This window comes from Paraburkholderia dilworthii, assembly GCF_000472525.1.
In the GTDB taxonomy this organism is placed as follows: domain Bacteria; phylum Pseudomonadota; class Gammaproteobacteria; order Burkholderiales; family Burkholderiaceae; genus Paraburkholderia; species Paraburkholderia dilworthii.
This window is the reverse complement of sequence record NZ_AWZT01000023.1, coordinates 1-57,303: the sequence shown is the minus strand read 5'-3', so window position 1 is coordinate 57,303 and position 57,303 is coordinate 1. Positions and strand designations below refer to the sequence as shown.

The 57,303-nt window shown below is 62.2% G+C and carries 51 protein-coding genes and 1 pseudogene (1 of these 52 only partly in view); 21 read left to right on the top strand and 31 right to left on the bottom strand.

All coding sequences use genetic code 11. The features are described from left to right. A protein-coding gene (locus F759_RS0120055; protein WP_027801457.1) for a PepSY-associated TM helix domain-containing protein crosses the window boundary here: on the top strand, positions 1 to 1,312 show its 3' portion. The gene continues 206 nt to the left of window position 1, outside the view; only the last 1,312 of its 1,518 coding nucleotides appear in the window; its start codon lies beyond the left edge, outside the window; its stop codon occupies positions 1,310 to 1,312. A gap of 45 nt (positions 1,313 to 1,357) precedes the next feature. Here F759_RS0120055 and F759_RS0120050 read toward each other — a convergent pair whose 3' ends face one another. The 4 genes from F759_RS0120050 to F759_RS0120035 all read right to left on the bottom strand — a co-directional run bounded on the left by F759_RS0120050 (position 1,358) and on the right by F759_RS0120035 (position 5,512). Next, entirely contained in the window at positions 1,358 to 1,690 is a 333-nt protein-coding gene (locus F759_RS0120050) for a DUF2322 family protein (protein ID WP_027801456.1), read from the bottom strand. 78 nt (positions 1,691 to 1,768) lie between these two features. Beyond that, the gene (locus F759_RS0120045; protein WP_027801455.1) at positions 1,769 to 3,685 is read right to left on the bottom strand and encodes an SMP-30/gluconolactonase/LRE family protein; all 1,917 of its coding nucleotides are present in this window, start codon (positions 3,683 to 3,685) and stop codon (positions 1,769 to 1,771) included. Positions 3,686 to 3,766: 81 nt separating this feature from the next. Beyond that, entirely contained in the window at positions 3,767 to 4,408 is a 642-nt protein-coding gene (locus F759_RS0120040) for a DsbA family oxidoreductase (RefSeq protein WP_027801454.1), read from the bottom strand. A gap of 96 nt (positions 4,409 to 4,504) precedes the next feature. Further along, positions 4,505 to 5,512 (bottom strand): SDR family oxidoreductase, encoded by a 1,008-nt coding sequence (locus tag F759_RS0120035; protein WP_027801453.1) that lies wholly within the window; start codon positions 5,510 to 5,512, stop codon positions 4,505 to 4,507. A 167-nt stretch (positions 5,513 to 5,679) separates the two neighbouring features. Between F759_RS0120035 and F759_RS0120030 the strand changes: the two genes are divergently transcribed. From F759_RS0120030 to F759_RS38030, 3 genes are all read left to right on the top strand, one after another. Next, on the top strand, positions 5,680 to 7,518 hold the full coding sequence (locus F759_RS0120030) for a thiamine pyrophosphate-requiring protein (RefSeq protein ID WP_027801452.1): 1,839 nt from the start codon (positions 5,680 to 5,682) through the stop codon (positions 7,516 to 7,518). Between the two features lie 126 nt (positions 7,519 to 7,644). After that, entirely contained in the window at positions 7,645 to 8,274 is a 630-nt protein-coding gene (locus tag F759_RS0120020; protein ID WP_051377357.1) for a glutathione binding-like protein, read from the top strand. Between the two features lie 95 nt (positions 8,275 to 8,369). Continuing rightward, positions 8,370 to 8,741 (top strand): hypothetical protein, encoded by a 372-nt coding sequence (locus F759_RS38030; RefSeq protein WP_051377355.1) that lies wholly within the window; start codon positions 8,370 to 8,372, stop codon positions 8,739 to 8,741. 3 nt (positions 8,742 to 8,744) lie between these two features. Here the strand turns inward: F759_RS38030 and F759_RS0120010 are convergent, their stop codons facing one another. Both F759_RS0120010 and F759_RS0120005 read right to left on the bottom strand, forming a co-directional pair. Beyond that, a complete protein-coding gene (locus F759_RS0120010) occupies positions 8,745 to 9,845 on the bottom strand; it encodes a lactonase family protein (protein WP_027801450.1) in 1,101 nt (366 codons plus the stop codon). A 61-nt stretch (positions 9,846 to 9,906) separates the two neighbouring features. Continuing rightward, a complete protein-coding gene (locus F759_RS0120005) occupies positions 9,907 to 11,457 on the bottom strand; it encodes a methyl-accepting chemotaxis protein (protein ID WP_027801449.1) in 1,551 nt (516 codons plus the stop codon). 287 nt (positions 11,458 to 11,744) lie between these two features. Between F759_RS0120005 and F759_RS0119995 the strand changes: the two genes are divergently transcribed. Beyond that, the gene (locus F759_RS0119995; RefSeq protein WP_027801448.1) at positions 11,745 to 13,418 is read left to right on the top strand and encodes an FAD-dependent oxidoreductase; all 1,674 of its coding nucleotides are present in this window, start codon (positions 11,745 to 11,747) and stop codon (positions 13,416 to 13,418) included. Between the two features lie 3 nt (positions 13,419 to 13,421). On the opposite strand, the gene F759_RS0119990 is transcribed toward F759_RS0119995, so the two are convergent. The 8 genes from F759_RS0119990 to F759_RS0119955 form a co-directional block, all read right to left on the bottom strand. Beyond that, positions 13,422 to 14,114: an OmpA family protein gene (locus F759_RS0119990; protein WP_027801447.1), complete on the bottom strand. Its 693-nt coding sequence runs from the start codon at positions 14,112 to 14,114 to the stop codon at positions 13,422 to 13,424. A 44-nt stretch (positions 14,115 to 14,158) separates the two neighbouring features. Beyond that, on the bottom strand, positions 14,159 to 14,923 hold the full coding sequence (locus F759_RS0119985; protein WP_027801446.1) for a flagellar motor protein: 765 nt from the start codon (positions 14,921 to 14,923) through the stop codon (positions 14,159 to 14,161). 81 nt (positions 14,924 to 15,004) lie between these two features. After that, positions 15,005 to 16,240, bottom strand: coding sequence for a Crp/Fnr family transcriptional regulator (locus F759_RS0119980; protein WP_027801445.1), 1,236 nt, complete (start codon positions 16,238 to 16,240; stop codon positions 15,005 to 15,007). Positions 16,241 to 16,474: 234 nt separating this feature from the next. Then, positions 16,475 to 17,326: a carbohydrate ABC transporter permease gene (locus F759_RS0119975; protein WP_027801444.1), complete on the bottom strand. Its 852-nt coding sequence runs from the start codon at positions 17,324 to 17,326 to the stop codon at positions 16,475 to 16,477. 10 nt (positions 17,327 to 17,336) lie between these two features. Next, positions 17,337 to 18,317 carry a carbohydrate ABC transporter permease gene (locus F759_RS0119970; protein WP_027801443.1) on the bottom strand — a complete coding sequence of 327 codons (981 nt, stop codon included), beginning with the start codon at positions 18,315 to 18,317 and terminating at the stop codon, positions 17,337 to 17,339. 158 nt (positions 18,318 to 18,475) lie between these two features. Continuing rightward, positions 18,476 to 19,729 (bottom strand): ABC transporter substrate-binding protein, encoded by a 1,254-nt coding sequence (locus tag F759_RS0119965; protein ID WP_027801442.1) that lies wholly within the window; start codon positions 19,727 to 19,729, stop codon positions 18,476 to 18,478. A gap of 88 nt (positions 19,730 to 19,817) precedes the next feature. Beyond that, on the bottom strand, positions 19,818 to 21,803 hold the full coding sequence (locus F759_RS0119960) for a beta-galactosidase (protein ID WP_027801441.1): 1,986 nt from the start codon (positions 21,801 to 21,803) through the stop codon (positions 19,818 to 19,820). Positions 21,804 to 21,814: 11 nt separating this feature from the next. After that, entirely contained in the window at positions 21,815 to 22,966 is a 1,152-nt protein-coding gene (locus F759_RS0119955; RefSeq protein ID WP_027801440.1) for an ABC transporter ATP-binding protein, read from the bottom strand. Between the two features lie 190 nt (positions 22,967 to 23,156). On the opposite strand from F759_RS0119955, the gene F759_RS0119950 reads away from it, so the two are divergent. From F759_RS0119950 to F759_RS0119930, 5 genes are all read left to right on the top strand, one after another. Continuing rightward, on the top strand, positions 23,157 to 24,188 hold the full coding sequence (locus F759_RS0119950; protein WP_027801439.1) for a LacI family DNA-binding transcriptional regulator: 1,032 nt from the start codon (positions 23,157 to 23,159) through the stop codon (positions 24,186 to 24,188). Between the two features lie 414 nt (positions 24,189 to 24,602). Then, complete coding sequence (locus tag F759_RS0119945; protein ID WP_027801438.1) at positions 24,603 to 25,607, top strand: sugar ABC transporter substrate-binding protein; 1,005 nt, start codon at positions 24,603 to 24,605, stop codon at positions 25,605 to 25,607. An 87-nt stretch (positions 25,608 to 25,694) separates the two neighbouring features. Beyond that, positions 25,695 to 26,681 carry an ABC transporter permease gene (locus F759_RS0119940; RefSeq protein WP_027801437.1) on the top strand — a complete coding sequence of 329 codons (987 nt, stop codon included), beginning with the start codon at positions 25,695 to 25,697 and terminating at the stop codon, positions 26,679 to 26,681. A 74-nt stretch (positions 26,682 to 26,755) separates the two neighbouring features. Then, positions 26,756 to 27,553 carry an ATP-binding cassette domain-containing protein gene (locus F759_RS0119935; protein ID WP_027801436.1) on the top strand — a complete coding sequence of 266 codons (798 nt, stop codon included), beginning with the start codon at positions 26,756 to 26,758 and terminating at the stop codon, positions 27,551 to 27,553. Positions 27,554 to 27,582: 29 nt separating this feature from the next. Continuing rightward, the gene (locus tag F759_RS0119930; protein ID WP_027801435.1) at positions 27,583 to 28,809 is read left to right on the top strand and encodes an ROK family transcriptional regulator; all 1,227 of its coding nucleotides are present in this window, start codon (positions 27,583 to 27,585) and stop codon (positions 28,807 to 28,809) included. A 14-nt stretch (positions 28,810 to 28,823) separates the two neighbouring features. Here F759_RS0119930 and F759_RS0119925 read toward each other — a convergent pair whose 3' ends face one another. Next, positions 28,824 to 31,910, bottom strand: coding sequence for a transglycosylase domain-containing protein (locus F759_RS0119925; protein WP_027801434.1), 3,087 nt, complete (start codon positions 31,908 to 31,910; stop codon positions 28,824 to 28,826). A 209-nt stretch (positions 31,911 to 32,119) separates the two neighbouring features. Then, a complete protein-coding gene (locus F759_RS0119920) occupies positions 32,120 to 33,127 on the bottom strand; it encodes a LysR family transcriptional regulator (protein ID WP_027801433.1) in 1,008 nt (335 codons plus the stop codon). A gap of 132 nt (positions 33,128 to 33,259) precedes the next feature. Here F759_RS0119920 and F759_RS0119915 point away from each other — a divergent pair, with 132 nt between their 5' ends. From F759_RS0119915 to F759_RS0119905, 3 genes are all read left to right on the top strand, one after another. Continuing rightward, positions 33,260 to 34,192, top strand: coding sequence for a dihydrodipicolinate synthase family protein (locus tag F759_RS0119915; RefSeq protein WP_027801432.1), 933 nt, complete (start codon positions 33,260 to 33,262; stop codon positions 34,190 to 34,192). Between the two features lie 84 nt (positions 34,193 to 34,276). Beyond that, positions 34,277 to 35,566: an NAD(P)/FAD-dependent oxidoreductase gene (locus F759_RS0119910; RefSeq protein ID WP_027801431.1), complete on the top strand. Its 1,290-nt coding sequence runs from the start codon at positions 34,277 to 34,279 to the stop codon at positions 35,564 to 35,566. 222 nt (positions 35,567 to 35,788) lie between these two features. Next, a complete protein-coding gene (locus F759_RS0119905) occupies positions 35,789 to 36,499 on the top strand; it encodes a TetR family transcriptional regulator (protein WP_027801430.1) in 711 nt (236 codons plus the stop codon). A 101-nt stretch (positions 36,500 to 36,600) separates the two neighbouring features. On the opposite strand, the gene F759_RS0119900 is transcribed toward F759_RS0119905, so the two are convergent. Genes F759_RS0119900 through aroQ form a run of 3 tightly spaced genes read right to left on the bottom strand, consistent with a single transcriptional unit; the run spans position 36,601 to position 39,376 of the window. Continuing rightward, entirely contained in the window at positions 36,601 to 37,962 is a 1,362-nt protein-coding gene (locus tag F759_RS0119900; RefSeq protein ID WP_027801429.1) for an MFS transporter, read from the bottom strand. Between the two features lie 59 nt (positions 37,963 to 38,021). Next, positions 38,022 to 38,924, bottom strand: a complete 903-nt coding sequence (locus F759_RS0119895) for a shikimate dehydrogenase (protein ID WP_027801428.1) — start codon at positions 38,922 to 38,924, stop codon at positions 38,022 to 38,024. Continuing rightward, positions 38,921 to 39,376 carry a type II 3-dehydroquinate dehydratase gene (gene aroQ, locus F759_RS0119890; RefSeq protein WP_027801427.1) on the bottom strand — a complete coding sequence of 152 codons (456 nt, stop codon included), beginning with the start codon at positions 39,374 to 39,376 and terminating at the stop codon, positions 38,921 to 38,923. The genes F759_RS0119895 and aroQ overlap by 4 nt, the downstream gene beginning before the upstream one ends. Before the next feature lie 412 nt (positions 39,377 to 39,788). Between aroQ and F759_RS0119885 the strand changes: the two genes are divergently transcribed. The 3 genes from F759_RS0119885 to F759_RS0119875 all read left to right on the top strand — a co-directional run bounded on the left by F759_RS0119885 (position 39,789) and on the right by F759_RS0119875 (position 42,710). Further along, positions 39,789 to 41,672, top strand: a complete 1,884-nt coding sequence (locus F759_RS0119885) for a bifunctional sugar phosphate isomerase/epimerase/4-hydroxyphenylpyruvate dioxygenase family protein (RefSeq protein WP_027801426.1) — start codon at positions 39,789 to 39,791, stop codon at positions 41,670 to 41,672. 280 nt (positions 41,673 to 41,952) lie between these two features. Continuing rightward, complete coding sequence (locus F759_RS0119880; RefSeq protein ID WP_027801425.1) at positions 41,953 to 42,285, top strand: hypothetical protein; 333 nt, start codon at positions 41,953 to 41,955, stop codon at positions 42,283 to 42,285. A 164-nt stretch (positions 42,286 to 42,449) separates the two neighbouring features. After that, complete coding sequence (locus tag F759_RS0119875) at positions 42,450 to 42,710, top strand: hypothetical protein (RefSeq protein WP_020068253.1); 261 nt, start codon at positions 42,450 to 42,452, stop codon at positions 42,708 to 42,710. A gap of 24 nt (positions 42,711 to 42,734) precedes the next feature. On the opposite strand, the gene F759_RS0119870 is transcribed toward F759_RS0119875, so the two are convergent. The 6 genes from F759_RS0119870 to F759_RS0119845 all read right to left on the bottom strand — a co-directional run bounded on the left by F759_RS0119870 (position 42,735) and on the right by F759_RS0119845 (position 47,790). Continuing rightward, complete coding sequence (locus tag F759_RS0119870; protein WP_027777611.1) at positions 42,735 to 43,064, bottom strand: hypothetical protein; 330 nt, start codon at positions 43,062 to 43,064, stop codon at positions 42,735 to 42,737. A gap of 10 nt (positions 43,065 to 43,074) precedes the next feature. Continuing rightward, positions 43,075 to 43,842: an AraC family transcriptional regulator gene (locus F759_RS0119865; protein WP_027801424.1), complete on the bottom strand. Its 768-nt coding sequence runs from the start codon at positions 43,840 to 43,842 to the stop codon at positions 43,075 to 43,077. 158 nt (positions 43,843 to 44,000) lie between these two features. Next, positions 44,001 to 45,281 carry an FAD-dependent oxidoreductase gene (locus F759_RS0119860; protein WP_027801423.1) on the bottom strand — a complete coding sequence of 427 codons (1,281 nt, stop codon included), beginning with the start codon at positions 45,279 to 45,281 and terminating at the stop codon, positions 44,001 to 44,003. A gap of 82 nt (positions 45,282 to 45,363) precedes the next feature. Next, the gene (locus F759_RS0119855) at positions 45,364 to 45,639 is read right to left on the bottom strand and encodes a (2Fe-2S)-binding protein (RefSeq protein ID WP_027801422.1); all 276 of its coding nucleotides are present in this window, start codon (positions 45,637 to 45,639) and stop codon (positions 45,364 to 45,366) included. After that, complete coding sequence (locus tag F759_RS0119850; RefSeq protein ID WP_027801421.1) at positions 45,632 to 46,759, bottom strand: NAD(P)/FAD-dependent oxidoreductase; 1,128 nt, start codon at positions 46,757 to 46,759, stop codon at positions 45,632 to 45,634. The genes F759_RS0119855 and F759_RS0119850 overlap by 8 nt, the downstream gene beginning before the upstream one ends. Next, the gene (locus F759_RS0119845; protein WP_027801420.1) at positions 46,756 to 47,790 is read right to left on the bottom strand and encodes a 4-hydroxyproline epimerase; all 1,035 of its coding nucleotides are present in this window, start codon (positions 47,788 to 47,790) and stop codon (positions 46,756 to 46,758) included. The genes F759_RS0119850 and F759_RS0119845 overlap by 4 nt, the downstream gene beginning before the upstream one ends. Positions 47,791 to 48,156: 366 nt before the next feature. On the opposite strand from F759_RS0119845, the gene F759_RS0119840 reads away from it, so the two are divergent. Next, positions 48,157 to 49,062 (top strand): dihydrodipicolinate synthase family protein, encoded by a 906-nt coding sequence (locus F759_RS0119840; protein ID WP_027801419.1) that lies wholly within the window; start codon positions 48,157 to 48,159, stop codon positions 49,060 to 49,062. Positions 49,063 to 49,082: 20 nt separating this feature from the next. Here F759_RS0119840 and F759_RS0119835 read toward each other — a convergent pair whose 3' ends face one another. After that, complete coding sequence (locus F759_RS0119835) at positions 49,083 to 49,805, bottom strand: response regulator transcription factor (RefSeq protein ID WP_027801418.1); 723 nt, start codon at positions 49,803 to 49,805, stop codon at positions 49,083 to 49,085. Between the two features lie 394 nt (positions 49,806 to 50,199). Between F759_RS0119835 and F759_RS0119830 the strand changes: the two genes are divergently transcribed. Both F759_RS0119830 and F759_RS0119825 read left to right on the top strand, forming a co-directional pair. Further along, positions 50,200 to 51,501, top strand: a complete 1,302-nt coding sequence (locus tag F759_RS0119830) for an MFS transporter (RefSeq protein WP_027801417.1) — start codon at positions 50,200 to 50,202, stop codon at positions 51,499 to 51,501. 328 nt (positions 51,502 to 51,829) lie between these two features. Next, positions 51,830 to 53,296 (top strand): MFS transporter, encoded by a 1,467-nt coding sequence (locus F759_RS0119825; RefSeq protein ID WP_027801416.1) that lies wholly within the window; start codon positions 51,830 to 51,832, stop codon positions 53,294 to 53,296. Positions 53,297 to 53,449: 153 nt separating this feature from the next. Here F759_RS0119825 and F759_RS0119820 read toward each other — a convergent pair whose 3' ends face one another. From F759_RS0119820 to F759_RS0119800, 5 genes are all read right to left on the bottom strand, one after another. Further along, positions 53,450 to 53,722 carry a hypothetical protein gene (locus tag F759_RS0119820; protein ID WP_027801415.1) on the bottom strand — a complete coding sequence of 91 codons (273 nt, stop codon included), beginning with the start codon at positions 53,720 to 53,722 and terminating at the stop codon, positions 53,450 to 53,452. 73 nt (positions 53,723 to 53,795) lie between these two features. Further along, entirely contained in the window at positions 53,796 to 54,227 is a 432-nt protein-coding gene (locus tag F759_RS0119815) for a DoxX family protein (protein ID WP_013590635.1), read from the bottom strand. A 171-nt stretch (positions 54,228 to 54,398) separates the two neighbouring features. Beyond that, a complete protein-coding gene (locus F759_RS0119810) occupies positions 54,399 to 54,860 on the bottom strand; it encodes an RbsD/FucU family protein (protein WP_027801414.1) in 462 nt (153 codons plus the stop codon). Positions 54,861 to 54,886: 26 nt separating this feature from the next. After that, positions 54,887 to 55,228 (bottom strand): hypothetical protein, encoded by a 342-nt coding sequence (locus tag F759_RS38025; RefSeq protein ID WP_036024811.1) that lies wholly within the window; start codon positions 55,226 to 55,228, stop codon positions 54,887 to 54,889. Between the two features lie 51 nt (positions 55,229 to 55,279). Then, entirely contained in the window at positions 55,280 to 55,648 is a 369-nt protein-coding gene (locus F759_RS0119800; protein WP_027801413.1) for a nuclear transport factor 2 family protein, read from the bottom strand. Positions 55,649 to 55,868: 220 nt separating this feature from the next. Between F759_RS0119800 and F759_RS0119795 the strand changes: the two genes are divergently transcribed. Together F759_RS0119795 and F759_RS38020 are read left to right on the top strand one after the other, a co-directional pair. Then, complete coding sequence (locus tag F759_RS0119795) at positions 55,869 to 56,747, top strand: helix-turn-helix domain-containing protein (RefSeq protein WP_244438864.1); 879 nt, start codon at positions 55,869 to 55,871, stop codon at positions 56,745 to 56,747. Positions 56,748 to 57,070: 323 nt separating this feature from the next. After that, positions 57,071 to 57,303: pseudogene (locus tag F759_RS38020) on the top strand (IS256 family transposase); the annotation flags it as partial.

The window sequence follows — 57,303 nt, the reverse complement described above, 5'->3', positions numbered from 1 at the left end:
CGCGCCACGCGCGCCCGACGACGTGCTGCTTGCGCGAGCGCGTGCTGCGATGCCGACCAATGCCACTGCCGTGACCGCCGTTATCCCAGACGCGCCTGAGCGCAGCACGGAATTCATCTTCCGTCTCGCGGATGGAAACAGGCAGAGCGTCTATCTGAACCCGTATAACGGAGAAGTGCTCGGCACGCTGAGCGTCGAGCATCGCTTCATGCAGCTCGACCGGATGCTTCATCGCAAGCTGTTGCTCGGCAAGCCGGGCGAGTTGCTGATGGAACTCGCCGCATGCTGGACGCTCGTGATGATCGGCACAGGCGTTGCATTGTGGTGGCCTCGCGGAGCAATGCGAACACGCGATGCGCTGGTGCCGCGCCTCACGCTGACGGGCCGTCCGCTTTGGAAAAGCGTTCACGCGGTCATGGGCATCTGGCTCGCACTCGGTGCACTCGCATTCGTGTTGACGGGTCTTCCGTGGTCCGGCTCATGGGGCAAGCAGTTCAAGGCGCTTGCGACCGCAGCCAGTCTGGGCGCGCCGCCTGGCACATGGGGCGGCTTGCCGCTGCGCTCCGCACTGCCTGCCGCGGTACGCGGCCAGACGACGGCGACGCCAAGCGAAACAGAAGCTCATGCAACACATGCTGAGCACGAAGCACAGGCGGCGCAGAAGGACTCGATGCCCGGCATGGTGATGGACGACCTGCCGCTGCCGCAAACGCCGTGGGCCGTGGGCAATGCGCCAGTGCCCACCTCTGCCGATGCAAACGCAGCGAGCCCGCTGCCGCTCGGACGCATCGTCGCGCAAGCCGCGTCGCTCGGTGTGACGAACGGCTACACCATCGCCCTGCCTACGTCGGCGACGGGCGTATACACCTTGTCGTATTTCCCCGCCGACCCGCAAAAGGAACGCACGATCTACATCGACCAGTACAGCGGTACGGTGCTCAAGGACATTCGCTATGCGGACTACGGCGCGGTATCTAAAGCGGTGTCGTACGGCACGTCATTGCATATGGGCCGCTACTTCGGCGTCGCCAACCAGATTCTCTGCGCCGCAATCTCGCTCGGTCTCGCGATGATGGCCGTAACCGGCTGCGTAATGTGGTGGAAGCGCAGACCGCAGCGCTCACTCGGAGCGCCTTCACGCGAAAGAGTCGCACCGCCGATGCGCGGCTGGAAAACCGGTCTTGTCTTGCTCGGCGTCGTCTTTCCATTGATGGGCGCAACGCTGCTGGCAGTGTGGGCCGGCGACCGCGCACTCTTTGGCCGTGCTTCGCGGCGTGAGCGCGTTACGCCGTACGAATCGGCGGAACAGTGACACGCGTGGGCCTTCACGGCCCTTAATGCCCTGGTTCAGCAGCGTTCAAGCCGCCGGAATAACGTCGATGCGCAAAGCCGGCGCGCCCGCTGCGATCGCGAGAAGATGATCCACATTCGGATGAGCGCCGGGCCGAGTGCGTGCGTCTGCGGTATGTTCGCCGAACACCGCAAGACCATGCTCGGCCGCGTGGGCGTCGAGCGTGCCGAAAGTGTGCTGCAAATAGTTGTACACCGCGAGCGAGCCCTGCTTGCCCGGCTTGTTCTCGATGCTTGCCACGATTGCACCGTGCGTGTCGATCAGATCAATGCGCTCGATACCGTCGATCACGGGCATTTGCGCAAGGTTCTCCTTGAATACGTTGCTCGGCTGAATCACTGAAACCACTCCTTTAAGCAGGTAAATTGCCACGAGGGCCGTATCTTATCCGATAGCCCTGTTGCAGCAACGCACCGCTCACGGCGTCCAGCGGTGAACGATAATGCTCGACCCGTTGTAGTTGTCTTTCGTGATGACGTATTCACCGCTTGCCCGCACAAACGCTCGAAGCCCGTACATGGAATCGACATCGTTGCCGACATCCACCGTACCGGGGCTATTGTTGATCAGCGTCGTATCGAGTTGGCCGGTGGTGAGATTAAATGCGTCGATGTTCGGCACCGTATGCACGTACCCGACGAATAGATAATTGCCGGCCGCCGTAATCGACTTTGGATTGGCGCTGGTGAGTTTGATCACCTGCTGGGGTCGTGTGGTATTGCCCGCACTCCAGCCCTGATAGACCTCGATGCGCGATTGAATAGCCGTCCAGTCCCAACTGCCCGCAACGCCTTGCGCAAGAATCATCGTGTCGCTCTCCGGCAAATAGATGATGCGTGTCAACGGCCGGATACTCAGCGGAATGGAAATCGTGATTGCCGGTCCCCACAACGGTTTGCCATTTCCATCGAAACCTGTGAGCGGATAATGATAGATATGATTCGTTCTGTCGAGACCCGCCCACACGTCACCGCGGCTATCGATGCAAAAGCCCCCCGTTACCTTCACGTTTGTATTGAACGCGGGGCCGGGAATCGACCCGTCCGGTATCGCAATGTAGCCGCTTGCCGCGTTGAAATGATAGAAGTTGAACGTGTCGGGGTTCTGCCCTGACGCAACGAGAATACGGTTTCCTCCCACGCTGACGAGTTGACCGAAGTGCTGCCCCCGCTGCGTGTCGTTTATATTCAGGCGCGGGTCTGACGGATACGTGAACGGATCGACGGTATTGGCAACGAAGGTGCCGCCCGCGCTACCCGTATAAATGTGCGTGCCGCTGTAAAACCACGCACCATCTGTCGATGGGTCGGGTGCCGCGACTGCTTCGAAGTTGAGTGCCTGCAATTTCCATTTCAGATTGCCGGCGCTGTCGTATGCGTGCAGATCGGTCGGGCCATTGCGGCCGACGTCCCAGCCGCCACCCCACGGATTGTTGAGCACATACAGATTGCCTACTGCGTCCTTACCGATGCCGGCCACACGCGTGAAGCGCTTGTCGCCGACCTGGCCTTTGATTCCCGTGGTCGGGTCCAGATAGCCGCCCTGAATGCCGAACGTACCGGCCAGCGTCGGCGTGCCTGCCACGTTGTAGATCTTGATGTTCATGTCGGGACCTTCGTCGCCGACCATCAGCTGTCCCGTCGACGCATCGAAATACAGTGCCGACGGCCGCGATGCAGCGGGCATCTGGATCGTATTCAACGGCGCACCGCCCGCATTGAATTCGGCTACGACGCCCGCACTTTTTCGCGCGACCCACACATTACCCGCACTATCGAGTGCAAGTGCGCCGGGGCCGGATACGCTAATGTCTTGCTGCCAGACCCCGTCGGTCGTATAGACGCGGACACGGTTGCCGTAAAAATCGCTGACATAGAGCAGCGCGCCCGCCGTGGCGAGTCCGGTAATGACATCGGCGTGAGGTATGCCGGTCCATACGCTCACGGGGATACGAAGTTCGAGCGCTTTCGTCGCACGGTTATAGCGCCCCACGGAGCCGCTGCCGAACGACCTGTTGTACTGCAACGCGGTGAAAATCGACGTCGCATTTCCAGTTATGGCGCTGCCCTGAAAATCCGCGTGCGTGCCGATCGAGCCGATGCTCTGTCCGTTCTGATAAATTGCAACGCCGCCCTCGTTCTCGTCCCACAACGACGATGTATAAATCACGCCGTCGGGCGCGACCCACATCGAACGTGCGCCGTTGCCGACGTGCGCCGCGAGCGTGCCATAGGTATTGGCGAGCCAGTCGGTCGTGTATTGCGCGTGACACGCGCAGGCAAGCGCCATCAGCGCGAGGCCGAGCAACGCGGCGTGGATTCGTTTGGTGACCATAGACGCATGTTCTCCGACGGTACTTCGTTTACGTCGTAGCGGCCTGCTCGTGCGCAGGCGTTCGAGTTCGATAGTGCCGCGTTATGCTTCGGCGAGAATCTGCTGGATGACCTGCTCGAAGGTTTCGACAGGTTGTCCGCCGCTTACCAGATAGCGGCGATTGAAGATGATTGCCGGCACTGACTGAATGCCATGCGATTGGAACTCGTGTTCTTCCGCGCGGACTTCGTCGGCGTAGTCGCCGTTTTGCAGCACGCTGCGCGCCGCGTTGGCGTCCAGCCCCACCGTCTGAGCTGCTTCGACGAGCACGTCATGATTGCTCGGGTCGCGGCCCAGCGAATGATAGGCGCGCAGCAATTCAAGCTTGAGCGGCAACTGCTTACCTTCGAGACCGGCCCAATGCAACAGGCGGTGCGCGTCGAAGGTGTTATAGACATGCGTGCGCGGACCAAACTCGAAGCCGACGCTTGCGCCGCGTTCGCGGATTGTTGCTTGCGTCTCTTCAATCTGCTCGGGCGTGCGCCCATACTTCCTACCCAGATAGTCGACAATCGCCTCGCCTTCGGGCCTCATCTGCGGATTCAGTTCGAATGGATGCACGACGATTTGCGCATCGACCGCGTCTCCCAGCCGGGACAACGCGAGGTGCAGCGAGGAAAGGCCGATTGCGCACCAGGGGCACGCGATATCGGAGACGAAGTCGATTGTGAGCGGTTGGCGCATGGCTTTCCTAAGGGCAATAGAGACAGGCGTATTGTTACCGATCTCGGCTATTCGCGCCTGGCAGCGGGCCAGCAAGGAGCGCTGCCTAGTCGCGCCTTATGCGCCACGGTTCTTCCTGATCAGCAGACCGATGCCGCCAGCAATTCCGATGCCGGCCAACGCGCCCAATGCGCATAAAACGCCACGATGCCGGACCGCGAACATTTCCAGACTTGCGGATTTCGACTCGCTGTCAAAACGTCCATGCGAGCCGTAATCGCCGGGTACGGGATCGAACAGATTGCTGGGTGCGTCGGGGGCCACAGGTTCATCGCTGAGTTGCCCTTCGTAACCTGCTTTCGCGAGATATCTGTCGAGCAGTCCTGGCGCGATGTAGTTTGCAAGAATCGCTTTGACCGTCGGGAAGCCCACCCATACCTCGCGCCGCTTATGCGTTGCGGCGAAATAGATAGCCCGCGCGGCGACTTCTGGCTGGAAAATCGGCGCAACCGGCTTCGCCTTCTTACCCATCTTGTTGAGCGCCCAGTCGAACTGCGGCGTATTCAATGCCGGCAGGTCGACCAGGGTCAAATGCACGTTGAGCCGGTCGTGAATGATCTCGGAACGCAGGGCGTCGGTGAAGCCGCGAACCGCGAACTTGGCTGCGCAATAGATCGACTGAAGCGGCACTGAACGATAAGCGAGCGCGGACCCCACGTTGACGATCGTGCCGCGATTGCGTGTGCGCATGCGCGACAGCGCGGCCATCGTGCCATGCACCTGACCGAGATAGGTCACTTTGGTGCCTCGCTCGAATTCCTGCGCGGTGAGTTTCGACACGGGCGCGAAGACGGTGGCCATTGCCACGTTGACCCATACGTCGATCGGCCCGAGTTCCGCTTCGATCCGCGCGGCTGCTTCTTCCACCTTGTCCGCATCGGCGACATCGGTCGGAATGGCCAGTGCCCGCACGCCGTGGACGCGCTGAAGCTCGGCGGCGGTGCGCTCGAGCCGCGCCATATCGCGCGAAAGCAATGCCACATCGTAGCCATGCCGCGCGAATTCCTCGACAACCGCGCGCCCTACTCCCGCACCCGCGCCGGTAACGACGACAATTTTATTCATGGCGAATCCTTTGCACCGCGCGCACCTCGCACTTGTGCAGAACGGCATAGCAAAACGCGAGCCCGCTCCGGATGTGCATGGCAGCGCCCATTCTTTCTGAGTGAAAGAACGCGGAACGCGCTTTGCAACTCCGTCTGTATCACGACTACTTTTGTGAGGAGTTGTCCATGTCCATCACTGTCGGCGACTTCATTATCGAGCGACTCCAGGCTTGGGGCGTGCGCCGGATTTTCGGCTACCCCGGCGACGGCATCAACGGGGTATTTGGCGCGTTGAACCGCGCGCAAGCGGAAGCGAAGAAAAAGCATCGCAAGAGCACAGATCTACCGGCGCCAATCGAATTCATTCAGGTTCGTCATGAGGAAATGGCGGCCTTCATGGCATCGGCTCATGCAAAATTCACCGGCGAACTGGGCGTTTGTATCGCGACGTCGGGGCCCGGCGCATCGCATCTCGTCACAGGGCTCTATGACGCACGAATGGATCACATGCCCGTGCTCGCGATAACCGGTCAGCAGGCGCGCTCGGCGCTCGGCGGCCATTATCAGCAGGAGCTCGATCTCGTCGCGTTGTTCAAGGACGTCGCCGGCGCGTTCGTCGCGCAGGCCTCGGTGCCCGCGCAAGTGCGCCATCTCGTGGATCGCGCGATACGTACCGCACTTTCCGAGCGCAAGGTGACCGCGCTGGTTCTGCCAAACGATCTGCAGGATCTGCCTTACGAGCCGCCCGCGCGCAAGCATGGCACGTTGCATTCGGGTGTCGGCTATCGCGCGCCGCGCCTCGTTCCGCAAGCGGAAGATCTTCAGCAGGCCGCGGACGTACTTAACGCCGGCAAGAAAGTCGCAATACTCGTCGGCGCCGGCGCATTGCATGCAACCGATGAAGTCATCGCCGTCGCGGAAAAACTGGGCGCGGGCGTCGCCAAGGCGCTCCTCGGCAAAGCCGCGTTACCCGACGATCTGCCCTGGGTCACCGGCTCGATCGGTCTGCTCGGTACCAAGCCGAGTTACGACCTGATGACCGAATGCGATACGTTGTTGATGATCGGGTCGGGCTTCCCATACTCGGAGTTTCTGCCGAAGGAAGGCGCGGCGCGCGGCGTGCAGATCGATCTGAAGGCCGACATGCTGAGCCTGCGCTATCCGATGGAAGTCAACCTGGTCGGCGATAGCGTAGAAACGCTGCGCGCGTTGCTGCCTTTGCTCGAACAGAAACAGGATCGCGCATGGCGCAAGACGATCGAAGGCTGGATGGCCGACTGGTGGAAGACACTGGACGAACGCGCGCACGAACCGGGCAAGGACGCGGTCAATCCGCAACGCACGGTATGGGAACTGTCGCCGCGCGTTCCGTCGAATGCCATCGTCACGAGCGATTCCGGCTCCTGCGCGAACTGGTATGCACGCGATCTGAAAGTGCAGCGCGGCATGATGTGCTCGCTGTCGGGAGGGCTTGCGTCGATGGGCGCAGCCGTGCCGTATGCGATCGCCGCGAAGTTTGCTTACCCGGAGCGCCCCGTGATCGCATTGGTCGGCGACGGCGCGATGCAGATGAACAACATGGCCGAACTCATTACCGTATCGAAGTACTGGAAAGGCTGGGCCGATCCGCGCTGGATCTGCATGGTGCTGAACAATCAGGACCTGAATCAGGTCACGTGGGAACAGCGTGTGATGGAAGGCGATCCGAAGTTCGAGGCGTCGCAGGACATTCCTTCCGTGCCGTATCACAAGTTCGCGGAATTGATCGGTTTGAAAGGCATTTATGTCGACGACGCCGAGCAAATGGGCGCGGCTTGGGACACTGCACTAGCCGCCGATCGCCCCGTCGTGATTGAAGTTAAGGCCGACCCCAACATCGCGCCATTGCCGCCGCATATCACGCTCGCTCAGGCGAAGGCGTTTGCGTCGACGTTGCTGAAGGGCGATCCGGATGAAGGCAGCGTGATCGTGCAGACCGCAAAACAGGTGCTGGGCGCGGTTCTTCCGGGTCATCACGACAAGTAAGCGTGAAGCGCTGGGTGCCCGAGTAAATCGTTCACTGACGATTCTGCCGTTGCACCGCAATGGCAGGTTGCATTGCCGCCATCGCTTCGCGCGGCGAGCTGAGGTCGATGCCTTGAGGCATGCGCAATGCTGCGCGAAAGAATCGTCAACCGCACAAAGGAGGGCCACATCACGAAGCTCTATTACTCGCCCGGCGCCTGCAGTCTGGCCGATCACATTGCGATGCACGAAGCCGATATAAAGTTCGACCGCGTGCGCGTCGACCTCAAAACAAAAAAGACCGAAACCGGTCAGAACTTCGACGAAATCAACCCCAAGAGCTATGTGCCGACGCTCGAACTCGACGACGGTCAACGCCTCACCGAAAACGTCGCGATCCTTTCATGGGTCGCGCAACGCGAGCCGTCGCTATCACCGTCGGGCGAGTTGGGCGCAACGCGTCTGCTGGAAATGCTGGCCTTCATTTCAACGGAGATTCACAAGCAATTCGGCCGCGTATTCAAACCGACATCGGACGAGGAAGCAAGCGCCGCACGGGAAAAAATCGGTCAGCGTTTCCAGCTCATTTCCACGATGCTAAAGGGCGACTATCTGTTCGGTGCACAAGCGAGCGTCGCTGACGCCTATCTGTTCACCATGCTTTTGTGGGCCAAAAAAGTAAGCATCGAAGTACCGCAGAAACTCGCGGATTTCGCGCAACGCATGCGCACGCGGCCCGCTGTGCAACTGGCGCTCAAGCACGAAGGGATCGAGTGAAGGCGCACAGCGCGCGCTAAGCCCGCCGTTCGCCGAGGTGGGCTGCCGCTACTCGCGCGATCTTTCTGGAGATCAACGCGGGCATCATCCTGTTGATGATCGTCGCATTCTTCGCTCATGAAGCGACCGCGTTGTGGGACGTCAGCTACGCGGTTAGCGCGCGCAACGTGACTCCGCTCGAACAGCACGTTCACAGCTTTCTCGAACTGGTGCCGCTGATGGCGATACTGCTGGTAGTCAGTCGCCATTGGCAGCAATTTCAGGCGCTGCTGGGTATCGGCAGCGAACCTGCAAGCTTCGAACTGACTGCAAAGACGCAGCCGTTGCCGGTCGCCTATATCGTCACGCTGTTCGCGCTGATTCTGGTTTTCGAACTGCTGCCGTACCTCGAAGAACTATGGCACGGACTGCGCACTCGCCGACGCGGCTTTGCATCGGCAAGTGCGAGCGGTCGCACTTCGCCATGAGTCTCACTCGGCGTTCGAACCGTCAAACTGGACGATCTCGACCCAGTTGGCGCCCTTGCCCGCCGGGTATTGACCGAGCGCACTCAACGTACCGGTCTTCCGGTCGATCCGGTATGCACTCAGGCTCGGCGACAACTGTCCGACCGCGAGCAGGTAATTCCCCGACGGATCGATGTTGAAGCCACGCGGCTGCTTTTCGGTGGCGTACGTACCGATACGTGTGAGCTTGCCCGACGCGCGGTCCACGCGATAAGCGGCCAGCGTGCTCGACGTGCGTTCCGATGCGTACACGAAGCGGCCATCCGGCGTGATGTGAACGTCGGCGCCCCACGGCTTATCGCCGGAAAAATTGGGCGGCAGGATGGAAATGGTCTGCACCGGCTTCACGGAATCGCGATGATTGTCGAATGCGAGCACGTGCAGCTTGCCGTCGAGTTCGTCGATCAGATACGTGAAGCGCTGATCCGGCGAGAACACGAAATGGCGCGGGCCCGATTTGGCGGGAAGCGAATACGCGGGCGCTGCATCTTCGGTCAGCGAACCCTTAGACGGATCGAACTTCAGACGCAACCAGGCGTCCGAGCCGAGTACGGACGCAAATACATAGCGGTTATCGGGCGCATTGCGAATAGCATGCGCCATCGGGCCGGTCTTGACGATCTGCTGAACGTCTTGCGCCACACCATTCGCGCCGATGCTGTTCACGGCCAGCAGGTTGCCGCCGTACGACGCAGAGAACAGATAACGGCCGCTCGCATCGGTCGACACGTAGGCCATGCTCTCCGCGAGGGGTGCCTTGCCGAGTTCGGTCAGGCGGCCGTCGAGCGGATTGACCGCAAAGCTCACCACGCGATAAGGTTTCGAGCGCACGCCCGCATAAAGCCGCAGATGATTCGGCGAAAAAGCCATTGGCATGACCGTGCCGCCCACGCCTACGGTTTCGACGGCCTTCATCGCGCCATTGGATGTGTCGAGACTGAATACCGAAATGTCCTGACTGTCCGCATTCGACACATACGCATACGTGGCCGCATGCGCGGCGGCGGACATCGTCACACCGGCTAACAGAATTGCGACTGCACGCGAGACGGCTTTAACGCTCATGTTTATTTTCCGATCCAGTTGGTTGAATTCGTTTGATTGGGTCTGACTTGATCGACGCAGGTTATCGAAGGCGGAATGCCGAGACCGCGTCCGTCATCGACTGCGCCTGATGCTCGAGCGCACTCGCGGCGGCAGCGGCCTGTTCGACCAACGCGGCATTTTGTTGCGTCACCTGATCCATCTGGCTCACAGCTTTGCCGACCTGCTCGATGCCCGCGGTTTGCTCGACCGTTGCCGAAGTGATCTCCGCCATGATAGTCGCAACACCCTGTACCGCGCCGACGATTTCGTTCATCGTATGGCCGGCCTGTGTGACGAGTTCGTTGCCGTGACGCACGTCATCCACCGAAGCGGAAATGAGTGCCTTGATTTCCTGCGCGGCGCTTGCACTGCGTTGAGCGAGCGTGCGCACTTCGCCGGCCACGACAGCGAAGCCGCGTCCCTGCTCACCCGCACGCGCCGATTCCACTGCGGCATTGAGCGCCAGAATGTTGGTCTGAAACGCGATACTGTCGATCATGCCGGTGATCTCCGCGATCTTCTGCGAGCTCGCGGTGATAGCGGTCATTGTGTGCACGGCGCGCTGCACGACATCGCCGCCACGCTGCGCCACGTCGGCGGCGCTCGCGGCCAGCGTGCTCGCCTGGCGGGCGTTGTCCGCGTTCTGCTTCACCGTGGACGTCAGCTCTTCCATGCTCGCCGCCGTTTCTTCGAGCGATGCCGACTGCTCCTCGGTGCGGCTCGACAAGTCGAGGTTACCTGCGGCAATCTCGCGTGCGCCGCCGTGAATCGCCTCGCAGTTGACGCGTACGTTCGATACCGTATGCGCAAGTCCGGCCTGCATGCGCGACATCGACATGAACAACTGGCCGATTTCACTCTTGCTGCCTTCAGGAATAGCCGTGGTCAAATCGTTGCCTGCGATCCGGTCGAGCAGTTTCGACGCCTGCTGCAACGGGCGAATCACGATTGTGCGCAACGCGAAGTGCGTGGCGACGATCAATGCGAGGGCAAGCGCGACACCTGTGACCACCATCGCGACGATCCAGCCATATTCGCGCTCGTTTCTCGCCGCTGATTCCTTCGCGAGCGCCCCCGCGAGATTTTGAAACTTCTCTACGTTCGCCGAATAGACCTGGCCCGCGAGCGTAATGTCGTGATCGTTGATTGCGACATAGGCGTCCGTGTCGCCACGCTGAAGCGCTTCGAACGCCTTCTTCAGCGTCGCGGCCAATCCATTCGACGAGTCGACAAGCTGCTGTTTCAGCGCATCGTCCTGTCCCACGAATCGGGACGCCGCTGCAAAAGCACGCGTTTCGGCGTCGGCGCGATCGAAGGTTCGCTGCGCGCTGCCGAGTGCCGAATCGCGGGTGGCCAGATCGTTGCGCTCCTTGAGTGCCGCGTAAGCGCGCGTAAGGGCTGCCCGAGTGCGGGTGCTGTCTTTATAGCCGTCGTTCGCGAGTATTTCCTGAGTGGCGATCTCCTGGAGCCGCTGAGCATTCTCATTCGAGCGCCCAAGCGCGAACACACCGACCACGCCGCCAAACATGATCATCGCGGCAAAGACGACCAGCACTGCAAGTAAGCTGTTTTTTACTGTCAAATCGCGCATGCTTCCGGGACCCCGTTCGTTGTCTACTTCTCTTTGGTCATTAACGGCAAAATTGACGCAAACTTGAATAGAGCCAGGTTTGCGCCGCGCGCTATTGGGCCTCCACTCGATGCGCCGCCTTACCCTATCCGCGTCAAGCGCTCTTTACTGGCGAACCGACTCTGGCGCACAATCTCAGCGGAAACGGCTGTTCGCGGCCATTCCGTGCTGCCGATTATTCGCATCCACGCGCCAATCCGACAGCGCAGCGATCCGCTGCACCACGCGTCTTTCCAATCGGACACTTCATGAGCGATAAAACTTCTGGCAAGCGTGAAGATCTGCTGGCAGGCGGCAGCCGTCACCACCAGATCTTTCCAAGGCTGAATGACGCGCAGTTTGCGGTACTCGAGCGATATGGCGAGCGGCGCAGGCTGTACGCCGGCGATGTGCTGTTCACCGAAGGCGATCGCCACATTCCGATGTTCGCGATCGTGTCAGGCACCATCGAGGCGACGCGCGGCAGCGGCGAGAACCTGCATTTCCTCGGCTCTCACGGTCCCGGCAGTTTTACCGGCGAGGTAGGCACGCTGGCGGGCCGCGGTGCGGTCGCGTCTGCGCGTGCAACGAGCGATTGCGAAGTCATCGTGATCGACGAGGAATCGCTGCGCGAGCTCGTGATTGCCGAAGCGGAATTGAGCGAGACGATCATGCGCGCCTACATTCTGCGCCGCGTCGCCTACATTCAGGACCAGAGCGGCGGCGTGGTCGTGATCGGTAGTTCCGCCTCTTTCCCGACTCTCGTATTGCGGCATTTCCTGAGCCGCAACGCGCAACCGTCGGCCTACTTCGATATTGCCGATCATGAGGAAGCCAAAGTACTGCTGGAGCGGTATGGCGCAACCGAAGAAGATCTTCCGGTACTCGTCACATTGCAGGGCGTCGTCCTGAAGCGCCCGACGAATCGCGCTGTTGCCGACGCGATCGGCTTGAGTCCCGACAGATTGAATGGCGAGCGATTCGATGTGGTTGTGGTCGGCGCGGGGCCAGCGGGTCTCGCGGCGGCCGTGTACGCGGCGTCGGAAGGATTAAGGGTCGCGGTTCTCGACACGAAGGCGCCTGGCGGCCAGGCGGGCACCAGCTCGAAGATCGAGAATTACTTTGGTTTTCCAACCGGAATCTCCGGTCAGGCGCTCGCTGGGCGCGGCCTGTCGCAATGCCGGAAGTTCGGCGCGGAAGTCGGCGTGCCGATCGAGGCGCTCGGTATTGAATGCGACAAGGGGCAACCGTTTCATATCCGCCTGAACTACGACGAGCATGTGTATGCCCGCGCCGTTGTCATCGCGACAGGTGCGCGTTATCGCAAGCCGCCGCTCGCGCGGCTCGAACATTTCGAAGGCCGCGGCATCTATTACAGCGCGACGTTCATGGAAGCCGCGTTTTGCGGCAGCGAAGAACTGATTATTGTCGGCGGCGGCAATTCCGCAGGACAGGCAGCGGTTTTTCTCTCCGGCTTCGCACGCCACGTGCATATCGTGATTCGCGGCGAAGGACTCAACGCGAGCATGTCCAACTACCTGATCCGGCGCATCGAAGCGGCGCCGAATATCACGGTTCACGTGCGAACGCAGATCGTCGCGCTAAATGGCGACGCGCATCTCGAGTCCATTCAGTGGAACCAGCAAGGGCAAATCGAAGAGAAGGCTATCCGGCACGTGTTCCTGTTTCTCGGCGCGCAACCTAGCACCGGCTGGCTTGGCGATTGCGTCGAACTCGACAAGAATGGCTTTGTGCTGACCGGCCCAGATGTCGCACACAAGTGGACATCGGAACGGCCCGCGCATTTTCTTGAAACGAGCCGGCCCGGCATTTTCGCCGTGGGCGACGTGCGCAGCGGTTCGGTCAAGAGAGTGGCGGCGGCCGTCGGCGAAGGNGCGGCCGCGATTCAGTCTCTTCACCAGTACCTTGCGCTCGACGCGTAACGCTCAGTACTCGACGAGTATCGTGACCCGGCGATTGGCAGCGTTGGCCACCGCGTCGTTGCCGATGACCAGCGGGAAATTGTCGGCGCGTCCAATTGCGGCCATACGGTGTGCTTCGATACCCTTTTCGGCGAAGAAGCGCACTACAGCGCCCGCACGTGCAGAAGACAGTTCCCAATTGGATTCGTACTTCGCCGTCGAAATCGGCAAACTGTCCGTGTGGCCTTCCACCAGAACGTTGTTCTTTGCGCGGTCACGCAGTACCGTGGCGATCTGGTCGAGCACGCCGAAGGATTCGGGCAAAAGACGCGCATCGCCGGAATTGAACAGTACTTTCGCGTTGATCGCGATTTCCACGCCTTGGGGCGTGCGCGAAATCGTGATCCGGCGGTTGTCCTGCAAAGGTTCCAGCAACACGAGAAGTTGCTTTTTTGCGGCTTCTTTTGCGTCCGGCGCGGCGACAAGAGGCTGTACGTCGACAGCCTGCTTCACCGGACGATGCTGCAGCGTTTTTATTTGCAGTTCGCTGTTCTTGGCGAGCTGCAAAACATAAAGCGCGAGAAATAGCACCATCAGCGTGGTAATCAGGTCGGCGTACGAAATCAGCCAGCGGTCCGACTGCTCGCCGCTATCGTGGCCGTCCTGATGCCCTGCTTTGTCCATCGCGAGACGTTTGCTGCCAGTAGTTGTGCTCATACACGCGAGTCCGCTGTCAATTTATGCTCGACTTTGTCGAACAACTAGCCGAGCAATTCGGCGGATCGTTCGCGCACGTCGCCCGCCAAACGCGTTTCTATGGTGTGCGGCGATTCCTTGCGCGAAATTGCGAGCAAGCCGTCGAGGTACAAACGCCTGAAACGCAATTCGCTATCCACCTGCGCGCGGATTTTTCCATAGAGCGGCAGAAACACGAGGTTCGCCAACGCGAGGCCATACAGCGTTGCGACGAACGCGACCGCAATACCCTGCCCGAGTTGCGACGGCTCCAGCATATGCCCCGTCACCTGGATCAAGCCCAGCACCGCGCCGAGAATGCCGAAGGTCGGGGCGTAACCGCCCGCCTGGTGCCAGATTCGCGCGGCCGCCATGTGATTGCGCTCATAGGCGTCGACTTCGCGTTGCAACGCATCTTCGAGCACCGCCGTCGACACGCCGTTCGCCAGCAATTCCAGTCCTCGTTTGGCGAACGGGCTAATGCCGTTCGCGTCGATCGACTCGAACACGAGCAGCCCATTCAGTTTCGCCTGATCGCCCCATTCGAGCAAAACGGACAGGCTCTCTCGATCCACTTGCCGCGCCTTCACAAAAGCGAAGCGCAACTGCTTCATGCCGTCATAAAACCGCGCCCAGGTGTTCTGGATCATCACCGCCCCGAGGGTGCCGCCGAGCACGATGACAAATGCCTCCAGCTGAAAGAGCGACGTGAAGTTCCCGCCCTCGAGCGAGAAACCCGCGACGATCGCCGTCAGGCCGAACACTACGCCGAATATCGTCAAAAGATCCATACGTCCTCGCGACGGGCTCCGTGAGCCTGCGAATTACAATTAAACGTTGCGCCCGATCTTGCCGACCGGGCGCCGCAAGCGTTACGACTCGGCCGGCGCGGTGTTCATTGCGGACGATTTCAGCGCCCGCACCGTGTCGATGAATCGCTGCTCGATCTCGACAATCTCGACCGGGTCGATCTTGATCTCCCGGCGCATGACCCACGACACCTCTTTCTTTCTCGCTTCCGTCATCACGGATTGGAGGCGCTCGTCAATCGGCTGCCCCGCCGAAGCAGACAGCAGTTTCGCCAGGTCATAGGTGTCGAAAGAGCTCACCGCTTCGAACAATGTTCTCTGATCGACAAACTCCAGATCGTCGAGCGACTTGAGTTCGCCCGCGCCGCGCGCGTTGCGCCGCGAAAAATAGCTGAGCCCCTTTTCCTCGACGTAATTGAGCACCTTGGTCTTGCGGAACGCAAAAATGTCTTCTGCAATCTCCGCGTGAGAAAGCTTATTCAGAATCACTTTCCTGTCGACGCCGATCAGGGCTTCCAGATCGTCCAGTTCAATCAGTTCGAGTTCGCTGCTGATCGAGACGTCGAGATCGTGGTCCGCCACCTGCTGCGCGCGTTCGGTGATTTTCACCGGGTCGAACGTGACGAGTTGCCGGCCTGTGGCGCCGTCGCTGGCGGAATAGCGCCCCGACGTGTTGTTCAGCCGCTCGGAACGCCCCGCTTCGATCGATACCAGATTGAGCTTCTCCATGCGCTTGAGCATTGCCATCACATGCGGACGAGAATGGCCCGCAATTGCGTTGCATTTCTTGATGACTTCGGGAAGCGGAATCGAAATTTCCTCGTTCTGAGGCCGGCGAGCGCGTGCATCGAATCTGTCGCTCGATTCAGCGCCGGCCATCAATGAAAGAACGTGCGCGTACGAAAGAACGCCGGGCAAAAAATCGGCATGCGTATTGGTCGCGAGGATGTCGTCTTTCTTTTTGACCCGGCGGATCATCGTTCGCACGATATGACGCAGCAGCGGCGACACGCGCTCCAGCTCTTCTTCGACAATGCCGCCCGCAATGGCGGTGAGTTGGCAGAAACTCAGTGCCTTGGCGGTGTGCGCTCGCGGCTCGGGCGGCAACAACGCGGCCTCGCCGAAGAACTCGCCCTTGCCGAGCGTGGCTAGAATGACCTTCTTTTCGTCGCACTGGGTGGAGACTTCGACTTTGCCATCTGCGATGACGTAGATGACTGCGTCGCCCAGGAAGCCTTCCGAATAGATGACTTCTCCAGGAGCCGCCGTGCGCGTCCAAGGCGAGCGTTGTTGGTTCAAGATTGGTACCCCCGATGAGCTTTTGGTCCAGCGCGTGCCTTTCTTCAAGCACGAGTCAGTTCGACGGTCTGACTTATTTCACTAGATAACGACAAGCCCATCCCAATCTTTAATAAGGGGAAACGTGATTGTAATCGCGCAAACGTTTGCCGTTCGTACTGGCAAAGCTAGGGACGCGTTGCGGGATTTTTCATTCTATTCCACACGGCAGTTGCAAGGTCATCGGATAGCGCTTCAGCCCTTGGTTGCGCCGAACGTCAAGCCAGCGACAAAGTGCTTTTGCATCGCGAAGAACATCGCGACGGAAGGCAGCGCTGCGAGAATCGAGCCGGCGGACACCAGGTTCCACGCGGTCGTCCATTGGCCCTTCAACGCGGCGACACCCACAGTGATCGGCGCGGCGTCGTCGCCTTGCGTCAGGCACAGTGCCCAGAAATAGTCGTTCCACACGAAGGTGAACACGAGAATTGCCAATGCGGCGAGCGCGGGCCGTATCAAAGGAAGCACGATCCTGAAGAACACCGTCCACTCGTTCGCGCCTTCGATGCGCGCCGCCTCGACGAGTTCGAACGGCAACTGCTTGATGAAGTTGCGCAGAAAAAGCGCGCAAAAGCCGGTCTGAAACGAGACATGAAAGAGGATGAGAGCAGTCACCGTATTGAACACGCCAAGCTGCAACGACAGATCGCGCACCGGGATCATCAATACCTGCACGGGCACGAAATTCCCCGCGACGAAAGTGGCGAACAGTGAGGAATTGCCGCGAAAGCGGTAGATCGCAAGCGCAAAGCCGGCCATTGCTGCGAGCGCAATGGAACCGATCACCGCGGGGACGGTAATCAGCACACTATTCCAGAAGTAATGCAACATCGGCGAAGTGGTCAGCGCCTCGCGATAATTGTCGAATAGCGCGAAGTGCTTCGGCCATCCCCAGTAGTTGCCCTCGCTGAGTTCCTCTGTGGAGCGCACGGACGTGACGAGTACCGCGATCATCGGCAGAAGCCAGATCAGCAAGGCGACCGGCAGCGTCAGTTTGTAGACGCGGCGCGATACCGGTTTCCACTTGTCGATTGGAATTGGAAACATGGTCGGCTCCTTATTGCTCGGCGCGCAGCATCCGCCGCAAGTGATAAACGATGTACACCAGCATGATGCCGAACAGCACGACAGCGACTGCCGCCGAATAGCCGATGCGGTAGTACTTGATCGCCTGGTCGTACATGTAATAGGCGAGCACCGTCGAACTTTCGAACGGCCCGCCGCCCGTCATTACCGAAATCAGGTCGAAACTGCGCAACGCGCCGATGATCGTGACCACGATTGCCATGAAGGTGGTGGGCCGCAATTGCGGCAGTATTACGTGCCACAGCATCGACCAGCCACGCGCGCCTTCCATGCGCGCGGCCTCGATCTGCTCGGCGTTCAGCGAAGTCAGACCGGTCAGATAAAGAATCATGCAATAGGCGGTTTGCGGCCACAGTGCGGCGAACACGATGCCGAAAGTCGCATAGCGCGGATCGCCGAGTACCGGCACGCCGTGGCCGAGAATCATCGCGAGCAGGCCGAATGTCGGGTCGTAAAACCACGAGAAGATCAGGCCGACCACCACGCCCGACAATACGAACGGCGCAAAGAAAAGCGATTTGACGATGCGGATACCAGCCACTGCCTGGTTCAGATACAACGCAACGGCGAGTCCCATCGGCGGCGCGAGCAGAAACAGCAGCAGCCAGATGAGGTTGTTCTTCAGCGCCGTATAGAAGGTCTGCGTATGGAATAACTCGACGTAATTGGCAAGGCCGACGAAAGTCGGCTCGGTCATCCCGTCCCAGTTAAAGAAGCTCAGGCGTATTGTCGAGAGAATCGGCCAGATCACATAAATGGCCACCATGACGCAAGCCGGCGCGAGAAATAGAAACGCGGCGCGTCGTTGGCGTCGCGCGGTCGGTGAGGGACGGCGAGCGCGCGCCCGCAGGTGTGACGCGTGGCCGCGCGCTGTACTGCCCGGCGCGGGCAACGCCGGTCCGTCCGGGCTTGCTGGTCCGCCCACAGTCTGACGGGTGACGGAATGCGACAAGATCGTTCTCCCTTTGACCAGCGCCAGCGCTTTGGCTGCGGACCCGAGTTCGCGGTTTGGCCCGCTACCCGGATGCAATGCAAAGCGCCGACTGTGGTCCCATACAATATCGTTGCCGATGGATACAACAAAAGGCAGCCTCACGGCCGCCCCTTCCCCTACTTCTTGTAAATGCGCTTGCGCGTCTGTTCCAGTTGCGCGAGCACGCTGTCGAGCTTCGACGGATCGGAGATGAATTGCTGCATCCCCTTCATGCCTTCATCCGCCATTTCCTTCGTCATGTCGCGATCGTAGAACTGCGCAATGCCACCCTTGGTATTCGCGAGAATCTGGAAGCCGATCTTCGAGATCGGATCTTCCGGCTCGGGCGATTTGCTGTTCGCCGACAGTGAACCGAGACCCGCAGCGAGTTTCGCGCCGATTTCAGGCGTCTCGACAAACGCGAGGAACGTGTGAGCGTCCGCCTTGTTCTTCGCCTTCGACGGGATATGCAGCGATTCAACTGGACCGTCTTCGGCAGTCGGCACATTGGCATCGATGATCGGGAACTGGAAATAGCCCATTTCCGGCTTCACATTCGGCGGAAAGCCTGCCGTGATGAACGTGCCCATCAGCATCATCGCGGCCTTGCCCTGGAATAGGAACGGCTGCACCGAATCCAGATCGTAGGAAAGCGAGTTGTCGATGAAATAACCTGCGTCGATCAACTGCTTCCATGTCGTATAGACCTTCTTCACGCGCGGATCGGTGTAAGCAATTTCACCCGCCATCAGCTTCTGATGGAACGCGTTGCCGTTCACACGCAGATCGAGATAATCGAACCAACCGGCGAGCGTCCATGCATCGCGGCCTGCAACCGCAATCGGCGTAATGCCGGCGGCTTTCAGCTTTTTGCAGTCGTCGAGAAACTGATCCCACGTTTTCGGTTCGCCGGAAATGCCGGCTTTCTGGAAGAGATCCTTGCGATAGAACATGCCCCACGAGTAGTACACCGTGGGCGCCGCATATTGCTTGCCCCTATACGACGACGCTTCCTTCGTCGATGCATACATCTCGTTCCAGCCGTTCTTCGCCCAGTCGCCGCTCAGGTCTTCAAAGAGGCCGCGCTGCGCGTAATACGCCATGCGTTCGCCGTCATGCCAGTTGACGATATCGGGCGCGACCGTCGAGAGCCAGCCGGGCAGTTGCACTTTGTACGCTTCTTCGTCGATGAACGACACTTTCACGTCGATGCCGGGATGCGTCTTCTTGAAGTCGTCCACAACGGCTTGCCAGACCGCGCGCTGACTCGCGCCCTTGAACGCGATATTCGCGGTCAACGTGCCGGCCTGCGCGGTGCTGACGACGGATGTTCCGACAGCCGCCGCAGCGAGCGCGAGTGCCAGCAGAACCTTGCGTGGTTTCATTTTCATCTACCTGTCTCCTTTATTGCCTGATTTTGCGTCGTTGTCGTTACTGCGTGGAATTCCGGCTTGCACATCGTCCCGCTACTTCACCCGGTCATTTCGCTCGATACACTGCCACGCCCTGCGGTTCGACGGCCGCTGAGCCGATCACGAACGCGTCGTCTGCCACATGGGTAATCGTGTGCGCAGTGTCGCCGTAATTGAACACATAGGTCAGCGCGCCGCGCCGGCTAATGCGCACGCTTTCGCCAAGCGGCATCGTTTCAATGCCGGCCTGTTGTGCGATTTTCTCGAAGAGCCGGACAGTGAGCGTATCGTCGAACACGCTCGCCAGGTAATGGAACGCACCGCTTCGCACATATGCGGGGTGGCCGTCGGCGAAACGCGCGAGTACTTCTAACGGATCGGTGTCGTTGCTTTCGACGAAATCCCGCCAGTGACGCGCGACACCGTCCTGGGTGTTCGCGTCTTGCGTACCGGCAAGCCGCACAGGTTCCGTCACGTTCGGCCGCATCGATTCCACGCGCCACACACGCAGCGGCAACACATCAGCGAGCGCGCCCGGCGGCAAATTCGCGGGAATCTGCAAGTCCTGGGTCTTCGAACCGGTACGCGGCCCGAGCACCACTTGCGCACCGGAACTTGCGAGACGCGCGGCCAGGTCCGTCGACACGACCGGCAGCGGCGGCACGACGACGAGAGCGTAGCCGTCGAGCGATGCGTCGACCGGCACCACGTCAACGTCGAGTCCTAGCGCGCGCAGCGCCGAGTAGTACTCGAATGCAAAGCGCGGATAGTGAAAGTCCGCACCCTGCGGATGAATCTCGAACAACCACTTGGCTTCATAGTCATAAACGAGCGCCACTTTCGAACGAATCGCGGCATTGGCGTGCGCATCAGCAGCGAGTACCGTGTGGATTTCCGACGCCACTTGCGCGGCCTCGCTACCGCCGACGTCGAGCCGGTTATCCGGCGTGTTCAAACCCGCATGCATCTGCTCCTGCGCGAACGGCGCCTGACGCCAGCGGAAATACGACACGCAGCCCGCTCCGTGCGCGAACGCCTCCCAACTCCACAGCCGCACCATGCCCGGCAATGGCGCCGGATTCCACAGCGCCCAGTTCACCGGACCGGGCTGTTGCTCCATCACCCAGAAAGGCAGCTTCGACATACCGCGATACACGTCGTGGTTAAACGACGCGAAGTCCGGATGGCCGCTGCGCGGCCAGCGCGCTTTTACATCAGGCGCAAACCATTGCTCCTCGAGTGCGCCGAGCGGATAGCTGTCCCACGCGGCAACGTCGAGGTCGGCAGCGACCTTGTAGTGATCGAACTCGGTGAAGAGTTGCATGAAGTTGTGCGCAACCGGCCGCCCCGGCGAATGAGCGCGAATGATCTCGACCTGCATGCGGTTATAGCGCACGACTTCATCAGACGCGAAACGCCGGTAATCCAGCCGGTGCGAAGGATGCGCCTCGGTCACAGTCGCCACCGGAGCGTCGATTTCGTCGAAGCCGCGGTACTCCATGCTCCAGAACACCGTGCCCCACGCGCGGTTCAATTCATCGATTGTTTTGTAGCGCGCCTTCAGCCACTCGCGAAAACGCGCCACTGCTGCGGGCGAATAGCTCACCACCGTGTGATGGCAGCCGAACTCGTTATCGGTCTGCCAATACACAACGGCCGGATGCTTGCCATAACGCTCGGCAATTGCAGTGCAAATCTTCTGCGAGGCCGCGAAATACGACGGCGACGAAAAGTCATAGTGACGGCGCGAACCGAACGCGCGCGCTCGGCCATCCGCACCAATCGGCAAGATATCCGGGTGGCGGTCGATCAGCCACTTTGGCGGCGTCGCGGTGGGCGTGCACATCACGACCTGCAAGCCCGCGGCGCCGAGTACATCGATTGCGCGATCGAGCCAGGCCCAATCGTATTCGCCAGGCGTCGGCTCGATGCGGCTCCACGCAAATTCGGCGATTCTCACCTGCTCGATACCGAGTGCTTTCATCCGGCGCGCGTCGTCTTCCCACATAGACTCGGGCCAGTGTTCCGGGTAATAACAGACTCCAAGGCGCATCCGAATATCCTTTATGCGTAGTGTTCGACGGATTCGAGCGAAGGGGCGGCGAAGCCGTCTTCGGTAAACAAGTGCGTGGCGTGGCGCGGCACGCGCAGATTCGCGCGATCGCCTGGCGCGAGTCGCGTGTCGCCCGGCGCTTTCGCAATCAGCGCGGCCCCGCCGGGTTGATCGAGATGCACATAGCTGTGCTCGCCGAGTTGTTCGACGAGCGACACAGTGCGTGACAGAACGGCGTCATCGTGAGGCGCTGAGGTATCAATGAATTCGAGGTGTTCAGGACGCACGCCGAGCGTCACCGTTTGCGAAACCTGAAGCGAGGCACCATCCACAGGCACGCGCACGTTTTCCTGCGTATGGTCGAGCGTGACGAGCACGCCTTGTGCGTCAACGGAAGCAATACGTCCCGGCAAAAAGTTCATGCGCGGGGAACCGATGAACCCCGCGACGAAGCGGCTCTTGGGGCGGTGATATAGCTCGAGCGGCGCGCCGATTTGCGCGATGCTGCCGTAATGTTCAGTGTCTTTGCCCGCATGCAGCAGGACGATCTTGTCCGCGAGCGTCATGGCTTCGATCTGATCGTGCGTCACATAGACCACGCTCGCCTTCGCGAACTGCTTGTGCAGCCGCGCGATTTCGATGCGAGTCTGGCCGCGCAGTGTGGCGTCGAGATTGGAGAGCGGTTCGTCGAAGAGAAACACGCCGGGCTGGCGCACAATCGCGCGGCCGATTGCAACGCGCTGACGCTGGCCGCCGGACAATGCTTTCGGCCTGCGTTCGAGCAGCGCTTCTAGTTGCAGAATGCGCGCGGCTTCTCGCACCTTGCGGTCGATTTCGTCTTTCGGGGTTTTGGCGAGTTTCAGCCCGAACGCCATGTTCTCGAACACGGTCATGTGCGGAAAGAGCGCGTAACTCTGGAACACCATCGCTACGCCTCGCTGCGCAGCCGGAACGTCGTTCATCACCTTGCCGCCGATGAACAGATCGCCATCGGTGAGATCTTCGAGCCCCGCGATCATGCGCAGCAACGTCGACTTGCCGCAACCGGAGGGGCCGAGAAAAACGCAGAACTCGTTCTCGCCGATCTCCAGATCGACATCGCGAATCACCGGCGCGCCGTCGCCATACGCTTTCTGCACGCCTCTTAACGAAATGCTCGCCATCGCATCGACTCCGTGATTTAATCGGCTCGACGTCAGAGATTAAGCGCTTAATCAGCCGGACCGAAAAAAGCGATCGCGTGCGATCGTCGGACCTTGCCTGTCTCCGTGTCGTTTTGTCTGTGCGACAGATGGTGCCGCGCCTTGCCCGCTGATGCAAATGTCGGGCAGCCATCCCAAATAATGAAGAGACATGCCAACACTTAGCGAAGTCGCGCGTCAAGCCGGTGTCACGCCTGCCACCGTATCGAATGTGCTGCGCAATCGCGGACGCGTCGGCGAGACGACGCGTCAACGCGTTCTCGAAGCCGTCGATGCACTCGGCTACCGGCCGCACCTCGCCGCTCGCGCGCTAGCCGAAGGCCGCGCCCCGACGCTCGCACTGATGGTGTCGAGCATCGCCAATCCGTTCTATCCGGAGTTCGCGTTAGCCGTCGAACGCGCGGCGCGCACGAGCGGCCATTTCGTGATCATTTGCAATACTAACGAAGATCCACTGACTGGCCGCGCATACCTCGACCAGATTGCCGGCACGCTTTCCGAGGGCGTGCTCGTGACCAACGCCAACCTGCAATTCGCGGATCTTCACGTGACGGAATCGCGCGGTACGCCCGTGGTGTTGTGCATGTGGGAGCGGCCGAACGAGCCACCGCGCCTGCCCTGCGTTGCGGTCGATTTTCGTCTGGCCGGCGAGCTTGCCGGCAAGCATCTGCTCGAACTGGGACATCGGCGGATAGGCGCGATTGTCGGCAGCAAGGCTTCCGGCATTCATGCGGCCCGCTATGAAGGATTCGTCGATGCGCTGCGTGCGGCCGGCGTGCGCAAAAACCGCGTCAAACACGCTGCGGATACGATCCAGGGCGGCTACGCCGCGGCGCGCGCGTTGCTCGAAGCCGATCCGAAACTTACTGCGATCTTCGCGACCAACGATCTACCCGCGCTCGGCGCAATGCATGCCGCCGCGGACCTGGGCCTCGCCATACCCGCCGATCTTTCCGTAGTGGGCATCACCGACATTCAACTGGCGCGCGAGTCGCGGCCGGCATTGACCACGGTCGCCGTGCCGACAGTCGAAGTAGCCGGGCTTGCTGTGTCGTTGCTGCGCGAGCTGATCGAGTCGTCGTATCGACAGCCGGGCCGCGGCAAGGCCAAGGTGCCGATGCGTGTTTCGTCGGCGCCGAAGCTTGTGGTGCGTGCCTCGACCGGCGCTCCGCCCTCGCGCTAAACCCGCGAATAAAAAGCTGCGAACGTGGCCGACGCGAGCCGCTCACGCGCCAGATCGTGCGTCGATATGCGGTCAATACGGGCCGATATGCTTTCGTATCGCTTTCACCGTAGCCAGGACTTTCCCCAACCCAGCTCCTTCGGCGCTGCGCTGCACCACCGCCTGAAAGCCCCGTCGTACAAGGCTCTGCACTGCGGCACGAGGTTTGTTGCCGTGAATCCGTCGTCAACGAGATCCTTGACTCGCGCGTTCCCGCCTGCTGTACTAAATCAACCAAAGTGATTTAGGCAGCATCCCTCGGTCTTGCATCGACCGTGTGGACCAGCCGCATTCAAGGTTGCGCCCGCGCAGCGTTCGTGTGCGCAACCGTCAGCAGTTCAAGAACGTCATGACCAATAACCGGAGGAGCGTCCCATGAATCTGAATTCCCGCAGGCTTCCTGTCGCCAGGAAAATCGTCTCGATGTGCGTCGCGGCGTCGGCGGTCTGGTGCGCGAGCGCGAGCCAGGCAGCCGACCAGCCGGTCGTCGGCCTGATCACGAAGACCGATACCAACCCGTTCTTCGTGAAGATGAAGCAAGGCGCCGAAGCGGCCGCGTCAAAAGACGGTGCAAAGCTGATTACGGCAGCCGGCAGATTCGACGGCGATAACGCGAGCCAGGTGACTGCAATCGAAAACATGATGACGGCCGGCGCCAAGGCAATTCTGATCACGCCGAGCGATACAAGGGCAATCGTGCCGAGCATCAAGAAAGCGCGCGCCGCTGGCGTGATGGTGGTCGCGCTCGACACGCCGACAGATCCGCAGGACGCCACAGACGCCCTCTTCGCCACCGACAACTTCAAAGCCGGCGTGCTGATCGGCAAATACGCGAAGGCCGCGATGAACGGCAAACCCGCGAAGATCGCCACGCTCGATCTCGCGCCCGGCGTTTCGGTGGGCGTGCTGCGTCATAACGGCTTTCTTGAAGGCTTCGGCGTGAAGGAAGGCGATCCGTCGATCGTATGCAGCCAGGACACGCGCGGCGATCAGGCGAAGGGTCAGACGGCGATGGAAAACTGCCTTCAGAAATCACCGGACATCAATGTGGTCTACACGATCAACGAACCCGCGGCTGCGGGCGCATATCGCGCGCTGAAGGCCGCAGGCAAGGACAAGGGCGTGATGATCGTGTCGATCGACGGCGGCTGCGAAGGTGTACGCAACGTGAAGGCCGGATCGATTGCCGCGACCTCCCAGCAGTATCCGCTGAAGATGGCCTCGCTTGGCGTGACGGCCGGCGTCGATTATGCGAAGACCGGCAAGAAGGTCTCCGGCTACCAGGACACGGGCGTGACGTTGATCACCGACAAGCCGATGTCCGGCATCGACAGCAAGGATACGAAGTTCGGCCTCGACAACTGCTGGGGCAACAAGTAACGCGCACTGTACGGCGGTCCGCTTGGCGGGCCGCCGGATGATTTGCCGCGTGGCGCATGCCACGCTCATGTCTCGAGGACATCCATCATGTCGACTCCTTCCGCGCCCGCGGGCCATCCGCGCCATTTCTCCGACCGCCTGCCGTCGCTCGCCGAAGTCGGGCCGCTCATTGCGCTCGTGCTGGCATGCGCTTTCTTCATTTCGCAGAGCAGCCGTTTCCTGTCGTTCCAGAACCTGTCGCTCATCCTGCAGCAGACGATGGTCGTCGCAGTCATTGCAATTGGTCAGACGCTGATCGTGCTGACGGGCGGCATCGATCTCTCGTGCGGCATGGTCATGGCGTTCGGCTCCATCATCATGACCAAGTTCGCGGTGACGCTCGGTCTGCCGCCGGCGCTCGCGATTCTTTGCGGCATCGGCGCCAGCACGCTGTTCGGCTTGTTGAATGGTGTGTTGATCACGCGCATCAAGTTGCCCGCATTCATCGTCACGCTTGGCACGCTGAACATCGCATTCGCGCTCACGCAAATCTATTCGAATGCGGAAAGCGTATCGAACCTGCCGGACGCGATGATGTTCTTCGGCAACACGTTCAGGTTCGGCCCCGCAGACGTCACTTATGGCACGGTGCTCGCGTTACTGATGTATCTGGGCACATGGTTCGTGCTGCGCGATACGGTTCCCGGGCGGCATCTGTATGCACTCGGCAATAACGCCGAGGCCGCGCGGCTGATGGGTTTATCGTCGCAGAAAATCCTTCTGACGGTCTATACGCTGGCCGGTGCGATCTACGGCATCGCAGCGTTGTTGTCGGTGTCGCGCACCGGCGTCGGCGATCCGCAAGCGGGGCAAACGGAGAACCTGGACAGCATCACTGCGGTAGTGCTCGGCGGCACGAGTCTTTTCGGCGGACGCGGTTCGATCGCGGGGACGCTGCTCGGGGCGCTGATTGTCGGCGTGTTTCGCAACGGCTTGACCTTGATCGGCGTTTCTTCGGTCTACCAGGTATTGATCACCGGCATGCTGGTGATTCTCGCGGTGGCTGCGGACAAACTCTCTCATCGCCGCGGTTGAGCACTCAACCGTAACTATCTTGCATGGGGCCTGAGTGAGCGCTTTGCTCTAACTCAGGCCGACAGGAGCCTGTCATGTCGACACCTACTTCCGCTTCCGCCGCGTTGCCCGTTTTGCAGGCGCGTGGCCTCGTCAAACGTTATGGCAGCGTAACCGCGCTCGACGGCTGCGATTTCGAAGTGCTACCCGGCGAAATCCTCGCTGTGATCGGCGACAACGGCGCGGGAAAATCGTCGTTGATCAAGGCGCTTTCCGGCGCGACGGTGCCCGACGAGGGCGAGATTCTGCTCGACGGCAAGCCCGTCAAATTCCGCAGTCCGCTCGATGCACGCGCGCAAGGCATCGAGACGGTGTACCAGGAACTTGCGGTCGCGCCGGCCATGAGCATCGCTGAAAACCTTTTCCTCGCACGCGAACTGGTGAAACCGGGCTGGCGCGGCTCGATCTTCAAGATGATCGATAAACGCCGCATGCTCGAAGAAGCGACCGCGCATATGAAGGACCTGCAAATCGGCATTCGCTCGATGCGTCAGGCTGTTGAAACGCTGTCCGGCGGCCAGCGTCAGGGCGTCGCTGTAGCACGCAGCGCCGCATTCGCGCGGCACGTGGTGATTCTCGACGAGCCCACCGCCGCGCTCGGCGTAAAGGAAGGCAACATGGTGCTCGAACTGATTCGCCGCGTGCGCGACCGCGGGCTGCCGGTGATTCTCATCAGTCACAACATGCCGCATGTATTTGAAGTGGCGGACCGCATCCATATTCAGCGGTTGGGCCGGCGCGCCGCGCTCGTCAATACCAAAGACGTGCACATGTCGGAGGCCGTCGCGATCATGACGGGCGCGAAAGAGGCCGACGTCAAGGCGATTGCATGATGCAGTCACTTCGCTGAGGGACCGTGAGCATGGATACCACGGGCGTGCGTCCACCCCTCAAACGCACCGTCGGCTCGAACCAGGTCGGCATGCGGCAATTCAACGAACGCATCGTGCTTCAGGCAATCCGTTTGCATGGACCGATGCCGAAAGCCGACGTTGGACGCCTAACGCGTCTTTCAATGCAGACGGTGTCGATGATCGTCGACCGTCTGATCGACGACGGCCTGCTCGAAAAGCAGGCTCGCGTGCGCGGCAAAATCGGCCAGCCGTCGGTGCCGATTGCATTGCGCGCGGACGGCGCCTACACGATCGGCATCAAGGTGGGGCGCCGCAGTCTCGACGTACTGGCGATGGATTTCGCAGGCCGCGTCGTATGCCGCGATGTGTTCGAGTACCCGTATCCGGATCCGCGCACGCTATTTCCCGCGCTCGAAAGCAAGCTCGCGCGCGTGAATCAGGCGCTCGGTGCGAACGCGAGCAAAGTGGTCGGCGTGGGCGTAGCCGCACCGTTGTGGCTCGGCGGCTGGCGCGACTTTCTCGGCGCGCCGCCCGACGCGCTCGACGCGTGGCACGAGATCGACTTGCGCTCGCGCATCGCGGCCATGACGGGACTACCGGTCGAGTTCGCGAAGGACACCACAGCCGCCTGCGCCGCCGAACTCGTGATGGGCCAGGGGCGCGGCATTCACAATTTTCTGTATCTGTTCGTGGGCACGTTTATCGGCGGCGGTCTTGTGATCGACGGCCGCCTGCATGGCGGGCCGCACGACAACGCCGGCGCGGTCGGTTCGATTCCGCTGCGCGACAGCAGCGCGCGCAAACCCGCGCGGCAACTGCTGCACGCGGCCTCCGGCTTTGTGCTCGAGCGCCTGTTGAGCGATGCCGGAAAACCGGCAGCCGCCGCGCACGATCATCGCGCGTTGGCGCCGGAAATGTGGCGGCATACCGAGGAATGGCTCGATGGCGCGTGCCCCGCGATTGCCAACGCGCTCACCAATGCGGCCGCGTTGCTGGATCTGGAAGCGGTCGTGATCGACGGCGAACTGGACCGGCAAATGGTGCGTGAAATCATTCGCCGCACGGAGCGCGTGTTAGATAGATTCGAATGGGAAGGCATGGTGCGCCCGCAACTACTGGAAGGTGCGATCGGCGCCGACGCGCGTGCAATGGGCGGCGCGATTCTGCCGCTCTACGCGCATTTCGCGCCGGTGCACGAACTGTTTCTCAAACCTGCGACCGAGCCCGCCTATTAATAGTCAACGGCGCTTCACTGCGCGGTGACCTTCCTCACCGAGATAGCAGCGGTCTTTGCAGGCGCAGATTCCAGCAAGGGCTGCAACGCGGGTGCCATCGACTTCAGCAATTGCACTGAAAGCGCGCTCGTGAATTCATAGCGCGCCGCATAAGGTTCGTGCACCCACGCGGTCAGCGTGCCGTAAAAGCGGTCGCCGATAGCGAACACAAACGTGGCGCTGCGATTCACCTTGCGCGACTCGATCAGGCGCGCGCCCTTGGCGAACACGTTAAAGCGCTGATCGCCCGTACCGGTCTTGCCGTACACCTCCATAGTGCGGCCGTCCGGGAATGTGATGCCTTGCGCGAGACGCCGCGCCGTTCCACCCGTCACGACATCGCGCAACATGCCTTTGACAACCCCCGCGATTTCCGGCGAAAGCTGCTGTTGCGGCGCGACGGCTGCTCGCCGGAAATGCGTTTCGTACGGCGTGTCTTTCGCGAAGTCCAGTCGCGTGAGGCTCTCAGTCGGGACCTTGTTGCCATCGTTTGTAATCAGCCCGATCAGTTGTGCAAGCGCGGCTGGCCTGTCACCGGATGCGCCGATTGCCGCGGCATACGAAGGCGTAAGCGTCGCAAACGGATAGCCGAGCGCCTGCCACGATTTGCCGATTGCATCGTACGCGCGCAATTCGACCATGCGTTTGATGCGGCGATCCTGCGTTGCGTGGTAACGGGTCTTGAAGAGCCACGAGTACGTCGACAGACGCACATCGCTGCTTGCGCTCTGAATCTCATTGAGCGTGGCGTCTGGATGCGCGCGCAGATAGTTGAGTGTCCATAGTTCGAGCGGGTGCACGCTTGCGATATAACCGCGGTCGTTCAGATTGAAGCGGTCGATTGCGTACTTGGCGTAAAGCTTCGCAAGATCTTCGTCGTCGAGCACCGAAGCGGCCGGCGTATTTTTCAGTGCGGCGCGCATCTTCTCGTTGAACCACGCATTGGACTCGTCGGGCGCGACGCTGCGCAACACGGTGGCGACTTTCGGCGGCGACTTCCGCACGCCGAGCAGCAACAGCGCCAATGCCTGTTCGCGGGTTTTGCCGTGATACTTCGTGTAGAAACGATTCATGTACACGCGGCTTTCCTGATCGGCGAAACGCGTCAGATACATCTTGCGGATCGCCGGATCGCCGAGCCATTGCGACGAAGGCCCGGTGGTTTGCACCATTTCATAGTGGACGATGTCGCGCATCATCCGCACGAACACGAGATTCACGGAATGCTGGAACGCGCGACGAACCGTGAGAATGCGGCTGTTGTCGTCCGAATCGAAGTTGTTGAAGCTCTGCGCGCCGCCGCCCGTGTAGAAGGTTTCGCCGGGACTCGCCGAATACTTGCGTTCTACGGCCGCATCGAGCATGGCTTGCAACGAGCGATCTTGCGTGCGCGACAAGTAGTCCAGCGCCCAGCGTGTCAACTGATCGTTCGGATCGGGCTTGATGGTCTTGAGCTCTGCCGCGCTGCGAGCAGCGTAACGCGCATGCAACTGGGACACGATCTGCAAATACGTGACTACGGTACGCAGTTTTGCAGTGGAACCGAGATTCAGGCGCGCGCCGGAATTGATGTCGAACGGCTGGTTCACGCTGTCCGTTTGCACACGCACGAGATTGGCGCCGTCGCGCCGCTCGAATAGCGTGAAGCTGTAGGCGATTTTCGACGGGTCATCCGTTGCGCGCAGCATTTCGAAGCCGACGAGACCCGCAGCCTTTGCGCCGTCGCGTGTTGCCGCAGCGGCAAGCCGCTCGCTCACGGCTTGTTGCACGGCATTGTTGAGCGTGCCGGTGGCTTGCAGATCGAGCCGGTCGAGTTCGTAGAAGCTCGGAATACCGAGCGCGGCGAGCAGATTGGAGCGCATCGACGTGACGGCTTTGCGCGACACGAACGAGCCCGCGTTTTCCACGGGTCTCGCCGCGCGATGCAATCCGACGTTCGCCGAAAGCGCCGAGTCGCGCAGTGCGGCCGAAATCACGCCGCCGTTCGCGAGCAGCCGCAAATAACTGTCGGTCAGCCGTTCGAGTTCGGCATAACCGCGATGCAGGAAATACGACGGCGCGCGCTGGGCGATCATCAGCGAAAGTACCTGGCGAAACGCCTCGCCCTGCTTCGGCAGGTTTTCTGCGGTCAGAGGCGCGCTCAGTATGCGGTTAACGTCCGCGAAATCGCGGCCGTACCACGCGGCCAGACCGTCGCCCATGCCGCTGATCTCGCCAATGCCCGGTTGTGCTGCCAGCGGCACCGAATTCAGATAATGCACCACGATCTGCTGACGCGCGGGCATGGTCTGCGGGCCGTTCAAATAGGCACGCACCGAAGCCGACGCAATCTGACGCAGCTTCTCCGGCGGCGTCGCGGTTCGTCCACCCGCCGAGTGGCGGAATTTTTCGATCTGCGTGGCGAGCGTACTGCCGCCGGGCGTCGCCTGATGATGATTGAATACGCGTGCGCCCTGATCGACCAACGCGCGGCTAAAACGTCCCCAGTCGATGGCCGGATTGCGATTCGGTTGATCCGGATCGAGCAGGTAGCGGTCTTCGATAAACAGCAGCGAATTAACGATGACAGGCGGGATCGCCTCGAAGTCGCCGTACACGCGCCCCGGAAAGCTCGCGCTAAAAAGCGGCGTGCCGGTGCCGTCGAAAAGCTGTAAGCCGGCCTGGTCCTTTTCGGCGTAAGGCAGGAACAGGCTTCTATCCGCAAGGGAAAGCATGCGTTCCGAATCGCGCGCCTGCGCGGTGATTTCGAAGCCGCGTTGCAGCAGGCGCTGCTGGATGGACGGCAGCAATGCGTAGCCGAGGCGCGTGTCGTAGGGACCTTTGTCGGCCTCGGGAAAACGGATGGAATGGCTGGGACCATCGTCGACAGAAAAGCCGACGTCGCGTGTGAGTTCGGAGAGGTAGTGCGCCTCTAGGCGGGAAGTTTCTATTTCGAGCTGGCATAAGCGCGCAACCCACGCCAACCCGAGCAGCAACGCGGCCGCCAGCGCCCATTTGAACCACTTGCGCACCGGGCTGGTGCCGGTGGCGCGAAGCGGAAACCGAACCGATGGCCGATTCATGACTGCTCTCCCCGGACGGGCGCCGGCCTTTTCCACCCGACGCCCTTCAAAGGAGTGTAGCGCGGGGACGTACGCGCTATTGGTTCGGATTTACCCCCAGTGTCGCCGCTACAACACCCGTTGCGAGGACATAGCAAAGTGCGAATTGCCGTGCGATATTTGACGTCTTCAATGCGCCGGCCAACTGCCAGATCCGGCAGCTTTCCGCTTCACGCTGCATGGGCGGGGTTGCGCTTCGGCGTTGGCTTCGGGTTCTGCTGCCGGGCTTCGTCCCGCACCTTCTCCTGCAATCCGGTCTGCTGCCGCAGCAATTCGACGAACTGCCCGGCAGGCGGCGACAACACACCGCCTTTGCGCGTCACGACGCCGAAAGTTTGCGAAGGCGACTTCAGCTTGACCGGCACTAAGCGCAGCATTTTTTGCCGAACGAACATTTCAGCAATCGCCGTCGGCAACAACGACACCAGATCGGCAGTGTTTTGCAGCAGCGCGACGGTCACGAACGTGGATGCCGTGGAGATAGGGTTATCCGGCATCGTCAGCCCGGCGAGATCCATTTCGCGTTCGAGCAACGCATGCAACGGCATATGCGACGGGTACATCACCCAACGGTGATCCGCCAGATCGGCGAGCGTCACCTCCTTCCTCCGCAACGGTGGATGACCGTACCCGACCACGACGGACAACGGTTCGTCGGCGAGCGGACGATACTGGTATTTCGAAGGATCGGCGGCCACCGCCGCTCGACCGACCACGAGATCGAGACGGCCGTCGTCGAGTTGCGTGAGCATGCGTGCGCTCGTGTCCTCCACCACTTCGATAGAGAGGTTCGGCTGCCCCGCATGGAGTTGATTGATGGCCGGAATAACGCAATCGGGAATCGCGCCCATGATCGCGCCGATCGCGAGGCGCCCGCCGCGCCCGGAGCGTATTTCGGCGACGTCCTGGCATAGCGCGGCGAGGTCGGTCGCGACGAGACGCGCGTAGCGGATCACGCAATGCCCGAGCTGATTCGGGATCATGCCGCTTTTGGAGCGCTCGAAAAGCGGCGCCTCGAACATCGATTCGAGTTCCTGCAATGCCTTGCTTGCGGCCGATTGCGTCATCGACATGACGCCCGCTGCTTTATGCAGCGACTTCTGGTCGTCGAGCGCGATCAGCAATTGCAGTTGCTTCATGCGCAGTTTGCCCAGCAAAACGTTCAATGTGTTTTTCATGAAAGCCACGTGAGTCGTAAAAGCGATCACAGGATGGAAACAATTCAATATACCCCGTGGACCACGTAGCCGTATAGTCGGCAATGGAGACATCCACACCCGCCTTTTCACTTCTAAAAAAGCGCCCGAATCATGACCCAAACCATCAATGCCGCAGCATTGCGCGGGGTGTTCCCCGTTGCGCCCACTATCTTCGACGACGCCGGTCAGCTCGACCTCGAAGGCCAGAAGCGCTGCATCGACTTTATGATCGATGCGGGCTCGAATGGTCTGTGCATTCTCGCGAACTTCTCCGAACAGTTTGCCCTGTCCGACGAAGAGCGAGACACGCTGATGCACCTCGTGCTCGATCACGTAGCGGGTCGCGTGCCGGTCATCGTCACGACCACGCATTTCAGCTCGCATCAATGCGCGGAACGCAGCCGCCGCGCGCAAGCGGCGGGCGCCGCGATGGTCATGATCATGCCGCCTTATCACGGCGCGACGATCCGCATCGGCGAGCGCGGCATTGAAGAGTTCTACCGCGCCGTGTCCGATGCGATCGATATTCCAATCATGATCCAGGACGCGCCGGTCAGCGGCACGCCGTTGTCCGCGCCGTTTCTCGCGCGCATGGCTCGGGAGATCGAACATGTGTCGTACTTCAAGATCGAAGTGCCGCAAGCGGCGAACAAGCTGCGCGAACTCATCCAGTTAGGCGGCGACGCGATCGTCGGACCGTGGGACGGCGAAGAGGCGATCACGCTGATGGCCGATCTCGATGCAGGCGCAACCGGTTCGATGACGGGCGGCGGTTACGCCGACGGCATCCGTCTGATCGTCGACGCTTATGCCGCCGGCGACACCGAAGCCGCCGCCGCTCACTATCAGCAGTGGTTGCCGCTGATCAACTACGAGAACCGCCAGGGCGGCCTCGCATCGTGCAAGGCGCTGATGAAGGAAGGCGGCGTGATTCGCTCCGACGCGGTACGTCATCCGTTGCCGGCAATGCATCCGGCCACGCGTGAAGGATTGCTGAAAGTCGCGCGACGGCTCGATCCGCTGGTGTTGCGCTGGGCTCGATAAAGAACCTTAGCGGCGCGATAGAACGCTGACGCAGTCTGCGCGGCGGCTGGACGCGGACACGCGATTGCCGCTACGCTAGCCGCTATGGAAAGCTTTTACGAAGCCACCGTCACACGCTCGTCTGTCTATGCGCCGTTCGCCGGGCGGCATAGTGTGGACGTGTGCATCGTCGGCGGCGGGCTTGCGGGGCTGTCGACAGCGTTGGGGCTCGCTGAGCGCGGGATCACGGACGTCGCAGTGCTCGAAGCGCGGCACGTCGGTTATGGCGCGTCCGGGCGCAACGGCGGCTTCGTGTTCGGCGGCTACAGCCTCGATTGCGCGGAATTGCTGAAAACGCTTGGTGCAGTCCGCGCGCGCGAGCTATACACGCTCACTACCGAAGCGGTCGATCTGATGCGTGCCCGCATCGCGCGCTACCGCATGGATTGCGATGCGACCGACGCCGGCGTCATCCTCGCAAACTGGTTCGACGAACCCGCGCGGCTCGAGGCGCAGCGGCGTCTCATGCGCAATTCATTCGGCGTCGACTGGGAACCGGTGACAGCCGAACAGCTTGCATCGCAATTGAAAACGCGCCGATATCACGGCGGCCTCTTCGAGCGCAACGCGTTTCACTTTCACCCGCTGAAATACGTGCTTGGCGTCGCCGATGCAGCGGCCCAGGCAGGCGTGAGAATTCACGAGCAGTCGCCTGTAATACGTATGCAGCGCGACGGCGCGCACTTTGTCGTGCACACGCTGCAAGGCGCCATCGACGCGCGGCACGTCGTAATGGCGGGCGGCGGCTACGCACGCAACGTCTATGCGAAGGTGGAGCGCGCGGTGCTGCCGATTGCGACTTACGTGATGGCGACCGAGCCGCTCGGCGCGCGTCTGCAAGATGCGATCAACACGCGCGCGGCCGTCTACGATACCCGTTTCGCTTTCGACTACTACCGGCCGCTGCCCGACACGCGCATTCTGTGGGGCGGGCGCATCTCGGTGCGCGATCGCGCGCCGGAAGTCATCGCACGATTGCTGCGGCGCGATCTGCTGAAGGTGTATCCGCAATTGCATGACGTGCGCGTCGACTACGCGTGGGGCGGTTTGATGAGTTACGCGCGTCACAAGATGCCGCAAATCGGTCGTAGCGCGGACGGGGTGTGGCATGCGGTCGGCTTCGGCGGACATGGCATGGCGCCGACCACTGTCTCAGGCGAACTGCTTGCCGCGGCGATTGCGGGCGAGCGTCCGGTGCCCGAAGCATTCGCTCAATTTGGCCTGACGCCCGCCTATGGCGCAGTCGGTCTCGCCGCCGCACAGCTGACCTACACCGCGATGCAAGCGCGCGACATTTTCGCAGCGCGCCGCAGGCGGGCTCGCGGCTCGGTCTGAAAACAGATCGCGCCACCGGCTACATCGCGGTTGCGTCTGAAAGCACGAAGCGCCGCTGTGCGACTGGCTGAGGCAGTCCGGCATCGATGCAGCCGGCTTGCGCGCGGGCTGCCCGAAACGCCGCGAGGCCACTTCGATACGCTGCGCTTTATGCATAAAACCCCGCGCCAGAGGCTATTTTCACCATGCTAGAATGCGCGGTCACTGCCGCTCGAATACACAATGAAAAAGGGAAGCAAGGCCGCCGAGCCCGATACCAACGGCATCCCGTCCGACGCACCGCGCAAGGACGCGCGACGTAGCGACGCCCGACGTAAATACGATCCCGAACAGACGAAGCGCAATATTCTCGACGTCGCGACCCAGGAGTTCTCCGCGATGGGACTGACGGGCGCGCGCGTCGACGCGATCGCGGAACGCACGAATACCACGAAGCGCATGCTGTACTACTACTTCGGCAGCAAGGAAGGGTTGTACCAGGCGGTGCTCGAAAAGGTGTACGGCGACATTCGCGCGCTCGAACAGGATCTGCATGTCAGCGAACTCGACCCCGTCGAGGGCATGCGCGCGCTGGTCGAATTCACATTCGACTATCACGACCGCCAGCGCGATTTCGTGCGCCTCGTGACGATCGAGAACATCAACGGCGCGAAGTATGTCGAACAGGTCAAGAGCTTCAAAGGCCGCAACGTCACCGTCATTCATACGATAGAAGACCTGCTTGCACGCGGTGTCGCGGCAGGCAAGTTTCGCAGCGACGTCGACGCAATCGATCTGCATTTGCTGATCAGCTCGCTATGCTTTCATCGCGTGGGTAATCGTCACACATTCGGCACGGCGTTTGGACGCGACCCGTCGCATCCGCGATTGCGCGCGCGTCATCGCGCGATGATCGTCGATGCCGTGCTGCGTTTTGTGCGCAAGGAAAATTGACGCGTCTCTTGCAGTTCACTTTACGGTCCGCAATGTAAAACGGGACGTGGCCTGCGCCACATCCCGTTTTTTGTGCACTCGAACTGCGTTTAACCGGCTGTTCAATCCACCAGCACGATCCGCTTGATATCGCCGACGATAAAGATGTACGACAGCGCGCCAATCAATGCGACCACGCCGATGAACACCAACGCGCCGACAAACGACCCGGTCGCCGCGACGATAAAGCCGACGACGAGCGGCGTCACGATGCCCGCGAGATTCGCGGCGAAGTTGAAGATGCCGCCCGTCACGCCGAGCAACCCTTCAGGCGCGATGTCCGACACCAGCGTCCAGCCGAGCGCCGCCATGCCCTGCGCGAAAAATGCCACTGACAGGATCGCGATCACCGCGACGTTGCTCTCCACATAGTTGGCAAGGATGATGGTCGACGCGAGCAACAGGCCGGCGATGATCGGCAGCTTGCGCGCGACGTTCGCCGACTTCCCGCGACGCAGCAGCCAGTCGGAGAAAAGCCCGCCGAACATCACGCCAATCGACGCCGCGATAAACGGCATGATCGCGAAGAAGCCGATCTTCAGCCAGGCCATATGACGTTCGGTGGCGAGGTACGTCGGAAACCACGTGAGAAAGAACACGAGCGTCGAGTTGCCGGCGAACTGGCCGAGACAGATGCCCGTCAATTGACGGTGCTTGAGCAGGCGGCCAATCGTGCGCCATTCGAAGCCGCTTTTCGTGGGCGCAGCAGCAGCGTCGCTATCCTTGTGACGCTGCGTGAGACCGCCGCCTGCTTCGATATAGTCGAGTTCCGCCTGATTCGCCGACGGATGATCGCGCGGTTCGCGATACAGCAGCCACCAGATCACGCCGAAGACAATACCCACGCCGCCCACTACATAGAACAGCGAACGCCAGCCAAACGCGCCCATCAGCATGAAGAGAAACGGGCTGAAAAACGCGAGGCCGATATATTCGCCGACGGTGTACGTGCCCGTCGCCATTGCGCGTTCGCTCTGCGGGAACCACGTTGCGACCACGCGGCTATTGGTCGGAAAGCATGGCGCTTCGGAGACGCCGAGACCGAGGCGAAACACGAACAGTCCGGCGATGCCGTGCACGAGTCCTTGCGCGAGCGTGCACAGGGACCAGAAAGTCATCGAGAGAAAGTAAGTGAGTTTGCTGCCGAAACGGTCCAGAAAAAGGCCGCCGGGAATCTGCGAAGCGACATAGCTCCATGAGAACACCGAGAACAGCAGCCCCATCAACGCGGCGTTGATGCCGAGTTCCTTGGTCAACTGCGGCGCGGCAATGCCGAGCACCGTGCGGTCCAGATAGTTGATCATCGTGCCGACGGCGAGCAACCCGAGTATCTGGTAGCGGGCGTTCGAGCGGCGCGCGGTGCTTGCGCTTGCGCCGGCCTGACGCGTGGCGTCGGCCGATCCGGTTTGAGTCGGTTGCGGCATAGGGTTGTAGTCTCCTCTAACTGATTATGTATCCGTCATTTACCGGCGTGCGCTACCGGTTAGCGTTCCAGCAACGACTGGAAATGCGTATAGACGCGCTCGGCGTCGGGTTCGAGCCCGGTGAAAATGCGCATCGCGTCGACTGCCTGATACACCGCCATGCCGCCGCCGCTCAGCGTGCGGCAGCCGAGCGCTTCGGCCGCCTGCAACAGCGCCGTGCGAATCGGGAAATAGACGATGTCGGCCACCCACAGATCGCTATGCAGCAATTCGGCGGGCAACGGCAGGCCGGGCAGTTTCGCCATGCCGGTCGGCGTCGCGTGAATCAGCCCGTTGGCGGCCGCGAGCGTTTCGCCGAGCGACGTGCCCGCGGTGACCGTCCGATCCGAAAAGCGCTTTTGCAATTCCGCCGCGAGTGACGCAGCGCGAGCGGCGTCGACGTCGAAAAGCGTCAGCGTTTGCGCGCCCATCGCGAGCGCTGCGTGAGCGACCGCCGCGCCCGCGCCGCCCGCACCCAGTTGCACCACGCGTTCGAGCGCCGCGTCCGGCAAACCGCGGCGAAACGCGCGGGCAAAACCGGACCAGTCCGTGTTGTGCCCGATCCGTTTGCCGTCCTTGAAGAGCACCGTGTTGACCGCGCCCAGTGCACGCGCATCGTCGGACAATTCATCGAGTAGCGGAATGACCGCCTGCTTGCACGGGTACGTGATATTCAGACCGTTGTAGCCCATGCGTTCGGCGGCGACCAGCAGATCGGGCAGCGCTGCGATGTCGAGCTTCAACGCTTCCAGGTCGATGCGTCGGTACACGTAATGCAAGCCGAGCTTGCTGCCCTCTTCTTCGTGCATCGCGGGGCTCAGCGAACCGCCGATGCCCGAGCCGATCAGGCCGACCAGATACGAATTTGCACTGGCCTGTGCGCTCGTTTTTGCATTCGCCTGTTCATTGATTGGCACGTTCATTTCGCCGCCCTGTTCTTGAGGATGGTGGCCATCCGCTCCAGCGCGAGCACGTAGCCCTGCGTGCCGCAACCGACGATGATTGCATCCGCCACCGCCGACACATACGAGTGATGACGGAACGGTTCACGGCGATGCACGTTTGAAATATGCACTTCGATGACGGGCTTTTCGATTGCGCTGAGCGCGTCGGCGATTGCCACCGACGTGTGCGTGTACGCAGCCGGATTGATGACGATGCCGTCGACCTTCGTTCGCGCCGCGTGCAGCCAGTCGATCAGTTGATGCTCGGCGTTCGACTGGCAGAAGTCGATCGAGAGATCGAGGCGCTCGCCGGCATCGCGGCAAAGTCTCGCAACGTCGTCGAGTGTCTCTGAGCCATAGATGGCCGGCTCGCGTGTGCCGAGCAGGTTGAGGTTGGGTCCGTTGAGGACCAGTACTGACGCAAAACTCATGACATCGTCTCCTGTCGGCCTGAGTTAGCGCTTTAGCGCTTACTCAGGCCCCATGCAAAGCTGTCGGCCTGAGTTAGCGCTTTAGCGCTTACTCACGCCGTATCCAACGCAGTTGCAGCAAACTCGAACAATGAAGCGGATCGCCACAAGGCGCGAAACGCTTCTCAACGTATAGCGAAGTGTGCGCGCATGAGCGGCTTCCGTCATTCGGGGTTTATACGAATTTGTACCATCTAGTTAGTTTGTATAGACTGTCGAAAAATCCACTTACTATGGACGATTCTGGCCTGTCGCTTGCTCACCGACTAACGGAATAGTCCACTTTGCGCACCGCAGCATCGCCGCACCGGCCGTTCCTCAGCCCCACGCGCGTTCCCCGACTGCCGTCCGACTGTTTTTGCAGGAGCTGTTCATGCAACGTTCGATTGCCACCGTGTCGATCAGCGGCACCCTCGTAGAAAAGCTGACGGCGATTCAGGCGGCCGGCTTCGAGGGCGTCGAAATCTTCGAGAACGATTTGCTGTATTTCGACGGTTCGCCCGCCGACGTGCGGCGTATCGCCGAAGATCTCGGCCTCAAAATCATGCTGTTTCAGCCGTTCCGCGATTTCGACGGCGTAAGCGCCGAGCGCCTCGCGCGCAATCTCGACCGTGCGAAACGCAAGTTCGACGTGATGCACGAACTGGGCACGGATCGCATTCTGGTGTGCAGCAATGTGTCGCCGGACACCGTCTGCGACGATGCGCTGATGACCGACCAGCTCGGCGCACTTGCACAGGCCGCGGCAGCGGCCGGCGTGATCGCCGGCTATGAAGCGCTCGCATGGGGCCGGCACGTCAAGACCTATCGGCACGCATGGAAGCTCGTGAACGCGGTGAATCACCCCAATCTCGGACTTGTGCTGGACAGCTTTCACACGCTGTCGCTCAACGATACGGTCGACGCCATCGCCGAAATTCCAGGCGAGCGCATCGCGTTCGTGCAGATCGCCGACGCGCCGAAGCTCGCGATGGACGTGCTGGAATGGAGCCGCCATTACCGCTGTTTTCCGGGGCAGGGCGATTTCGACGTCGCCAACTTCACCGCTCAAGTCGTCAAAACGGGCTACAACGGCCCCCTGTCGCTCGAAATTTTCAACGACGGCTTTCGCGCCGCGCCCACTAACATCACGGCTGCAGACGGCCATCGCTCGTTGCTGTTTCTCGAAGAACAAACGCGTGCGCTGCTGCAAGCCGCGCGGCAGCCAGTCGGCGAGTTGTACGAATCGCCGGCGGCGCCCGCGCACGTCGGCTATCAGTTCCTCGAATTCGCGGTTGACCACACCACGCGTGCACATCTGGCTGACTGGCTCGGCAAGCTGCGCTTTCGTCAGGCGGGCCGGCATCGCTCGAAAGATGTGACGCTGTATCAGCACGGCGCCGCGTCGATCGTGCTGAACGCGGAGCCCGACTCGTTTGCCAATGCGTTCTTCCAGCAACACGGCTTGTCGCTGTGCGCGTCGGCGTTTCGCGTGGACGACGCGAATCAGGCATTCGGACGCGCGGCCGGCTTCGGCTACGCGCCGTTCTCCGGCCAGATTGGCCCGAATGAACGGGTGCTGCCCGCCGTGCAGGCGCCGGACGGCAGCCTGAATTATTTTGTCGACGAAACGCCCGATCAGCCCACGTTGTTCGAAGCCGACTTCGTGCTCACGGACGTCAACGGCCCGGCTGAAGTAGGGCCGCTGACCCGCATCGATCACGTGTGCCTCGCCGTGCCGGCGAATTCGCTGGATACGTGGGTGCTGTTTCTGCGCACCGCCTTCGGCTTTCAGGCCGAGCCCGGCGTGCTCGTGCCCGATCCTTATGGCCTCGTGCGCAGCCGCGCGCTGCGCAGCCGCGACGGCTCGGTTCGCGTGGTGCTGAACGCTTCGGTCGATCGCCATACGGCGGTGGCCGAGGCGCTGCATACCTATCACGGCTCGGGCCTGAATCATGTCGCGTTCAGCACCAACGACATTTTCGGCGCGATTCCCGAATTCGTCGCGGATGGCTTGCCGGTGCTGCGCATCCCGCGTAATTACTATGACGATCTCGCCGCCCGCTACGCGCTGCCGGACGATATGCTCGAAGCGCTGCGCGAGCACAATATCCTCTACGACCGCGATGAACGCGGCGGCGAGTTTTTCCACGCTTACACGGAACAGCTCGATCAGCGCTTCTTCATGGAGATCGTCGAACGGCGCGGCGGTTACGACGGCTACGGGGCGGGCAATGCGGCGGTGCGGCTCGCCGCACAGGCGCAGCGGCGTAAATAGACCGCATCCTGGGCGCTCGTTTCGAGGATGCGGACGCAAACCGCCGCGGCTTGCGTCGCATCGACTGTAAAGCGGTTTGCGGCGGTGTGGGCACGTCCAGTGCGGCGTCGACCGGGGATGCGCCTTCGCCCCGATATAATGGCGCTTTGAGTCGCGGTCCGCGGCTGGCTGAGTTGGCTGAATCGCTCAATCCCACGGCCACATGGGATTCCCGCCCGCCAGCGACGCCTCGAGCTCGAACCCGCGCCCCACCGCCGCCGAACGAAACGCCAGGAGAGATATGAAGAAGTTTGCCGTAGTCCTGTCAATTCCCCTGCTTTTCAGCGCTTGCGCCTACTTTCAGAAGAACCCGGATGCCGGCGAGCCGGTCACGGACACCACCACGCAGCGCTCGGTCAACGATGTCGTCGCCTGCCTGACGCAGTTGGCCTCCAACCACGACGCCGCGTTCAAATCCACGTCGATCCCGCAAGGCCAGATGCTGGACTTCGGCGATTCGAACATCGTCAAGGTGCGCAGCGACAACGGCGCGACCACTTACCGTTTCTACGCGGGCAAACGCCACGTGAACAATCTGTGGATCGAAACGGCTGGGAAAACCTGCGCGCCGTAAGCGAGAGCGCGGCCAGTCGGCCGAAAAAGCACGGCTGTTAAGCGTGGGTAAGGTGCGCCGGTGCCATCTTCGTGTCACGGTGTTACAGGACAATGGTTCTTAAGAATCGTTTAAGACTTCGTCCGCATGATGCCTCGGACACTATCCCGCACGAGGTGCGCACCATGAACCAGCCCGAACCGAATACCAACGACACACCGGCACCGGCGAGGCGCCCCACGATTCTGCGCCGTCTTCTGAGCCATCACGAACTGGCGACGCTGCTGCTTCTGCTGCACGCGCCTATCGACGCATCCGCCAAACCCGAGATTCCGCAACTGCACGAAGCCGGCCTGATCGAAACGATCTCGAACGAAGCGGGCGGTTCGCGCATCCGCCTGACGCCCGAAGGCAATGCCGTGCTGCGCGGGCTAGGCGTGAAATAACGCACGCTTTACGCCTGCCATACTTTACGCCTGCCATACGCCGTACCCCGCTTCGCGCAGTCCAATCGCCAGTTCCACTTCCATTTCCTGTGCGCCGCGATACGGCATGGGATTGAACACTTCATATAACTCGGGCACAAGGCGCAAGCCATAGTCGCGCACATAGCGATTGGCCTGAATGCCGGCCTTATGTCGGTCAAAGCGCAGATCGGGATCGAGCCCGGTCATCCCCACATACACGCAGGGCTTGTCGAACCGGTAATCCGGATTCGCGCGGCGAAAGCGCGCCTCGTTCCAGACTTTGTCGTCGAGTGCGACGACGTACACGTAATAGTGATGCTTGCGGCGAACCATATGCCAGGGCTCAACTCCGCGAAGTGCCGTGCAGCAGCATCCGGTATTCGGTCGGCGTGACGCCGACGGTCGCCTTGAATTGACGCGTGAAGGCGCTGTGATCGGTGTAGCCGCATAACGCGGCGACATCGGTTACCTTGTCGTGCGAGACCAGTAATGCGGTGGCGGCATCGAGCCGTGTCTTGAGCAAAACCTGGCGCGGCGTCAGATGAAAAACCTTGTGGAAATAGCGCTCAAGTTGCGCGACCGACATGTCCGCCATCACGGCCAACTGCTTCAGGTTCAACGGCTGCACATAGTTTTCCTGGATGAACTGCACCACCGCCGCGAGCCGGCTATACGCGGGATGGCTGCTTTCGTCCGCTCTCAGATCGCGTGAGATGCCGGCAAGCCCGACGATCATGCCCGCCGCGTCGCGCAACGGCTGCTTCGTGGTCAGGCACCAGCCCGGCTGGCGCCCCGGGTAAAGATGCAATTCCAGCTGATCGATCATCTGATTGCCGACATGGATGACGCCCTCGTCCTGCGCCGTGTAAATGCGGCCGAAGCGGCGTGGAAACACGTCTTCCGCGGTCTTGCCGAGAAGCGCCGCCTTTTCCTTGAAACCGCAGCGCGAAGCCAGTGTGCGGTTGACAAGCGCATAGCGTGCGTCGGCGTCCTTCACAAAGAAAACGACGTCGGGCAGCGCATCGAATACGGGCTCCAACTGCCTGAAGTGCGACAGCATGCCGGACAACATTGCTTCGTCAGGTGATAACTGATGAGCCAGCGTGTTCATCGTGCAAGTCCCGTGGGTCCGAGCCGTTTATGAGAGCACAGGCGTAAGCGCTGCATGCCGGGCCGTTGGCTTGCGATCGATTCGCGGTGCATGCGCCGTCGATTATAAAGCGGCCTACTCGCCGACAATATCCGCTCGGCGGCGACGGGCGGCGCGAGTCATTCCACCGGCGGCGGCTCTCTGCCTGCCGCGATCAGCGTGCCGATTTGCGCGGGGCTGAACGGCGGACGCGGCATCGCCGACGGCCAGCCGAAGTACACGCTCGCGGCGAGCCCGCATACCTTTCCCTGGCACGCTCCCATGCCGCAACGGGTATGCAGCTTCGCGTCGCGCCAGTTGTCGAACACGCGTACCTCGCCGACGCTCACGTCCTCGCAGCGGCACAGCAGCGTGTCGTCGACGGGGGTCGTGCGCGCGGCCGGCCGCAGTGCAAAGGCGCTTTCGACGCGCGTCGCAAAGCGGCGCCAGCGCTCGCGCTGCGCGTGCAGTGCGCTGCAATCCGACGTTGCGCCGCTTGCGGTCAAGCCTGCGAGTTCGCCTTCGACTATCGCCAGCTCCGCGCCGCCGACGCCGGTGCATTCGCCGGCCGCGAACACGCCGTCGACCGAGGTGCGCTGGGCGGCATCTATTGCGATGCCGCCCGCTTCATCGATTGCACAACCGAGCGCCTGAGCTAGCGCGACATTCGGCGCCAGTCCAAAGCCGCACGCGATCCGCTCGCAATCGAGCGTTACGCTGCCACGCCCGCGCCGGATCGTGACCTGCTGGACGCGGCCCTTTCCGTGCGCCGCCGCGACCATGCTGCCGGTCCAGTAGTGCACGCTGGTGAAACCGCGCGACATGCTCAACGCCTGCCGCAGCTTCGCGGGTTCGCGTATCAGCGACGCGCCAAAGCGCAGCACATCGACGCTGGACGCCTGCTCGACGACCGCGAGCACCCGTGCGCCCGCCGCGCGGGCAGTAGCCAGCGCCGCGATCAGCAGCGGGCCGCTGCCGGCGATCACGACGCGCTCTCCGCGCACCGGCAGGCCGCCTTTGATCAGCGCTTGCAATGCACCCGCGCCGGTCACGCCGGGCAACGTCCAGCCCTCGAATGGCAGCAAGCGCTCGCGCGCGCCGGTCGCGAGAATCAGGCGCCCGTATGTCAGACACATGCCGCCCTGTTCCGCCGATTCGACCAGCAGCCCGCGCGGCGCGAGCGGCGCGATAACCCGCGTCGACGGGAAGTGCGTGACGTTGCTGCGGCGACTCAACGCGGCGAGCAGGTTTTGCAGCGGCGCCAGCTGCGAATGGCCCGGACCTTGACGCCAGATCTGGCCGCCGACGCGCGGATTGTCGTCGAGCAACGCGACGCTTATGCCTTCGCGCGCCGATGCAAGCGCCGCATGCAGACCGGCCGGACCGGCGCCGATTACGATGACGTCGAAGTGGTGGGTCATCTTGATGATCGCCTTGCGCACGCGGCCCGACCCGACCTGCATCGCAGCGAATTGCCGGCACAGACCACTTCGAAGTGCGGGGTCATCGCGCGCCCTCTCTCTGCGTGCGCACCGTCTGGCCGTCGCAGCACAGCGTCTGACATGCGAGCGCATGCGCGCGGCCGTCTATCGTCACGCGGCATTCCTGACACACGCCCATGCCGCAGAATGCGGCGCGCGGCTCGCCGCCGACGGACACGCGCGTCCCGCTTTTTGCGCCCGCGATAACCAGCGCCGCGGCCACCGTCGTGCCCGGGTCAACCTCGATAGAGACGCCGTCGATGTTCAAACGAAGCCGCGCCGCGCCGTTCTCAGTCATGCGCCACCTCATGCACGAAACGACTTGGCAAATACGGCTCGACCGGAATCGCCGCCGCACTTGCGACGATCTGCGCCGCGAGCAATTTCGCCGTCGCGAGCGAAGTCGTCACGCCCAAACCTTCGTGACCGACGGCGAGCCACACGCCGGGCGCGCGCTCGCCCGCTGGACCGATCAGCGGCAAGCCATCCGGCGACGCCACGCGAAAGCCCGTCCATGCGCGAATGCCGTTCAACTGCGGCAGCGTCGGCAGATAGCGCGCGGCACGTTGCAGCATTTGCGCGAGCACAGGCATCTCGACCGCCGGGTCGGTCGTGCCGAACTGGCGCGACGAGCCGATCAGCAGTTGCCCCGTAGGCCGTGGTTGCGCATTGAACGCGACGGACGTGCCGGTCGCATGATGCGCGCTCTTGATGTAGCCGAGCTCCAGCAGTTGATGCCGGATCAGTTCGGGATAGCGGTCGGTGATCAGCAGGTGGCCCTTTTTCGGTTGCAGCGGCAGTTCAGGTAGCAACGCCTGAGCGCCGAGGCCATTGGCGACGATCACGTGCGCCGCGCTGCGCCGCTCGCCATTCGCCAGCATTACGCCGGCAGCATCGACTGAACAGACCCGCGCGCCGCGCCGCACGCCGATATTCGCGGACGCCGGTGATTGCGTCAGCAGCCACTGCGCCGCCGTTGGCGCGTACACGATGCAGTCATGCTCGATGCGCAAGCCCCCGACGAGCGATGACGCAACCGCCGGTTCACACGCGCGCAAGGCGGGCGCGTCGAGCAACTGGGCAGAAATGCCTTGCGCTTCGTAGGCGGCATGCATCGCGCGGGCGGCCTGACACTCTTCGTCGTCGGCGGCGAGCCAGAGCGTGCCGCAGCGCGCGAACGCATCGCGCGCGCGCAACTGCGGCGCGAGTTGCAGCCACAGTTCGCGCGAGTAGCGGGACAGCGCGAACTCCGCAGGCGAGTCGTTCATCACGACGATATGGCCCATGCCCGCCGCCGTCGCGCCGCCGCCGATGCCGTGCGCGTCGAGCACCTCGACCCGCATGCCGAGCGCGGCCAGTTCGGCCGCGCAGGCCGCGCCCACAATCCCCGCGCCGACGATCAACGCGTCCGCCCTCATACCGTGCGGATGCCCCATGCGAACGGATCGCGCCCGTCGAAGCAAAGCCGCCCTTCCGCCGTGATATGCGCGTGGCCGGTGATGGTGGGGATGACCGGTGTGCCGTCGGGTGGAATTGCTGGTGCGCCCTGGCTGAGTGGGATCGCTGGCACGTCATAACCGGTTGGAACCATTGGAATGCCATCGCCGGCATAGCGATAGCTCGCCTCAAACACGCTGCCGATGATGCTCTCCTGCCGCCATACCGCGCCCTCGGCCAGCTTGCCGTCCGCCGCGACGCACGCGACTTTCGCGCTCGTGCCCGTACCGCACGGCGAGCGGTCGTACGCATTGCCGGGACACAGCACGAAGCTGCGGCTGTCGATGCCGTCGCGCGAGCCGGGCCCGAAGAGTTCAATATGGTCGATCAGCGCGCCGTCCGCGCCGGTGATCTGCTGCGCGATCAGCGCGTCGCGGATCGCCGCGCTCAAGGCGGTCAACTCGGGGATGCGCGCAGCTTCCAGCGGACGGCCGTGCTCCGCGACGAGAAAGAACCAGTTGCCGCCCCAGCCGATGTCGCCCGTCAGCACGCCATGTCCCGGCACATCGACTTGAATCGCTTTGCGATAACGATAAGCGGGCACGTTGCGCACCGCAACGCTGCCATCGTCGTTGAGCGTGGCTTCCACGACGCCGACCGGCGTCTCGATCCGATGACGCCCCGGCCCGATTCGCCCCATATGCGCGAGCGAAACGACGAGGCCGATCGTGCCGTGACCGCACATGCCCAGATAGCCAACATTGTTGAAGAAGATCACGCCGGCCGCGCACGACGGGTCGTCAGGTTCGCACAGTAACGCGCCCACCACGACGTCGGAGCCGCGAGGTTCGGTGACAATCCCGGCGCGCCAGTCGTCGAAGCGCGTGCGGAATACGTCGAGCCGTTGCGCCAGCGTTCCGTCGCCGAGGTCCGGGCCACCCGACACCACGAGGCGGGTCGGTTCACCGCCGGTGTGCGAGTCGATGATATTGAGCGTTTTCATGACGCACATGGTAGGAACGGCGCACGCGTGAGTCTTGGTGCGTCTGCGCGCGGATTGTGACGATTTCGGCATAGCGCATGTCAGCGGCAGCCAGGATGTGCGCGAAAGCGCAGCGCTTCGAAACGGCGACGGCGGCGCATCAGCCGCGCTTCGCCCAAGGACGTGGCTCGGTCATCTTACACTCCCTCGCACAGATCTCCGCCGCATCCCCGGTTAACGAATGTGCCGCGAAACATGCCGTCGAGCGTGGACGGCGCAAGCCCAAAAAATCTGCCCTATGCCGAAATCGTCATCCGCCACGCGCGATTGACGCAAGACGTCAGCCTTTTCGCTGCTTACACTGCGCTTGAACTCATCACATTCAGGAGAGCAGTCGTGGCGCATATCTGGGAAGGCGTATTGCCCGCAGTCACCACCAAGTTCAACGCGGATTTCAGCATAGACCGTGCATGGACCGGCAAGAATATCGAAGCGCAGATCGACGCGGGCGTGGACGGCATCATCGTTTGCGGATCGCTCGGCGAAGCGTCGACGCTCTCGCTCGACGAAAAGCTCCAGGTGCTGGACATCGCAGTGGAAGCGTCGCGCGGCCGCGTACCTGTGCTTTTGACCATCGCGGAAAACAGCACGCTCGACGCCTGCCGCCAGGCCGAAGCCGGCAGCCGCCGCGGCGCGAACGGTTTCATGGTGCTGCCGGGACTGCGCTATCTTTCGGACCGGCGCGAGACGCTGCACCATTTCCGCAGCGTCGCCGATGCAAGCGCGCTGCCACTGATGATCTACAACAATCCGCTCGCGTACGGCGTCGACATGACGCCCGAGATGTTCGCGGAAATCGCCGACGAGCAGAAAATCGTCGCGATCAAGGAATCATGCGGCGACGTGCGGCGCGTGACCGATCTGATCAACGCGGTCGGCGACCGCTTCGCCATTCTGTGCGGCGTCGACAATCTCGCGATGGAAGCCATGCTGATGGGCGCGCATGGCTGGGTGGCCGGTCTCGTGTGCGCATTTCCGCACGAGACGGTGGCGATCTACAAACTGCTGAAAGCGGGACGGCTGGAAGAAGCGCGGGCGATCTACCGCTGGTTCGCCCCGCTGCTCGCGCTCGACGTCTCACACAAGCTCGTTCAGAACATCAAGCTCGCCGAAACGATGGTCGGCCTCGGCACGGAGCCGGTGCGCCCGCCGCGCCTGCCTCTTGCGGGCGACGAACGCGCGACCGTGGAAGCGTTGATTCGCAAGGCGCTCGAAACACGGCCGGAATTGCCGCGCCTTTAAGCCAATGCAATGAAAAAACGTCAGGCGGCCTGCGGGTGCGCATGCACGGATTCTTCGTGGCGCAGATGCAGCAGCCTGTAACCGCTCTTATAAACGGGCTGCAAGCGGAACTCGTTTTGCGGCTCGATTTCGAGCAACAGGCGCAGCCGCGACACATGGCTGTCGATGGTGCGCGTGAACTCGCGGAATTCGCGGCCCCAGACCATCGCGAAGATGTGATCGCGGGACATCACGCGGCCTATGTTCGAGAAGAACAGCGAAGCCAGCCGGTATTGCGTGCCGGATAACGGGACCGGCTGGCCGCGCAGAAGAACGATCTGACGATGGGTGTCGAAACGGTACGGGCCCACGTCGAAGCTCGAGGTGCTGAAGCGGTCCGGATACGCACGCCGCAACAACGCCGTGACGCGCTCGCGAAACTCCGCCGGACGCAGCGGGAGCGCGGCGTAATCGTCGGCGCCGTTGACGAAGGCGCGCACCATGCTCTCCTCCGACGCGTCTGTCGACACGAAGATCACCGGCACGCGGTCGCCGCCGACCGCACGCGCCGTCCTCAACACCTCGGTGCCCGACAGACGGCTGCCATGCCAGTCGAGCACCAGCAGATCCACGGTGGACCGGGCAAGCGTTTTCGACATGGTGAGCCCATCGTCGTAGCCTGCGCAGGTATGGCCGGCATTCGTCAGAATTTTTTCAATCGACTGACGCATGACGGGATCACGTTGAAGAATGGCAATGCGCATGGGATTACTCTTAACAGATGGCGTGGACGCGATTCTCGAAGGCGCCTGTGGCCTATCCCATAGGATCAATCCTAATTTAAAGGCTGCTCAGACGAATCCGGTCGCCGAACGGCCGACGGACTACAACGACCTTCCATGCAACGCGCAGCGCGGTCGGGGCATCGCGAAATCGCGATACCGACGGAACTTTTCCCAATCTAATTAAGCACTTCCCGAATCGAGACGCCGCCATCCTGTAAAATCCCGCGCTGGCTTCTTTTCGTCATCGCGCCGCCCTACCCGGGCCGGCGCGCCGGTGTCCCGCGCTCTACCCAGCCGTTGCCACACTTCTCGCCCGACGACCGCCGTTTTTCCACGCCACACGTGGTTTCCAATTCAAGACAACGACATAGCAATGCAAGCGACAAATCTGGGTGGAGCGCAGGCTGTCACCCCACGCCCTCTTGGGCGCAGCGACTACAAGACGCTCGGCCTCGCCGCTCTCGGCGGTGCGCTCGAGTTCTACGACTTCATCATTTTCGTATTCTTCGCGCCGGCAATCGGCCAATTGTTCTTTCCGGCCGCGATGCCGGACTGGCTGCGGCAGGTGCAGACGTTCGGCATCTTCGCGGCCGGTTATCTCGCGCGGCCGCTCGGCGGAATCATCATGGCGCACTTCGGCGATCTGTTCGGCCGCAAGCGCATGTTCACGCTGAGCGTGCTGCTGATGTCCGTGCCGACGCTGATGATGGGCCTATTGCCCACGTACGCGAGCATCGGCGTGATGGCGCCCGTTCTCCTGCTGTTGTTTCGCGTGATGCAAGGCGCGGCCGTCGGCGGTGAAGTGCCGGGCGCGTGGGTGTTCGTCTCGGAGCATGTGCCGCAGCGCCACATCGGCTACGCGTGCGGCACGCTGACGGCGGGCCTGACGGCAGGCATTCTGCTCGGTTCGCTGATCGCTTCCGCGGTCAATCGCAACTTCGCGCCCACCGAAATCACCGATTACGCCTGGCGCATCCCGTTCCTCGTCGGCGGCGTGTTCGGCATGTTTTCGGTCTACCTGCGCCGCTGGCTGCACGAGACGCCGGTGTTCGCCGAACTCAAGCAGCGCAAGGCGATTGCCGCCGAAGTGCCGCTCAAGGCCGTGCTGCGCGACCACGGCCGCGCGGTGATCGTCTCGATGCTGCTCACGTGGATGCTGTCGGCCGCCATCGTCGTCGTGATTCTGATGACACCGACGCTGCTGCAAAAGCAGTTTCACATTGTGCCGGCCACCGCACTGCTGGCGAACTGCGTGGCGACGCTGTGCCTGACCATCGGCTGCGTGATGGCGGGTTCGATCGCCGGCCGCATCGGCGCGGGACGCACGATTTTCGTCGGCGGCCTCGCGCTGGCGGTGACCTACTACCTGATGTTCCAGCAACTCGCCGTCGATACCTCGGCGCTCGTGCCGCTGTACGGCGCGGCGGGGCTGCTGGTCGGCGTGATCGGCGCGATTCCGTTCGTGATGGTGAAAGCCTTCCCGCCCGCCGTGCGCTTTTCGGGCATCTCGTTTTCGTACAACGTCGCGTATGCGGTGTTCGGCGGCCTTACGCCAATCGCCGTGTCGCTGATGATGAAGTCGAACCCGATGGCCGCGCCGTTGTATGTCGGCGCAATCTGTGTGGTCGGGGCATTGACGACGCTGTTCATCAAGGACGCGCCGCAGAAGCGCTGATCCAGCGCTTGCGGTTGTGAACGAACGGCGCGCTTGGGGCGCGCCGTTTTTGTTTGGGTGGTGGTGTTTGGGTGGTGCTTCGCTTCGGGTGGTGCTTTGCTTGGGGGCAGTGTTTCGCTTCGGGTAGTGTCCCGCTTCCATGCGGCGCTTCCATGCGGCGTTTCCCTTGGCGGCTGCCCTTCGCTTCGTGCACCGTGTCCGCCTACACACGACATCCAGCTCGGCCCCACATTCACGCCTGAACACGACACTCGCCATTTTCCACCGACATCCACACTTCACGCCAAGCCGAAACATCGGGCGCCGCATCGGGCCTACGATGTAGCGCATGAACCCCTCAAAACCTCCCGTTCCGCCCGCCCTCGGCCGCGTCCTCGCGACCGTCAGCGTGGGCTTCGTCGTCACGCAGCTCGACGTGACCATCGTCAACATCGCGCTGCCTGAGATCGGCGCGAATCTGCATGCGAATGTCGCCGGCCTGCAATGGGTCGTCGACGCCTACACCCTTGCGTTCGCCGTGCTGATGCTGTCGGCTGGCGCGCTCGGCGACCGTTTCGGCGCGCGCCGGCTGTACGCGGCGGGCATCGTGCTGTTCGCGCTGGCGTCGCTGGCTTGCGGACTTGCTCTCGACGCCCCGATGCTGGTTGCCGCGCGCGCGCTGCAAGGGGTCGGCGCCGCCGCGATGCTGCCGAACTCGCTCGCGCTGCTGAACCAGTCGTACGGACACGACCCGAAACTGCGAGCTCGCGCGGTCGGACTCTGGACGGCTGCGGGCGCGATTTCCATTGCGGCAGGCCCGGTGGCAGGCGGCCTCCTGATCGCGGCCTTCGGATGGCGCAGCATTTTTCTCGTCAATCTGCCGATCTGCGCCGCCGGCTTTCTGGCGACGCTGCTGTGGGTGCCGCGGCCGGAAGCCACTCGCGCGGCCCCGCCACCCGCGGCAAACAAAGACGCGGCTCCGCGCGGCATCGATCTGAGCGGCCAGTCGCTCGCCATCGTCGCTTTGACCGCATTCGTCGCCGCAGTGATCGAATGGCGGCCCCTCGGACTTGGCCATCCGCTCGTCGCGGGCGGCTTCGTGCTCGCGGCGCTCGCCGGTATCGCGTTCGTCGCCGTCGAAGCGCGTGCGCCCGCGCCGATGCTGCCGCTCTCGCTCTTCGCGAAGCGCAGCTTCAGTGCGGCCGTGCTATTTGGCATCTGCGTGAACATGACCTACTACGGGATGGTGTTCGTGCTGAGCCTTTACCTCCAGCGAGTGCGCGGCTACACGGCGCTGCAGGCCGGCCTCGCGTTCCTGCCGTTGACGGGCGGCTTCCTGATCTCGAATGTCGCGAGCGGCTGGGTGGTCGGCCGCTTCGGCGTGCGGGTGCCGATGATCGCTGGCGCGGTCACCGCCGGACTCGGCTACGGCCTGCTACACCTGGTGGACGCGAACACGCCGCTCATCGGCCTGCTGCTGCCGTTCCTGCTGATTCCGTCAGGCATGGGGCTGGCCGTCCCGGCGATGACTACCGCCGTGCTGGCATCGGCGGAAGCGAGGCGCGCGGGCACGGCATCGGCGGTACTGAACACGGCGCGCCAGGCGGGCGGCGCGGTAGGCGTGGCCGCGTTCGGCGCGCTCGCCAGCGGCTCGGCCGCCACGCAAATCGTCTCGGGGATGCAAGCGGCGACCGCGATCTCGGTCGGCCTGCTGGTGTTTGGCGGCGTGATGAGCTGCCTCGTGCATCCGCAGCCGCATTCGTCGTCGAAGGCGCCGCGTGAAGCAGATTCCGCGCGTGTCGGCAACTCGCGCTGAGCTTGCACCCTAGCCCTTGGGCCTTGGGCCCGCGCGGTTTCGCGGACCACAAAAAAGACCCCCGCGGCTTAAACGCCTCGGGGAGAGTCAGCAGGGCATGAGCGGTGGATCGTCAGCAATGAATAGGCCGCGCGTGACGCAGCCCGGCTCGCTCTACAGCGACGCCTCCTGAATCGTTCCGGTATTGATAGCGGCTTCGATCAGCCCTTCGTTTTGCGCCTTGCTGATCGCGTCGGCGATCAGTTTTTCCGGCTCCTCGATTTCGGCCTTGATTGCGCCCAGGAACCCGGACGCATCCAGAACCACGAGTGTTTTCGCGGATTCCGCGAGGCTGATGATCACGCGATGCGGCGTGGGGCCTTCTCCGAGACTCGCGCACAACTGCAACACCTTGCCGCCAACGGATTGCTCGAAACTTTGAATCATATTTGCTCCCTTGATTGCAGCCGGAATACGACAGCCAGGCAAAACCAGCAGGGGATCGCTGAACGTGGTGCGCTCAGAGCCCCAATCCGCCGCGCGGCGCGCGCGCACCGTCGATACTGATACGCCCCGCGCCGGTCACGAACAGCAGCAGAAAACCGCCGGCAATACCAATGTTTTTCCAGAAGTGAATCACCATGTCGCGCTGCAAGGCGGCGTCCGTCACGTTCCAGAAGTCGTGGCCGAGGACCGCGGTGGCCACCGTATAAACCGCCATGATGAGCGCGAGCGGGCGCACCTTGAAGCCGACGATCAGCAGCAGCCCGCCCAATGCCTCAACCGCGGTGGCGATCGGCGCGGCGATCTGCACAAAGGGCACGCCCTTCGAATGCAGATAGCCGACAAAGCCCGCATAGCCCAGCAGTTTCATCACACCGCCCCACAGGAACAGAACGGCAAGGGCGATACGTGCGATGAGAATAACGCCGGAATCGACGGGACGCGTCATGAGGGACTCCTGTAGATGAATAAGCAGCAGACCCGGCTCAAAGGCCGCAGTTCCCTACTTTGCCTCTGAGCATATGTGCATTGCCCGCGCTTTCCAAGGCGGACAAACGCCTGAGCACCCGAAAGCGGCACGCAGCGACTGTCAGCGCAGATGAGCACGGATCAGCGCTGATCAGCGCGGCGCGTCCGGCGCAAGCAGAACGCCTTTCGTGAAGACGAAGCAGCCGTAGCCGCGCTCCTCGCCCGTGGCGATCACGCAATACGCTTTGCGCGCACGCTCATAAAACGCGAACCGTTCGATGGACGCAAACGGTACGTCGCGGCCTTCGGCGGCGTTGACCTCGATCTGTGCCTCACGCTGCACGGCCGGAATGGTATGCGGCTCGCCGACGACCTCCATGCGCGACGCGGGTTGATCGATGAATGTATCGAGCGGCATCACCGAGAGTACCGCGCGGATCGCCCGCGGCGCGCTCACGCCATCGAGATGAAGCAGCTTGCCGAGCACCGTGGAACGCGCGACGGCGCTGCCTGGAAAGTTGGCGTCGCAAATGATGAGTTCATCGCCGTGACCCATTGAGCGGAGCGCATGCAGTATGTCGGCGTTGAGCAGAGGATCGAGATTCTTAAGCACTGTGTCTCCATGCAAGTTGCTTGCGGTTATTCGAATGGCTCGCATTGCGGCAATCGATTGTAGCAAGCAACGTTGCGCGCTTCGGAGAGATTCCTGCGCGCACCGAAGATCTGCTCACACGCGCCGCGGCCCGCCGCCGGGGCGCAACCGCAGCGCCACCGCAACCATCCGACGAGCGCAAGCAGCGCCAGGCCCGCGCCCCCCAGCACCGGTTCGCGCCAACCGAGCAACGCGGTGAACATGAACGCGCGCGTGCCGGCGAGCAGCGCGAAGCCGACGATTGCGCCGCACAGCGCGTCGATGGCATGCGCGCAGCGGGCAAGGCCGATGACAGGCGAATGAGCCGGCACGGTAACGGGCTCGTGCATGATCGTCTCCAGCGAAAGATGGGCGGTGGCGAGGCTGCGGCGCATGCGTGCTCAAGCGCCTGCGGGCAGTTGATCGAGGAAGCCGGTCACCGTCTGAAGACGGCCGTGCGCGTCGACCATGCCGAAGTCGGAGCCCTTGACGATGGCTTCGCCTGCCGGCGTGACGAGCTCCCACGAAAAACGCAGACGGTCGCCGAAACCGTCAACGTCGGCCGAGCGGCGAAACGTGTGATGCGCAAAGCGCTCCTGCACCGCACGGATCATCGCGTCGATGCCGTCGTGGCCCGAGCCGGTCATCAGCGGATCGCGGTAGTCGGCGTCCGGCGCCCAGGTCGCGGCGATCAGTTGGCGACGGCGCGCGCCATCGGTCTCATTCCATGCGTCGAAATAACGGTCGATCAGATCGGTATGCGCGTTCATCTGAAACTCCTTCATTGTCAATGTCTGAGCGCTACGCTCGGCATACAGGTCGCATGCGGCTGGCTCGGAGTGAAGATTCGCGGTTAGCGGGCCGCGCGTCGATTACGTGGCAGGTAATCGTTGCGCGGCGAGTGGCGGTCAATGCAGCGCGCGGCAACGCGTCGAGCGCATTACCTCGCGGGTAATGGATCGCAGCGGCGCTTTGGCTATCATCGGTGGCATGAACACACTTTCTCTTGCGCAAAGCGCGCCGTCGACACCGCCCTCGGCCAGCCGCACCGTCGGCGATCTGCTGCGTGAATGGCGGCAGCGGCGACGGATGAGCCAGTTGCTGCTTGCCGCCGAAGCTGACATCTCGACGCGGCACCTGAGCTTCGTCGAATCCGGCCGCGCGATGCCGAGCCGCGAGATGGTCATGCATCTTGCCGAGCGCCTCGACGTGCCGCTGCGCGCACGTAATGCGCTGCTGATGGCTGCGGGTTATGCGCCGCTGTTTCGCGAGCGTCCGCTGTCGGACCCGCAGCTAAGCGCCGCACGCGAGGCCGTGGAACTGGTGCTGAGGGGACACGAGCCGTATCCGGCGCTCGCCATCGACCGTCACTGGACCATCGTCGCCACGAACAATGCGCTTGCGCCGCTGCTTTCGGGCGCGAGTCCCGATCTGCTGGCGCCGCCCGTGAATGCGTTGCGCCTGAGCCTGCATCCAGATGGCATTGCTTCGTCGATCGTCAACTGGCACGCGTGGCGAGAACACGTGCTCGCGCGGCTGCAACGTCAGATCGACGTGAGCGCCGACGAAACGCTAAGTGCGTTGCGCGACGAACTCGCGGCTTACCCGGCGCCGCCCGGAGCGCAGCCGCCCAGCACCGACGATAGCCCGCTCAATCAGATCGCCGTGCCGCTGCGGTTGCGCACACCGCTTGGCGTGCTGTCGTTTTTCAGCACGACGACGGTGTTCGGCACGCCGGTGGACGTGACGTTGTCGGAACTCGCAATCGAGGCGTTCTTTCCGGCAGATCCGCAGACCGCAGCCGCGTTGCGCGAGTTTGCCGAGAACCAGCGCTTGGGCGGCGTCGAGGAGGCGGGTGCTGGGGGATGAGGGATGGGCGGCGGTGAGTGCGGTGGGATGGGCGGCGGTGAGTGCGGCGGGAGGCGACGCGCGGGTTTGCGGGTTTGCGGGTTTGGGGCTTGCGGCGTTGCCGGTGTGCAGGTGTCGCGGCGGCATGGCAGCGTGGCGGTGGCATGGTATCGCGGTATCCCGGTGGCGCAGTGCGGCAGCGCGCCGGTGGCGCGGCTGCCACCACGGCGCGGCGGGCCCCGCAGAGCCTGGCGCTGATCACAAGCAAGCCGCGAACAGCGACGCGGAGCCTGTCAGATTTTTAGTGTGTCGAGGTCATGAGACGATAACGGAAATAACGTCCAATGACCGAAACAACAGTGACCAGGAAGAGCAAGAACCCGAAGGCGCCGAAGCTGTTCCCCNATGAGCTGATCGATCAACTGCTGGCGCAGGTGCAGAACAGGAACGCCGAGTCGGTTCTCGGGGAATCGGGCCTGGCCGGGCGACTGAAGAAGCAACTGGCTGAGCGCATGTTGGCCGCGGAGCTGACGCATCACCTGGAGAGCGAGGCGGAGCAAGGCAGCGCCGGCAACCA

Coding starts and splice junctions, on each gene's coding strand:
- F759_RS0120045 (WP_027801455.1), bottom strand. CDS start 3,685: ATGGTCACCAAACGAATCCACGCCGCGTTGCTCGGCCTCGCGCTGATG.
- F759_RS0120040 (WP_027801454.1), bottom strand. CDS start 4,408: ATGCGCCAACCGCTCACAATCGACTTCGTCTCCGATATCGCGTGCCCC.
- F759_RS0120035 (WP_027801453.1), bottom strand. CDS start 5,512: ATGAATAAAATTGTCGTCGTTACCGGCGCGGGTGCGGGAGTAGGGCGC.
- F759_RS0120030 (WP_027801452.1), top strand. CDS start 5,680: ATGTCCATCACTGTCGGCGACTTCATTATCGAGCGACTCCAGGCTTGG.
- F759_RS0120020 (WP_051377357.1), top strand. CDS start 7,645: ATGCTGCGCGAAAGAATCGTCAACCGCACAAAGGAGGGCCACATCACG.
- F759_RS38030 (WP_051377355.1), top strand. CDS start 8,370: ATGATCGTCGCATTCTTCGCTCATGAAGCGACCGCGTTGTGGGACGTC.
- F759_RS0120010 (WP_027801450.1), bottom strand. CDS start 9,845: ATGAGCGTTAAAGCCGTCTCGCGTGCAGTCGCAATTCTGTTAGCCGGT.
- F759_RS0120005 (WP_027801449.1), bottom strand. CDS start 11,457: ATGCGCGATTTGACAGTAAAAAACAGCTTACTTGCAGTGCTGGTCGTC.
- F759_RS0119990 (WP_027801447.1), bottom strand. CDS start 14,114: ATGAGCACAACTACTGGCAGCAAACGTCTCGCGATGGACAAAGCAGGG.
- F759_RS0119985 (WP_027801446.1), bottom strand. CDS start 14,923: ATGGATCTTTTGACGATATTCGGCGTAGTGTTCGGCCTGACGGCGATC.
- F759_RS0119975 (WP_027801444.1), bottom strand. CDS start 17,326: ATGTTTCCAATTCCAATCGACAAGTGGAAACCGGTATCGCGCCGCGTC.
- F759_RS0119965 (WP_027801442.1), bottom strand. CDS start 19,729: ATGAAAATGAAACCACGCAAGGTTCTGCTGGCACTCGCGCTCGCTGCG.
- F759_RS0119960 (WP_027801441.1), bottom strand. CDS start 21,803: ATGCGCCTTGGAGTCTGTTATTACCCGGAACACTGGCCCGAGTCTATG.
- F759_RS0119955 (WP_027801440.1), bottom strand. CDS start 22,966: ATGGCGAGCATTTCGTTAAGAGGCGTGCAGAAAGCGTATGGCGACGGC.
- F759_RS0119950 (WP_027801439.1), top strand. CDS start 23,157: ATGCCAACACTTAGCGAAGTCGCGCGTCAAGCCGGTGTCACGCCTGCC.
- F759_RS0119945 (WP_027801438.1), top strand. CDS start 24,603: ATGAATCTGAATTCCCGCAGGCTTCCTGTCGCCAGGAAAATCGTCTCG.
- F759_RS0119940 (WP_027801437.1), top strand. CDS start 25,695: ATGTCGACTCCTTCCGCGCCCGCGGGCCATCCGCGCCATTTCTCCGAC.
- F759_RS0119935 (WP_027801436.1), top strand. CDS start 26,756: ATGTCGACACCTACTTCCGCTTCCGCCGCGTTGCCCGTTTTGCAGGCG.
- F759_RS0119930 (WP_027801435.1), top strand. CDS start 27,583: ATGGATACCACGGGCGTGCGTCCACCCCTCAAACGCACCGTCGGCTCG.
- F759_RS0119925 (WP_027801434.1), bottom strand. CDS start 31,910: ATGAATCGGCCATCGGTTCGGTTTCCGCTTCGCGCCACCGGCACCAGC.
- F759_RS0119920 (WP_027801433.1), bottom strand. CDS start 33,127: ATGAAAAACACATTGAACGTTTTGCTGGGCAAACTGCGCATGAAGCAA.
- F759_RS0119915 (WP_027801432.1), top strand. CDS start 33,260: ATGACCCAAACCATCAATGCCGCAGCATTGCGCGGGGTGTTCCCCGTT.
- F759_RS0119910 (WP_027801431.1), top strand. CDS start 34,277: ATGGAAAGCTTTTACGAAGCCACCGTCACACGCTCGTCTGTCTATGCG.
- F759_RS0119905 (WP_027801430.1), top strand. CDS start 35,789: ATGAAAAAGGGAAGCAAGGCCGCCGAGCCCGATACCAACGGCATCCCG.
- F759_RS0119900 (WP_027801429.1), bottom strand. CDS start 37,962: ATGCCGCAACCGACTCAAACCGGATCGGCCGACGCCACGCGTCAGGCC.
- F759_RS0119895 (WP_027801428.1), bottom strand. CDS start 38,924: ATGAACGTGCCAATCAATGAACAGGCGAATGCAAAAACGAGCGCACAG.
- aroQ (WP_027801427.1), bottom strand. CDS start 39,376: ATGAGTTTTGCGTCAGTACTGGTCCTCAACGGACCCAACCTCAACCTG.
- F759_RS0119885 (WP_027801426.1), top strand. CDS start 39,789: ATGCAACGTTCGATTGCCACCGTGTCGATCAGCGGCACCCTCGTAGAA.
- F759_RS0119880 (WP_027801425.1), top strand. CDS start 41,953: ATGAAGAAGTTTGCCGTAGTCCTGTCAATTCCCCTGCTTTTCAGCGCT.
- F759_RS0119875 (WP_020068253.1), top strand. CDS start 42,450: ATGAACCAGCCCGAACCGAATACCAACGACACACCGGCACCGGCGAGG.
- F759_RS0119870 (WP_027777611.1), bottom strand. CDS start 43,064: ATGGTTCGCCGCAAGCATCACTATTACGTGTACGTCGTCGCACTCGAC.
- F759_RS0119865 (WP_027801424.1), bottom strand. CDS start 43,842: ATGAACACGCTGGCTCATCAGTTATCACCTGACGAAGCAATGTTGTCC.
- F759_RS0119860 (WP_027801423.1), bottom strand. CDS start 45,281: ATGACCCACCACTTCGACGTCATCGTAATCGGCGCCGGTCCGGCCGGT.
- F759_RS0119855 (WP_027801422.1), bottom strand. CDS start 45,639: ATGACTGAGAACGGCGCGGCGCGGCTTCGTTTGAACATCGACGGCGTC.
- F759_RS0119850 (WP_027801421.1), bottom strand. CDS start 46,759: ATGAGGGCGGACGCGTTGATCGTCGGCGCGGGGATTGTGGGCGCGGCC.
- F759_RS0119845 (WP_027801420.1), bottom strand. CDS start 47,790: ATGTGCGTCATGAAAACGCTCAATATCATCGACTCGCACACCGGCGGT.
- F759_RS0119835 (WP_027801418.1), bottom strand. CDS start 49,805: ATGCGCATTGCCATTCTTCAACGTGATCCCGTCATGCGTCAGTCGATT.
- F759_RS0119830 (WP_027801417.1), top strand. CDS start 50,200: ATGCAAGCGACAAATCTGGGTGGAGCGCAGGCTGTCACCCCACGCCCT.
- F759_RS0119825 (WP_027801416.1), top strand. CDS start 51,830: ATGAACCCCTCAAAACCTCCCGTTCCGCCCGCCCTCGGCCGCGTCCTC.
- F759_RS0119820 (WP_027801415.1), bottom strand. CDS start 53,722: ATGATTCAAAGTTTCGAGCAATCCGTTGGCGGCAAGGTGTTGCAGTTG.
- F759_RS0119815 (WP_013590635.1), bottom strand. CDS start 54,227: ATGACGCGTCCCGTCGATTCCGGCGTTATTCTCATCGCACGTATCGCC.
- F759_RS38025 (WP_036024811.1), bottom strand. CDS start 55,228: ATGCACGAGCCCGTTACCGTGCCGGCTCATTCGCCTGTCATCGGCCTT.
- F759_RS0119800 (WP_027801413.1), bottom strand. CDS start 55,648: ATGAACGCGCATACCGATCTGATCGACCGTTATTTCGACGCATGGAAT.
- F759_RS0119795 (WP_244438864.1), top strand. CDS start 55,869: ATGAACACACTTTCTCTTGCGCAAAGCGCGCCGTCGACACCGCCCTCG.